Raw genomic sequence first — 56,005 nt, 5'->3', positions numbered from 1 at the left:
CCCCCCGGTTGAGCACGGTCTGGCGCACTTCCAGCCCCGGAGTAGCCTGCAGCATGCGCACCAGTTGGCGCGACAGCGCAGAGCTGTCTTCGCTCCAGACGGCAATGGGCAGGCGATACGGCTGGCCCGCCGAAAAAATCCAGCACATCAGCGCAAGCACCAGCAAGGGCACCCAGCTGACCATGGCCCAGTCCCAGGGGCTTGCCCGCAGCCGGCCCCATTCACGGCGCAAGCTGGCGGTCAACACACTCATGCACCCGCTCCGGCAGCCCCTTCGACGATCACGCTCATGCCTGGGCGTGCCCCATCGATCACCTGCACGGGCTTGGCTCTCACCTCAAAGGTGCGCGCATCAAAACCCTGGCTACCCCGCGTGGTGCGCCAGGTGGCGAAGTCCGGCAGCACGCCGAGAAAGCTCACTTCGAACTCGACCTGCCGGTTTCCCAGCGCCGGCAGTCGACCGGTAAAACGGCTTTTCATGGCAAAGCGCTGCAGTTGATCCTCTCGCACATGGAGCACCAGCCACTGATCGCACAGGTCCACCACCGTCACCACCGCAACGCCCTGGGGCGAAAGCTCGCCCTGCTTGGCCAGCACATTCGCCACCTCTCCGCCCACCGGGCTGTGCAACTGGGTTTCCGCTTCTGCGGCCTTGGCTTCCGCGATGACGCCATCCACCTGGCGCACCTGCGCGGCCGCTGCGCTTTTGTCTTCCGCGCGCGCGCCGCTGGCCGCCATGTCGTATTGGGCCTTGGCGGCGCGTGCCTGCGCATCCGACGCACGCCAGTTGGTCAGCGCTTCATCACGCTTCTGGGCAGACACCAGGCCTTGGTTGAACAGGCTCTGCACCCGGTCGTACGAAGTCTTGGCCAGACCCGCCGCCGCCTGGGCACGCTGCCAGCCCAGGCGCGCCATCTGCACTTCCTCTGGTCGCGCACCGTTGCTGGCCTTGGTGGCCACGGCCTGGGCCGCATCGCGCGCGGCCTGGGCCTGTGCCAGCTTGGCCTGCACTTCGGGGCTGTCCATTTCCACCAGCAAATCGCCAGGCTGGATACGCTGCCCCTCGGTCACATGCACCTTGGAGATACGCGCCGTGACTTTGGCCGCAATATCGGATTCACGTGCCTCCATCTGCCCCTGGAAAAATGGAGCCGCAGGCTGGGCAGACCGCCAGAACCCCCAGACGATGAAGACCAGCACCGCAGCCACGGCGAGCAGCGCCACGGCAGGCGGCCGCTTGGGCTTTGTGACCACGGGGCCAGGGCTTGCGGCAGAGGAGGCAGGTTCAGGTGTGTTCATGGTGTGTCTGCGGTGATCTGGATGTCGGCACGGGCCATGTAGCGGCTGAATTCATCGCTCTGCCCCGTGCTCTCAAGCAGGGCGGCCAGAGCCTGCACATACTGGTTGGCAACCAAGGCGCGTTCCGTCTGCACCTTGGCCAGATTGAGCTGCGCATCAATCAGGTCGAGTGTGGTGCTGGTGCCCTCTTTCAGACCCGCCTGGCGCAGGCGAAGCAGTTCACGGGCCAGATTTTCCTGGGCCTGTCCAGCCAGGTACTGGGTGCGCGACTGTTCCACGGCAAGCCAGTTCTTCTCGACCAGCAATCCGATGTCGGAGCGCACCTGGGCATCCATCAACTCGGCCTGCTCCACCTTGCGCAAGCCTGCCGCCGAGAGCTTGTCGCGGTCAATGCTGTCCCACAGCGTCCAGCGCACCGCCACACCGGCAACCCAGCTGGGCTTGCCCGTGGTATTGACCTCGCGCAGGCCAAAGGCCAGAACCTGCGGCTTGCGCAGCGCCTCGGACGCATCGTGCAGCGAAGCGGCCTGACGCTGCTTGGCCGCAACCTGGCTGAGCCCGGGGTGATGGCTCAGTGCGGAGTCCAGAAACTGCAGCAGCGGCGGCAAGGCTTCGCTGCTGACAAACAAAGGGGAGCTGGGGCGCACGGCAGCGCCGGCATGCACCGTACGCGCCAGCGCACTGTGTGCCAGCCGAGCATCGTCATCGGCCTTGCGCGACTGCTGCTGGGCATCGGCCAGGGCGGCACTGGCTTGCAGGCGTTCGACCTGGGAAATAACGCCGGCTTTGAGCATGCGCTGGGCCGCGTCATCATGCGCCCGAACGCCTTCCAGGGCGCGACGGCGCAGAGACGCATTCCGATCGGCCAGTTGCGCCGTGAAGTAACGCTGCACCAGCAGGGTCTGAAGCTGCGCACGACTGCTGGCCGCATCGGCAACCGCTTCGTCGGTCATGGCATCCATTTCGCCGCGTACGGCGTCGCCCAGTCCCCCTATATAGACAGGCCAGACGGCGGCCAGACTGGCCGAGCCGACATTGTTCTTGCGCTGCAGATCGTAGTTGCTCGGCAGGCTGGGCAATTGCGCGACCGCACCGCCCAGTTGGGGCGGCAAAAGCGAGATACCGTTACCGAGCGCACGCCGTGCAGGATCCAGATCCACGTCGACATTGGCCGAATAGCGGTACGCCATGCCGGTGATGGAGACCGAAGGTCCGCCAAGCCCCTCTATGCCTTCCCGGCGCAAACGGGCACTGTCCACCGACTTGGCCGATGCAGCCAATTGCTCCGACCGTTCCAGAAACGCCGCCCTGGCCTGCTCAAAGCTCATCGCGTTGTGAACCGTCTGCGCCCGGGCTGGCGACGCCGCCGTCATCAGCAGGAACAAGGCCAGGGGAAAGCAGCTGAATTTCATGGATGGCTAGATGATCTCTTGCATACAGGGAAGAAACAACAAGCTGTCCGGGTCCATACCGCTGAAAAGGCCTCTGCACCGGGGGTCTTCTCCAGGCTGCCCGCGCTATCCAACCCGCTCTAGGCAAGCACCCATTATCCATGGGCAACTGGAAGCACGGGCGGTGCAGATGGCCATCAGGGAATGCCCCAAGACACCCCTGCCTCAGGCCTATGGCAGGCAGGGTTGCAGGCTATGGAGCCACTCCACTCAGCGACAGATTGCGAACATCTGCCAGCGCTGTACCAAGCCTGCAGAGTGCCAGCTATCGCCGTCCCGATCACGCTCTGTATTGGCGGCTCGACACGCTGATGGAGTTGCCGTCCGGGTCTTTGGTATTGGCAAATGCGTAGCCGTTTGCACGATGGACTGCACCAAACTTGATGCCGGCAGCAGCCGCTGTTGCGACGAATTCGTCGACATCTGGCACGCTGAAAGACAGCTTCACAACCGCCGAGCCGAACTTGAGACTCTTCGCCGCCTGGTGAATCAGAATCTCTGCACCACCATCACCATTCTTCAGCTCCATCAGGCCATCCACCACCTCATAGGTAGTGTCAAAGCCAAAGTGTTCCGCGTAGAAACGCGCCGTACGCTGCATGTCCTTTGCATAGATCAGTAGCGTGCTGAGGGTGATGTTCATAGTGCAAGTATCGCTGCATACACAGACGGTCTGAATTGCCGCGCCCGACCGTGTTGGAAACCTCGTGGCCTGGGGTTCAGAATGTCTGACCACTCTGAAACCGGCCTGGCCTGCAGGTGCCACGAAGTGACTACCGATTCGCCCGGAATCTCCACCACTATTCTGGGATGAATGGTCACCAGAGACATGTCAGGCTGGCAGCTGGTTTGCACACACCGCGCCAGGCACCCACGCCGCACCAGGAAAGGGAACGCTTGCATGGGCAGCCACTGCGCCTGCGAACCATGCGATCCACGGCAATGCGCGCCCCTGGCCAAGGCACCGATACCACCGTGCAGGGATGCCTCAGGACGGCTGCTTGCCCACCGGATGGTCAAAGATCAGACAAGTCGTGGTCGCATGCGCGTACAGCTTGCCGTCGGGCCCCACGATGCGCCCTTCCGCGGTGGCAACCTGGCGGCCCACATGGATCACCGTGCCCTCTGCCCGCACCAGCGGCACGCCATCGGTCAGTGCGCGCACCATGTTTACCTTCAGCTCCAGGGTGGTAAAGGCCTTGCCTGCGGGCAGGCTCGCGTGGATGGCGCAGCCCACGGCAGAATCCAGCAAGGTGGCAAACCAGCCGCCATGCACGGTGCCCAGCGGGTTGTAATGCCTGCGCTTGGGGCTGCCCTGAAACACCGCCTCCCCCGGCGCCACATGGATGGGTACAAAATCCAGCGTCAGGCCAATGGGCGGCGGAGGCAGTTCTCCGGCAAAGATGGCGTCAAACACTTCAATACCTGAGCGCTGGGCCACCTCACTGGGGGCCGCCGTCCCGACCTCACCCAGACGCGCGCGCACCGCAGCTTCCTCCACCTGCCAGCGTTCGATCACCTGCTCCATTGTCATGACTGTCTCCTTGGTTGCTTAAATTTGCAATTACAACTGTTGTATCTACAATATATCAAATGAAGAACGCCATCAAGCCCCAAGGGTGCACCAACCTCAAGCTGCGCCAGCTCAGCCGCATCGTGACGCGCCACTACGATGGCTTTGTTGCCGATGTGGGCTTGAAGATCACGCAGTACTCACTGCTCTCCCATGTGGTCAAACTGGGGCCCATACGCCCCGGTGATCTGGCCCGGCGCATGCAGATGGACGCCTCTACGCTGACGCGCAACCTGCAGCCGCTGGCAGCGCTGGGCTTGCTGACAGTGGGGGCCGGCGCGGACGCACGCAGCCGCCTGGTCAGCGCCACAGAAGCCGGCATCGCCAAGCAGGTCCAGGCACAGCAGGCCTGGAAGGCCGCCCAGTTGGCGCTGAACGAGCAACTGGGCCGCGAACGCGTGGTGGCGCTGCACACGCTGCTGGACTCCTGCATCGAACTGCTGGGCGAGGATGAAACCTTGGACATCGCTGCCGCCGCCTGACTGCAGGCCCTGGCTGCAGTGGTCCCACCCAGCATGGGCTCAACCAGGCTCCGGGGCATGCCCTGCCGCCACAAACCTTGTCCTGGATGGCGGTTTGGGGGGTTTTGGAGATTGCGCAGCCAGCATCCGCAACATGCTGTCCCGGCACACCGACAGGATCTCGTCGGCCAAAGGAGAATCATCCGGGCAGGCCCGCGACAGGACCATGGCTCCGACCGCATGCGCCAGGGTGTCGATGGCATGGGCATGCGCCTCGCGCGCTGTGAGCACTGCTCCCGGCCCTGCCCGCTCCAGTACGGGAAGCTCTTTTTCCAGGGCCTGCAGCAGGCATTCAATGCCTTGCGCAAATGCGGCCCTGACTGCTTTTGGCTGGCGCGCAGCATCCGCGCCCAGAGCGGCCAGGGTGCAGCCCGCCGCACGCGTGTCGCGGTGCGCACGCGACAGGTAGCTGCGCACAAAAGCCGGCCGGTCTATGCCCGCCGCCAGCGCTACGGTCTGTGCCATGCCACCAGCCGCACACTCGGCCATCAGATCCGCCTTGGAGCGGAACTGCTTGTAGAAGCCGCCATGGGTAAAGCCTGCGGCCGCCATCAGCTCGGCCACGCTCACGCCGTCGTAGCCGCGTTCGCGAAACAACGCGGACGCTGTCTGCACGACATGCGCCCGGTTGTCATGTGCCTGTGCCTTGCTGGTTTTCATGGCTGTGCCTTGTGGTGTACACCTGCAGGAAATGCTTGGACTATACATAGATGATGACCATCATCAAAGTCTTGACAACTTAGATTATGCTCATCATCATTACAACTTCTTCACCCCTGGAGCAGATGCAACATGACTGAGAAATCGCTTTTCCAACCGTATGTTCTGGGCGATCTGGCGCTGGCCAACCGCATCGTGATGGCCCCGCTGACCCGCAACCGTGCAGGCGAAGGCCTGGTGCCCAGCCCGCTGGCGGCCACCTACTACGCGCAACGCGCCTCGGCCGGCCTGATCATTGCGGAAGCCACCCAGGTCTCGCCCCAGGCCCAGGGTTACCAGGACACCCCCGGCCTGTACACGCCCGCGCAGATTGCCGGCTGGCGTGCCGTGACCGATGCGGTGCATGCCCAGGGCGGCAAGATCTTTGTGCAGCTGTGGCACGTGGGTCGCGTGTCCCATGTCTCCGTGCAGCCAGCAGGTGCTGCACCCGTGGCACCCTCTGCCATCCGCGCCCAGACCAAGACCTTTGTGAACAATGGCTTCGTGGAAGTGTCCGAGCCCCGTGCACTGGCCCTGGATGAAATCCCCGGCATTGTGGATAGCTTCCGCCAGGCCGCCGCCAACGCCATGGCTGCAGGCTTTGATGGTGTGGAAGTGCACGGTGCCAACGGCTACCTGCTGGAGCAGTTCATCAAGGACGGCGCCAACCACCGCACCGACGCCTATGGAGGCACTGTGGAAAACCGCGCCCGCCTGCTGCTGGAAGTGACCGCTGCCGTTGCCAAGGAAATCGGCCCCCAGCGCACCGGCGTGCGCATCTCGCCGGTCTCGCCGGCCAATGGCATCTCCATCAGCGCCCCGCAACCCCAGTACAACTACATCGTGGAACAGCTCGACGCACTGGGCATCGTCTACCTGCACGTGATCGAAGGCGCCACCGGCGGCCCCCGCGATGTTGCCCCGTTCGATTACGACGCACTGCGCACACGCTTCAAGCACACCTACATCGCCAACAACGGCTATACCCGCGATCTGGCCGAAGCCCGGCTACAGCAAGGCAAGCTGGATCTGGTTGCCTTCGGCCATGACTACATTGCCAACCCGGATCTGGTGGAACGCCTGCAGTCCGGCGCGCCGCTGGCCCAGATGCACATGGCCACGCTCTACGGCGGCGGCGCGGCCGGCTACACCGACTACCCCGCACACACAGCCGAGGCCACGGCCTGAACCCAGGCCCAGGTAGTACGACGCTGCACACGGCAGGAATCAGCCCCTGGTTCCTGCCCGCTACGCCCCTTCCCCCACCACAGCAAAGCTCAAAGGAGCCCCCCCCTCCCCTACAGCGCCCGCCGCTGTGGCGCGGAAGGGTGTTGCCTGCACCACCGCACTTCTTTACCGCCAGCAGACCGACTGATCGCCCAACCACCTGATTGACGGTCTGCTTTTTGTCCTTCCCAACCCACTTTGGTATCCCACCATGACCTCCCTGCCTACCGTCCTGATCACCGGCGCATCCTCCGGCATCGGCGCCACCTACGCTGAACGCTTTGCCCGCCGCGGCCACCCCCTTGTGCTGGTGGCCCGCGACCAGGCCCGCATGGACCTGCTGGCCGCCCGCCTGCGTGATGAAACCCATGTCGCTGTCGATGTACTGCCCGCCGACCTCACCCAGCAGGCCGACTTGGCCAGAGTGGAAACGCGCCTGCGCGAAGATGCTTCCATCGGCATCCTGGTCAACAACGCCGGCATGGGCCAGTCCGGCTCCTTTGTCCAGCAGAACGCCGACAGCATCGACCGCCTGGTGATGCTCAACACCACAGTGCCAACCCGGCTGGCCGCCGCCGTCGCCCCCCGTTTTGCACAAACGGGCCAAGGTGCCATCGTCAACATCGGATCGGTCGTGGGCTTGGCGCCGGAGCTGGGCATGACCATCTACGGCGCCACCAAAGCCTTTGTGCTGTTCCTGTCCCAGGGGCTGCATGTGGAACTGGGTGCCAAGGGCGTGTACGTGCAGGCCGTGCTGCCAGCCGCCACCCGCACGGAAATCTGGAGCCGCTCCGGCATCGACATCAACTCGTTGCCGGAGGTGATGGAAGTGGGCGAACTGGTGGACGCCGCGCTCGTGGGCTTTGACCGCAAGGAACTGGTGACGATTCCGCCACTGCATGTTGCCCAGCGCTGGGATGGACTGAACCAGGCGCGCCAGGGCCTGATGTCCGATATCCGCCAGGCCCATGCCGCTGAGCGTTACCAGCCACAGGCCTGACCCTGCCCTCCACCGCCCACACAGCAACAAGCTTGCGATGCCGAAGGCGCGTGGGCGGCCATCCGTGCCATGGGCGCGCGCAGCGCTTTGTGTGCGTGATGCGGCCCACGCACTGACCAAGGGGCACACCGTACAAACTGGCCAAACGCCAGCCCAACGCCAGCGACGGCTTTATCCCGATACAGACCACCAAACGGCCTTCCTCTACCACGAGGACTTCGCCCTGAAAGTGCTCGCCCTCGTCGTTCGGTGACAACAGCCGAATGACCCAAAACCAGGACACCTGGGCACCGAAAACTGACCCGAGTAGGAGGCCGCATAGGCGCCTCCCCATCTGCAGCCTCTGCAACCCACCTGCTGGAGCACCATGAAAGCCCTCACCTTCCAACGCTATGGCAAGTCGCCAGAGATCGGCATCACCGAGCTGCCCCGCCCCACACTCAAGCCCGACGAGATGCTGGTCGAAGTACACGCAGCAGGGCTGAACCCCATCGACAACATGATTACGACCGGCATCTTCAAAGCCGTACTCCCGTTCCAGCTGCCCGCCACCATAGGCAGCGATCTGGCTGGCGTGGTGGTGGAAGTGGGCCACAACGTCACGCGCTTCAAGCCCGGCGATGAAGTCTTTGCCAGCATCTTCGACCAGGGAACCGGATCGCTCGCCGAATTTGCGGTGGTCCCCCAACACCTGGCCGCACCCAAACCTGCCAATCTCGATTTCGTGCAGGCCGCATCGGTTCCGATGGTGGGGCTGACCTCCTGGCAAGCGCTGAAAGAGCGCGCCCAGCTGAAGCAAGGTCAGAAGGTGTTTATTCCTGCCGGTTCCGGCGGCATTGGCACGTTTGCGATCCAGCTGGCCAAGCACCTGGGCGCCCACGTGGGCACCACCACCAGCACCGGGAACATCCCCCTGGTCAAGCGCCTGGGCGCGGACGAAGTGATCGACTACAAAAAGCAGGCGTTCGAGCAGGTACTGCGCGGATATCACGTGGTACTTGGGACAATCCGCGGGGATGCGCTGGAAAAATCGGTCAGCATCCTAAAGCCGGGCGGCCAGATCATCTCGCTCATCGGGCCGCTGGACATGCCATTTGCGCACACCCGCAAGCTGAACTTCATGCTCCGCCTGATCTTTGGCCTGATGAGCCGAAAGATCATCCGCAAGGCATCTGCGCATGGCGCAGGCTACTCCTTCCTTTTCGTGCGGCCGGACGGTGAGCAGTTGGACAGGATTGGGGAACTGCTCAGCGCCGGGCATGTCAGCCCGGTCATCGATAAGGTGTTTCCGTGGGAACAGGCCACGCAGGCCTTGGCATATCTTGCGCAAGGCCATGCCAAGGGAAAAGTCGTAGTGCAGATCAAGTAAGGCCACACCATCCCCTCCCTGGTCGCGGCTCTCCCGTTCAGCGGGCCACGCCAGGCCGCAGCCTACCGAGAAGCCATGGCTCACAACCACCCAGAGCAGGCCTCTATTGCGGCATCTCTTGGCCGCTCACAGCGGCTCTCATGTGCCATGCCTGCGAGCGCAGCAATCGCTACGAGGGGGCACGAAGAGGGCATGCAGTTGGCAAAAGTGGTGGCCTCAGCCCAGGGCCAATTGGGCCAGACGCGCAACAGCCAACTGCTTTTCAGCCTTGGTGCACTGTCCGTCCTCCATGAACCAGGCCGCCGACAGTGCGGCCTGGGCCATCACCCATCTGAGCAAGCGCTGGCGTTCCAAGCCCGCGGCATCGATGACGATTTCCAGCTGCCGCGCAAAACGCACCGGGTCGGTACAAGTCTTGAGATCCGGGTTGCACAGCACATTGGCGTAGTCGTAGTACCGCTCCCCAATGACGCACTTGGGGTCTATCGCCAGCCATCCACGCCCGCCAAAATCGAGGATGTTGCTGTGGTGCGCATCACCGTGCAGTATGACTTGTTCCCGTGGTGCACTCAGCAGCGCATCGGCCACCATGGCGCATTCGGCCATCAGGCCACCTTTCTGCTGCGCCATCGGTGCCAGCGACCTGAAAAAATGCGCAAGCGGCAGCAGCTTTTCCAGGGGTGCAGAGGATCTTCTGGCATGCAACTGGCCGATGGTGTGGCAGATGCTGCGCGTCGCAGCATCGTCCTCGTCTTCCACCGCCATGCGCAGCAAATGCCTGGGGCCGATGGCGCGCTCCATCAGCAGCGCTCCCGTGTCTTCGTCGCAGGCGTAGACCAATGCCGCGCCACCACCGGCCCACCATTGCAGCACCTGGCCGCCAATCCGCTCGTCAGGGTCGTGCGTGATTTTGATCATCGCAGGCAGACCTTCTTGCCCCCCTGTGAGACGCACCGGCAGCAGGTCACTGGTATGGGTGGTGAAGGGATCGCCAGCGACCTTTACGTTCCAGCGTTGGAGGTAGGGTGCGAAGAGATGGACGTTGGACATTCGGCTGATTTTGGCGGCACCTACGGCGCTCAAAAGACTTGGTGACGAAAATCCAGCGCCACTTCTGGGCACTTGTGGCCTTCAGTGGCCGATGTGCGATGGCCGCAGACTGCACCGAAACCGCACCCCCACACACACGTAGCTGCAATCCGTGCCATCAACAACTGGATCACATAGCGTGCTTCATGCATATAATTAGCCACCTTATTATTTACAGGCTAACCATGCAGCTGGAGCAGAAGTACCTGGCACTCATCGACGAAGCGCAAAGCCGCAAGCTGCCGGATGTGGATGGCATCCAGCTGTGCTTCCAGGTGCTGTCGCTGTCGGCACATATCGACCGAGACTGTGCAACCCTGCTCGCCCCCCATGGCCTGTCCGAGGGGCGGTTTGTGCTGCTGTTCCTGCTGGATGCGGCACCTGACGGGCTCGCACCCAACGTGCTGGCCGAACGCGCCGGGGTCACCCGTGCCACCGTGACCGGTCTGCTCGACGGGCTGGAGCGCGAGCAACTGGTTGCACGCCACGCCAATGCCAGGGACCGCCGCGCACTGTGCATTCGGCTGACGCCCAAAGGCAAGCAGCTGGCCAGCACCGTCATTGCCCAGCATGGCCAATGGATCGCCAGCCTGTTCGGCCACCTGTCCACCACCGAACGCCAGCAGCTGACCAGCTTGCTGGGCAAGGTGGCGGGCCGTCTGGCGAGTACCGCACCATGAGCCAGACCATCCGAACCGGCGCAACGCGCGCGGCCGACATTCCCCGGGATATGCTGCATGCGCTCTCGCACGGGGAATTGGAAAGCGCCACCTTGGCGGAATGCCTAGCCATCGATCAGGCCGTGCTGGCACGGGTCGTCTTTCCAGGCCTGGAGCCTTCTGCGCTGCACGCCATTGATGCCGCCTGCCAGCTGGGCGTGCTCAAACGCATGGCCCGCATCGGTGCAATCCTGCTGGAGGCGCTGGGCACAGAGGGTCTCACCCAGTGCCAGGCACACGGCGCGGACATGGTGCGCGGCTGGGCGTGCTTCATGATCGGCGCTCAGCCTGGACTGGATGTGAAAGCTCGGCTGGCCGCCATCCGCCCGCTGGCAGATGACGCGCATTTTGGGGTGCGCGAATGGGCCTGGATGGCCGTGCGGCCGTACCTGGTGGCAGAGTTACCTACAGCCCTGGCCCATCTGATGCCATGGACGCAGGCCCCGTCGGAGCGCATCCGGCGTTTCGCGTGCGAGGTGCTGCGCCCCCGCGGCGTGTGGAGCACCCACATCGACGCGCTCAAAAAGATGCCCGGCCAAGCGCTGCCGTTGCTGTCAGCGCTGCGTGCCGACCCCTCGGCCTATGTGCAGGACTCGGTCGCCAACTGGCTCAATGACGCAGCCAAGGACCAGCCCGACTGGGTGCGCGCCATTTGCGCCCAATGGCTGGAACACGCCCCCACCGACGCCACACGCCGCATCTGCCAGCGCGCCCTGCGCAATCTCCGTTGAACAAGACCGATAGCAAGGAAACACCATGTCCCATTACCTCGTGGAACTCTACACCCCCAACGCCGCCTGGCACGCACTGCCCGTCGCACAGCGCCAGCAGTTTCTGGGCCACATCGGCAGTGCCCTGGCCCAGCTGTCCCACCTGGGGGTCGAAGTCCTCTCGCTGGCGGAAACCGCCCCCGGCATCGACCAGGGCAGCGCACACCGTTTTCTCGGCATCTGGCGCTTCCCCACCGAGGTCGCGCGGGACGCCTTGCTGGACGGCATCCAGGCCAGCGGCTGGTACGGCTACTTCGACCATGTGAATGCAGCCAGCAGCACAGGCAGTGCGGACAGCCACCTGGCCGCTTTGGCGGCAGCGTGATACGGCGGTGACGATGGCACAGCGCTGCGGCTACCTGCCAAGTCCGCATGGCACCGTCGGCAACACACAGCGAGTGACCTGCTATCGCGGCTGAGGCGGGACGTCACCCGCCGATCATCTTTTTTACGCCTTGGTAAAGGCCTCCGATCCAATTATTGGCTTCCGAGGTTGCCTTGGCAGAATATGTTTTTTGAAACGATGAATCGACAAACTCGGACAAATATTTTGATACCAGATTCACATCAATGCTTTTCAAAAATTCGTCATTAGACAATGTGTCTTTCTTCGGATTCTTGAAGTATGGCCCACCATTGATACTGATCAGGTCAGGCTCCTCCGGGATAAATCTTTCATCCACCTCATCGGAAATATGCGTCACCCACGAGCTAGGCTTGTTGTCATACGTGGCGAATTTTTCAGCAGAATTATTGGGCACCCCATCAGCTGAAAAAACAGAAACCAGATGCTCTAAAAATTCAAAATCCACCGCATGGACTGGTCTACTGCTATCCAAAATTCTATTGAGAAAGGCCTTATCAATCTTGGTAGATGAAAATTCTTTGGAATCTTTTATTCTATTGGCCACCTCTTTGTCTGCCGAATTAAAGTCGGCAGTGATTTTTCTTCCATCCAATGTATAGAGATCTCCAGCAGGCACCCAGCCCGATTGCCGAAAACCAGCCAATTCATCAGCAAAAATATCTACATGCCTGAGATCAATATTGTTGTCAGATGCATAATCATAAATAGATGCTAAAAGCTCCCTGTCATCTCTCGATAAATAATTATACCTACTGGTAGTCAGGCTTTTGGTAGTTCCCACTTCCGTCTCAATATGAAGCTCTTTCGACAGGTCTGTCGTCCTGAAGATACGAGAGTACAGCAAAGCCTTGCCACTGATATTCACAGAAACTGCAGCAGTTGATGTTCCAGCCTCAGCCTCTGAGACCTTCGCCGAAGACTTGGCGCCTCTATCTTCTACACGATAGCCAATAGATGAATGAGATGAAACACCAAAAATATTCATGTAACCACCAAGAATCAGTTATTCAATAACAATCGCACATGCAAAAACGTGTATAGGCATGGCTAAAATTTTCGTGATTCTATATTTTTACAGTTGGCGTTGTCACCTCCTGCGGGCCACTCCATTTTTGTTGCACAAATAACACTCAGCCATCGCGCGGCGTCGATTGGTTATTCCACCCCACACCTATCGCCTCATGGCAGCACGGAAAAAAGGAACCAGTACCACACTGCGCTCTCGTCACAGAATGCCTGTGCAGCCATCCTGCTCAGCCCGATGTACGCATTTGATGCGCAAGATCAAGACAAGCACAGCAGAAATCACTCCATTCATTGATGCCGCTATCAATTGCGTATTTGACATATCGCTGCTCCTGGCAAGGAATTTGTGCCCACCTTCCCCGAGAACCATGGCATGGCATTGATTGATAAGGTCCACACGGGAACCACAGACAGGCCAATGCTCGTCAACAAACTCCAATTGCTCCGGAATCGACGGGCAGCGGAGAGCCCAAGCAATAGGTATCAAGGGGCCCTGATCTCACGCGGCATAAACACCAAGCTGCCACTCCGTGCCCCACCGCTTGGAGAAAACGCCGGCATGCCGCGCCCTGGGTCCTGAACCGCTACACCACTGCTACCCTGAACGGTTCAGGTCGCCGCGCAAGCAGATGGGACAGGCGTTGCAGACCCGCCTTCAGACGTGCACGGTCCTTGATGCTGCCCAAAGAGATCCGGATGGCATTCACGGATTCGCTGCCGGTGGAAAATGCCTCCGCCGGGGTGACGGCGATGCCCTCGCTGTCGGCTGCACGCGCAAGCTGGGAGGAGCTCCAATACCCCGGCAACTCCAGCCAGACATGCAGGCCGTCTCCAGCACCGCCGTAACGTCCGGCCAGAATATCCCTGGCCATCCGGTGGCGCAGACGCGCCTCCTTGCGCACGCCTTCCATCAGTCCGTCAGCCGATCCGTCCAGAATCCACTGCGTGGCCAGTGCGGCCGTCAGCGGTGCAACCATCAGCGCAAAGGAGCGCAGCGCCACCAGAAAACGCTCCCGTTCGTGCGGGTCACGGATGAGCACAAAGGCCACGCGCAGGCCGGGTGTCAGGCACTTCGACAGGGTGGAGATGTAGTACACCTGCTCCGGGGCCCAGGTCGCAATCGGCGGCGGCGGGGCATCGGCCAGCAGCCAGTAGGGATCGTCCTCGACGAGGCGTACACGGCAGCGCCTGGCGATGCTGGCGATCTCCTGGCGTCGGCGTTCGCCCATGGTGATGGCGGTCGGGTTCTGCAAGGTCGGGTTGAGGTAGACCAGCCCGGGCTGGTGCTGACGGCACGCCTGCTCCAGCTTCTCGGGCACCATCCCGTACTGGTCCGCTTCCACCGCAATGATGCGCCGGCCAAACTGGGTGGCTGCGGCACGCAGGCCGGGATAGCTGACGGGCTCGGCCAGGATCACGTCGCCTGGTTCCGTCAGCGCAAGCATCAAGGCGGCGATCGCCGCCTGTGCCCCCGGGCAGACCACCACCTCCCCGGCATCCAGCGCCCCGAACATCGGTGCCAGCCAGTGGGCTCCGGCCTTGCGGTCGGAGTCGCTGCCCCCGCCCAGGTGGTAGGTCATGAGCAATTCCGCATCGGACCGCATCAATACCTGCGACAGGCCTTGTTTCAGCAAGTCGTCAAAATCCACCCCCTCCGGCGGTGGCGGGGTATTCATGCTCAAATCCAGGACCGAGGTCAATTCGACCTTCGGCGCTGCGACATAAGTACCCCGTGCGCCGCGTCCCTCCAGCAGGTGCCGGCGCCGGGCTTCATCGTAGGCGCGCGTGACCGTCGTCAGGTCGACGTCCAACTGGGCCGCCAAGTGGCGCTGCGGAGGCAGTCGGTCGCCAGGCTTCAGCGATCCGCCTGCCACCGCCGCCTGCAAGGCATCGGCAATCTGCAAGAAGCGTGGCCCGCCCTGCCTGACTAGTCGCGGCAACCAGATGGGCGGATGGTCATCTTGCATGGTTTTCAACGGCGACGTCTGCGCCCAATGTATGGAAATTGCTTTTAAGTAGTATGCATCTGAACGTGCAGCAGCCCCATTCTTGTATGGATACTGCTGGCGTTTTTGCCTCTCTCTCCTTAGGGGCAATGTCAAGTTACAGGCTGGAAATTCTCAAATGACCGATTGGACCCCCATAGTCTTCGTCACGTTCAAGGTGCTCATCTTCGGCACCTGCATGTTTTTCGCCATCAAGTGGCACTACGACCAGGGCAAGAAAGGGGCAAACAAGATGGACAAGCGCACGCTGCTGCGCACGTGCGGCAAATTGGCGGCCCTCTTCATCCTGGCGGTACTGGTTGTGTTGTTCCTCACCTTCACCCTGGCCAGCAAGCTCGGTATGGATTTGAATCTTCCCTGAAGACACATCGCGATGCTTCCAGGGCCAAGGCCCTGGTTGCCTATCGCAACTGGGAGATGTAGCGGGCCGGCGACTGGCCCAGCGCTTTCTTGAACATGGTGATGAACGCTGTAACGGAGTCGTAGCCCAGCGTGCTCGCCACGTCCTGGACCGCCAATCCTGAGGAAAGGCTGCGCACCGCCACGATGAGATGCAACTGCTGACGCCAGCGGCCAAAGGTCAGCCCCGTCTCCCGCACCACCAGCCGGGCGAGCGACCGTTCGCTCATGGCCAAGCGCGCTGCCCATTGCGGCAGTGTGGTGCGATCGGCTGGGTCCACGGAAAGTGCATCGGCGATGTGCCGCAGCTTGGGGTGCCCGGAAATCGGCAAATGCAGCTGCTCGACCGGGGACAGTGCGACCTGCTCCAGCAGTACCGAGACCAGGCGGCCTGTCGCGTCGTGCGGCTCGTATGCATTCCCTTGCGCTGCAAGCAGCCGGATCATCTCGCGCACGACAGGACTTACGGCCAGCGTGCAGCATTCCGACGGCATGGCGACTGCGCCGGGCTCGATAAACAGGAAGTAGATCTGGGCGTTCTCTGTGGCGCGGTTGCTGTGCGGCATGCCGCCAGGTATCCAGACTGCATGCTGCGGCGGGACCATCCACAGGGCCTTGGGCACCTCGCAGGTTACCCCTCCCCGTGCAGCCAGCACCAGTTGCCCCTTTCGATGGAAATGCACCGGCTGCTCGGCATCGTGGTCTTCCACTTCCAGCAGCAGGGCGTTCGCCGGGCGCGCGTCAGTGTCCGGATCGAATCCGCACAGGGCCTGGGTGAGCTTGGATGAATTTGGCATGATTTAGAGATTGATTGTCACTACTTCCATATCAAGTCAGCCGCAAGCTTTCTAGAGTCGAGGTCATTCCCAAGGACATTGCATGACCTCACTGACTCACCAACGCGCAGGAACCCGCGCGGCGCTGCTTATCGGCATTCTTCTCATCGCGGCCAACCTCCGCGCACCAGTCACCGGCCTGCCCCCGGTTCTCGGCCTGGTCCGCGACAGCTTTGCGCTCAGCACCACGGCTGCTGGCGCCCTGACGACACTGCCTTTGCTGGCTTTTGCACTGCTGTCTCCCGTCAGCGCGCACTTCGCCAGGGCGTACGGAATTGAGCGGACCCTGTTTGCTGCGTTGCTCGCCATCGCCGCCGGGATTGCACTGCGCTCCACCAGCGCTGTGTGGACGCTGTACGTGGGAACGGCCGTCATCGGCATGGGCATTGCGGTCAGCAACGTCCTGTTGCCCAGCCTGGTGAAACGGGATTTTTCAAGCAGCATTGCCAGCGTCACTGGCGCCTTTGCGCTGGCCATGGGCGTGGTGGCCGCGCTGGCCTCCATCGCGGTGGTGCCATTGGCGACCGCGTGGGGCTGGCAAGCGGCGCTGCTTGCCTTTCTGGCGCTGCCACTTGCGGCGCTGGCGATATGGCTGCCCCAACTGCGTTCCGGTAAGCAAGCGGCTGCCCACACAGCCACCCCACCGCATGGCGGAACCATGTGGCGCTCTGCGCTCGCCTGGCAGGTGACGCTGTATCTGGGCCTGAACTCGACCATCTACTACATCGTCATCGGCTGGTTGCCCTTGATCCTGACCGATGCCGGCATGTCCGCAGGGCAGGCTGGTTCGCTGCACGGGATGATGCAACTGGCAACGGCCGTCCCGGGCCTGCTGCTCGGCCCCATTCTGCGACGGCTCCAGGACCAGCGCTGGGCGGCGGCCAGCGTCGCCGCACTGTCTGGCGTGGCGCTGGTGGGATTTCAGCTTGCACCGCAGTTCGCCTTCGCATGGGCCACCTTGTTTGGGCTGGGCGCAGGGGCACACTTCATCCTCGGCCTGGCCTTTATCGGCATGCGCACGCAAAACGCCCACCAGGCGGCGTCACTGTCAGGCATGGCGCAATGTGTGGGCTATCTGCTGGCCGCAGTTGGGCCCATGGCGGCGGGTTGGCTCCACGACCTGCTTGGCGGCTGGCAGATCCCCTTGCTCGGGTGTGCCGCTCTGGCATTCACCGCCGCCGTGGTGGGTATCTTTGCGGGACGCAACGTACACACCGACGCGTGACGCACGCTCCCGCCATGTGTTGCATGCACATGCGCGTGCATCACATGGCGGCGGCGGGCCAAGGACAGCCCCCGCGAAAGGCCGTCCACGGCCTATTTCCCTCTGCCCCCTTCCCATGGCGGAAGCTCGGGCCTGCATGGCGGCGGCCTGCTCTGTAGCGAAAGCGGTCTTTCTGCTGCCAACTTCAGCCGCGAACGCCCGCAACGAGCGACGAACGGCGAGCTGGTGACAGGTGCGTTTTTTGCTGCATGAATCCGCAGCCGTGCCGGCGAGCTCACGTAGCAAAGGCCACGGCAGCGGCAGGTCAACAAGGACCGTCTGCAGATCGCCGCCGGAGCGGCGCCGGGCATCTTTTCCCCATGCCCGGCTCAATCCCTTACTTTCTCCCGGCAGACCGCCCCACACGACATGCCTGAGCACCCACATCCTGCGACAATCCGCCTCGCGCGAAGCCCGCCCGCGCTGGCACCTCCATCTCGTCCATGGCTCTCGACCCCTTCACCCTGCTCGTCCTCACTTCAGCCATGGCAGCCGCCTCGGCGATGTACCTGGCCGCGGAATGGAGCAGCGTGCGCGAACGCTCGCTGCTGCTCTGGAGCGGGGGGTTTGCCATCATCTCCGTGGGCTGCGTGCTGGCACTGCTGCGCTCCCGTGGCTATGTGCTGTTCGGCATCTGGTTTCCCAATGGCCTGCTGATCTCCGCCCACTGGCTGTTCCTGGCCGGTGTTGCCAGCTGCACACGCACCCGGCTGTCGCGCGCCTGGTGGCTGCTGGTCGTCGTCTGGCTGGCCATGCTGTTTCTGCCCGACCGGCCCTGGTGGTCCAAGGCAATGATGGGGACCCAGTCGCTGCTCATCGCCGTCATCAGCTTGCGCGCAGGCCTGCTGCTGCGCCCGCAGGGCGGCACGCTGAGCGTGGGCGCCGCGCAGCTGCGCTTCGTCCTGCTGGTGCATGGCCTGTTCTATCTCGCCAAGGCCGGGTCGGTCGTGGCGCCGGACGCCTTCATCAACCTGAACAATTTCCGGGGCGAGGTGATTGTGGTCTCGCTGGTGGAAGGCGTGATGGCCATCATGCTGCTTGCGATGTCCATGACCGGCACCGAGCGCCATCGCCGCGAGGAGCGTATCGCGGAAATCGCCGCCCGCGACCCGTTGACCGCTCTGGACAACCGCCGCGCACTCTATCTGCGTGCACCGGAGCTGTTGGCGAAAGCTTCACCGGCCAGCCCCGGCGCGCTGCTGTTGATCGACATTGACCACTTCAAGCAAGTCAACGACCTGCACGGTCACGATGCTGGCGACCGCCTGCTGATGACCCTGAGCGACCTCATCCGCAGCGTGCTGCCCCCCGGTGCACTGGCCGCACGGCTGGGCGGGGACGAGTTCGTGATTCTGCTGCGCAGCGTCTCCGGCCCAGCCGCACAGGCGCTGGGCCAGGGCCTGCGCGAATCGTTCGCGCAACAAGCGCGCACGCTGTTTGAGACACCGGAGCCCGTGTCCCTGAGCATCGGTGCCACCTTGTTCGACCAGCCAGGCAAGGAACTGTCGCACTGGCTCAAGCGGGCCGACGAAGCCCTTTACGCATCAAAGCGCAAGGGGCGGGACCGGATGGAGCTCGTCCGAGCAGTCCCAGTCATGACCCCCTAGCGCTCGACGGGCGCCAGCGCCGTGGCCCAGCGGTCCTTGCCTTCAGCGACGCCTTCTGGCCCATGGCCTTCGCCCAGGCGTGCCCGCAACCAACTCCCCTGCGCGCCTTGGATATGTCGGCTTAAGCCCGAAAGGGTCATTGGTGAGCGCCGGACTTCGCTTTCACCAAAAGCGGAAGCGGGGCACCCTTGATCTCATTGCGCGGCAGGTGACAGGGCGCGCATGACATCCGCAGCCAACTTTTCAGCACTCTCTGTGCCATCGATATGCAGGACCGGCGTGGATTGTTGGGATAGCCAGGCCTCATGCCATGCCCGGTTGCGTCCGGAAAAGTTGGGATCATCATACTGCGCAGCCCACTCCCGGAAGGCCACATGTATCTCATGCATGTCACCACCCGGCGCGATCCGATCACCAAAGCGCTCTTTCTCACGCGCCGCCAGTCGCTCCAGACGAATCGGCGTCGGTGTTACGACAAACACAATGAGATCGGCATGGGCGATCAACGCATCGCCCCAATTCATGCAAGAGCCAGTCAGTACCCAATGGCTGTTGCCGAGTTGTTGCTGGATCAATGGAACGCGCTCGTTGACGGCGCGCTTGGTCGTGAAAGGTGGATCCGTGGGCATCCAGAAAAAATCGTCCACATCGGCGTGCCGTACGCCGAGCTTCGTGGAGAGGTTGCGCCCCAACGTCGTCACGCCCGCACATGAAGCGCCTGTGATGTAAATCTGCACATCTTCCTCCTGCATACCAAGTCGATAGGGGGCAGGAAGGTACCGCATTACCGTGGGCGTTTTTCCTCTGGACGTCGGTTTTCGAACCCGCAGACCGCAGCGGGCAGCAGGCTCGGCTCCATATGGCACTGCGCAGCCACCGGACTGCTGCAGATAAGGTGTTGACCTGAGCGCATGCGGCTGCCCGTCCCCGGTCTACGGGGCATCCCTGATGCCTGCCTGCTGGTGGCCGCACTGCGACAGCGGCAGCCGCAGCCAGGCCTGCAGCAGACTTCAGCGCTTGCCCTCCGGCTGCAGTACCGGAAGGCTGCTGCTGCCTGGCCCCGCAAGCTGCCGCTGACAGACCACCGCCACGCCCAACAGCACCAGCAGCACCGGCACAAAGGCCCCTGCACCCCAGCCCACGATCAGCAGTCCGCCCACCAGGCCGCCACCGGCGATGGCGGTGTTCCAGGTCGTCACCAGCAGGGACTGGGCCATGTCGACCTGCTCCCCCGCTACCTGCGCCAGCGCTGTCTGGAACAAGGTGGCAGAGCCGCCGAAGGCAAATCCCCAGACGGCCAATGCCGCCAGGGCCAGGGGTGCTCCACCCCAGCGCGCGCCCAACAACAGCACGGCACCGCAGAACAGCAAGATGCTTGCCATCGACATGCGGTACAGGTGCCGGTCCACATACAGCCCCGTCAGCCAGATGCCCGGCAGTGCCGCAACACCGAAGACCAGCAAGGCCAGGTCAATGCGGAGATGCACCCCATTGGCCGCCAGAAAAGGCGCGATATAGGTATACAGGATGTTGTGGGCCAGCACATAGCACAGCACCACCATCAGCACCGCCGCCACACCGGGCGTGCGCAGCACCGCGGACATGGGCATGCGCTGGCGCTGGGCCTGCCCCGGAAAATCCGGCAGGCGCAGCCCCATCCAGACCCACAGCAACAACGCCAGCACGCTGGCCAGGCCAAAGCACCAGCGCCAGCCCAGAGCCAGACCCAGCCAGCCCCCGGCGGGAACGCCCAGGGACAATGCCAGCGGCGTGCCGACCATGGCCACGGCGATGGCACGTCCACGGAACTGCGGCGCCACCAGGCGGGTGGCGTAGCCCGCCAGCAGCGCCCACAACAGCCCGGCGGCCATGCCTGCCACCACGCGTGCCACCATGGTCAGGGTGAAGCTGCCTGACAACGCCGTCACGCTGTTGGCCAGCGCAAACCCCAGCACCGCTGCCATTAACAGCGGGCGCCGGCGCATGCTGCGCGTTGCCGTCACCAGCGGGATGGCCGCCACCAGCGAGCCCGCGGCATAGGAGGTCACGGTCTGGCCGATCCAGGCTTGCGACACCCCCAGATCCCCCGCCATCTGCGGCAGCAGCGCGGCAGGCAAGGCTTCGGTCAGGATGGTGATGAATGCAGCCATGCTCAAGGCCAGCAGGCTGGCCCAGGGCAGACGATTTTCCATAGCTGAAGATGTCATGCTTGCAGGCCCTGGTAGACCGCGTCCCGCAGGTCGGTGACAAAGCGCCCCGACATGCCCTCGTACAAGGTGTTGGTCATGGCCACCACCGTCAGGCCCCGGGGCCGGTCCACCCACCAGGCATGGCCATAGGCGCCACCCCAGCGCCAGGTCCCCGGGGATTCGGGTGACTGGGCCAGCGCCGGATCACGCAACACGGAAAAGCCCAGGCCAAACCCCAGGCCGGGGCCGGCCGCCAGCTCCTGCCCCAGGGTATGGTCCCGCCCCATCTCGGCAATCAGGTGCTCGGGCATCCAGCCGCCCTGGCCGGTGCGCAAGGCCTCCAGCAGGTGCAGCAAATCATCCGCCGTGCCCACCATGCCGGCGCCGCCGGAAGGAAACGCGCTGGCATCCAAGGCACGCGCCGGGCTGTAGGGAATGCCCACGGTCCCCTCGAACGGCGCCACCACCTCACCCTCCTGCAAGCGGTGGGGTGCTGGACTGCCGTTGACATAGGCCGTCGCCAGGCGCGCCGCATCCCGGCAGACAAAGCCGGCATCGGCCATGCCCAGAGGACGCGTCACCAGTGCTTCCACGGCCTGTGGCAAGGCCATACCGCACACCGCCTCCACCACACCACCCAGCACATCCACCGCCAGGGAATAGCCCCAAGCCGTGCCCGGCGCATACAGCAGCGGCACGCTGGCAATGCGGCGCAGGTTCTCTCCCAGGTCGATCCCGCTGGCATCCATGCCATCGGACACCCCGGCTTGGGCGTACGCGCCCTGCCCGTCGGGTTCCAGAAAACGGTAGCCCAGGCCCGCAGTGTGGCTCAGCAACTGGCGCACCGTGATGCGCGCTTCGCGGCCATCCGGCAAGCGCGGGCGAAAGTCCGGCAGCCAGGCCGTGATGGGGTCGTCCAGGGCCACCCGCCCCTGGGCCACCAGCCGCAGCACGGCGGCGCTGACCACCGGCTTGCTGGCCGAAGCCCAGCGGAACACCGCGTCCTGCGCCATCACAAGCTGGGCCTCTCGGTCGGCCCAGCCTGCGGCCATGCGGCACAGCGCCTGACCGTGCTGGTAGACCAGTACCACCGCGCCCACCAGGCGTTGCGCTGCCAGGGCGCTGTGCACGGCATGTGCCACCTGCGCCTCCAGCCCGGAAATGGAATGCCGCACGCCAGTGGCGGGCGGGCAAGAAAGTGAAAAAGTCATCGGATCGCTGCTCTCTTTGCTCAGACACCGTGACCTTAGGGGGGCGTCCATCCCAGAAAAAGTAGGATAGAGTTCCGCACATCTAGGACATATATGTCCGTAATCCAGCAATGCACGCAGCGGCACTCGCAGCAACGCATCGATAGATGCATCCAGAGACACAGGCCAGGACACATGGACAGCCTCAACGCATTTGTGGTGTTTGTGCAGGTCGCCGAAACGCGCAGCTTCGTCGCGGCCGGCCGACTGCTGGGGGTCTCCGCTTCGGCCGTGGGCAAGAGCGTGGCGCGCCTGGAAGAGAAGCTGGGCGTGCGCCTGTTTCATCGCAGCACCCGCAGCATCACCCCCACGGCCGAAGGCCTGCTGCTACTGGAGCGCAGCCGGCGCATCCTGGCAGAGATCGAAGCAGCCCAGACGGAACTGTCCCAGGCCTCGTCGGCCCCACGCGGGCGCTTGCGGGTCAGCCTGCCGCTGGTCAGCACCCTGGTTCTGCCGGTGCTGGCCGATTTCATGCGGGAATATCCGGAAATCCAGCTGGACCTGGATTTTTCAGACCGTCTGGTCGACGTTATCGATGAAGGTTTCGATGCCGTGGTCCGCACCGGAGAGCCTGCCGATTCCCGGCTGACGGCACGCAAAATCGGCCATTTCCAAATGGTACTGGTCGCGTCGCCGGAGTATCTGGCCGCACACGGCACACCGCGCAATGTGCAGGATCTGCAGTCCCACCGCTGCCTGCATTTCCGCTGGCCCCACAGCGGCAAGCTGGAGGCATGGCCACTTCCGCCGGGTGCGAACGGCGAGCCCCCCACGGTCCCGGTCTCCATGGTCTGCAACAACATCGAGACGCGTGCCTGCTTCGCCCTGCAGGGGCGCGGCATTGCCTGCCTGCCGGACTTCGCCATCCGTGAGCCGCTGGCCGACGGACGACTGGTGCGCGTCATGCCCGGACAGGCACAACGCGAAGGGGTCTTCCACATCCTGTGGCCTGCGGGCCGGCATGTGGCCCCCAAGGTCCGGGCCCTGGTGGATTACCTGTGCGCCCGGGTGTTTGCGTTCAGCTGATCCCACCCAGCCTTGCTGAACGGCGGGATTGGAGAACCGCTCCCCCTTCAGGGTGCAAAAGCAAACTCCACCACCCTGCGGGCGCCGTGCATCAGCATGTCGAAATGGTCGTGGTCGCGTGCCACCACGGTGGTCACACTGGCATCCGGGTTGGCGGCAGCCAGTGCAGCCCCTGCCTTGCGCACATGGTCGACGATGGCGCGCTGGTTCAAATGTTCCTGGCGAGCGGTGGGCACCGGTGACACAGGGTATTGCTCGTCCTCCCCGACCGTCAGCACCACCTTGGTCCCAGCCCCTGCGTTGATCTGCGCACTACCAGCCAGCCTGCGCGCCAGCAGCGCTTCGCTGAACCAGAGCGACGGGCTGGCCGCCCAGTAGCGCTGGAAATGCCGGGGGTCGGCCAGCAAGGTATCGACCGTGAAGAGTCCGCCGTAGGAAAAACCGAACAGTGTGTGGCCCAGGGGATTCAGCGGGAACTGTTGGGCAATCCGGGGGCGCAACTCTTCCACCAGAAACCTGCGGAACGCAGCCGCACCGCCAAAGCTGGGCGACAGCCTATCGCCCGTGGTCGCATCGGGCACCGGCGTGTAGTCGCGGGCACGGCCGTCGACATCAAAAGGGCTGTCGTTTGCGGAAGCAATGGCCACAATCACACCGGCCGGACGGGATGTGCGCTGCGCTTCGCGGCGGCTTCCCTGGCGGGTGTCATCCGCATGGGGCCGGACAAAGCTGGTCAGCGGGTAGCTGGCGTTGCCGTCCAGCATCCACAGCACCGGGTAGCCGGCAGCAGGCGGCGGTGCATGCGGCAGGCCCACCCGAATCACATAGCGTGCGCCGGTGTGGCGCGAAGTCATCTCGAATTGCAGGGTACCGCGCAAAGTGGCGGTGCGCCAATCGGCCGGAGACCCCTCGGCGCGCGCGCCCCAGGGCAGCATCATGGTGGAGCAGAACAAGGCTGTGGCCAGCCGCAGCAGTCGTGACATCAGGCATATCCATCGCCAAAACAGCTGGCGGCAGGCCGATGATAAATAGATGGCGCCCATAGCCTCCCTGCGACCTCTGTGCGAGCTGGACTGCGATCACGGCGCCGATGCAGATGCACGCAACCGGCAGTGCTCATGCCGCCGCTGCCGCCCTGCTATCGCTGGGCCGCATCGCCAGCACAGGCCCCGTGGATGGCAGGTCGCGAGTCAGCCGTACGGCACAAACCCGCTTTCATGCTCGTTCACACGCAGCGGCTTGCCTACAAACGGGAACGCCCGCTGCGGACAGGCATCGCGTTCACAGACCTTGCAGCCCATGCCGATGGGGGTCGCCGCTTCCAGGTGGCGCAGATCCAGTCCTTTGGAATACACCAGCCGCGCCGCATGCTGCAGGTCGCAACCCATGCCGATGGAAAAGGTCTTTCCCGGTGCACCCCAGCCCTGGCCAGCCCGGCTGATGGTGCGGGCAATCCAGAGGTAGACCCGCCCGTCGGGCATGCTGGCCAACTGGGGCACGATGCGGCCCGGCTGGGTGAAGGCCTCGTAGACCACCCACAACGGGCAGGTGCCCCCGGTCTTGGAGAAATGGAAATGCGTGGCGGATTGGCGCTTGCTGATATTGCCGGCCCGGTCCACCCGGATGAAGAAGAAGGGCACACCCGGCGCCTCCGCCCGCTGCAAGGTGGAAAGCCGGTGGCACACCGTCTCGAACCCCACACCAAAGCGGCGGGCCAGCAGGTCCACGTCGTACTGCAGGCTTTCTGCGGCCTGCAGAAACTCCCCATACGGCAGCACAAAGGCTCCGGCCACATAGTTGGCAAGGCCCATGCGGGCCAGGCGCCGCGTGGCATCGTCCTGCCAGTGGGTGGACTTCAGCGCGTCCTCGATCAGCGCATCGAACTCGAGCAGCGCCAGCTGTGTGGCCAGCTGAAAGGCCTGCTGGGCCGGGCGCAGCTGCGGCGCCACATACAGGGTGCGCGTGGCGGTATCAAAGCGGCGGTGGCTGTGCGCACCACCCTGGCTGCCACGCAGCACCAGCACCTGGTGCCGTGCCTGCAGCCGGAACTGCAGCCATTCCTGCAGACTGCTCCCCTGCGCGCCGGTCTGCTCCCGGGCCTGGGTGGCCAGGGTTTCGGCCGCACGGTCCAGCGCATCAAAGTGATTGCGGTGGGCAAAGAAGAAATCGCGCACCGCTTCAAACGGCATCTGGCGTGGCGGCTCGGCCAGCAGCGCACTGGCCCCTCCGCCACCTTCCGCCAGCTCCGACCGGCCATCGCCCAGGCGGGCCGTCAGCGCTTCCAGCCGCTCCACATCGGCCACATGGCGCTGGTGCATGGCCAGCAGGGCCTGGGCCAGCTGTGGCAGCCGGGAGGCGACCTCGCGCAGCTCGGGCAGGGGCACGGCCGCCTCGGGCTGGGGCATGGCGGCCAGCGCATCGCGCAGCTGGGCCAGCAAGCGGGCTTCCTCGTCTTCCGAGAACTTCTGGATGTCCACCCCCAGCACCTTGTGGATCTTCAGCAGCACGGCCACCGTCAGCGGCCGCTGGTCCTGCTCGATCTGGTTCAGATAGCTCGGCGACAGCCCCAGCGCCTGGGCCAGCGCCGCCTGCGTCATGCCGCGCTCGGCGCGCAGGCTGCGCAGGCGCACGCCCATGAAGGTCTTTGCCATGGTGGTTCTGGTCTCCTTGTGCTGGTGCCGGTCTGAAGTCGAGGTGCGCGCATGCCGCCAGATCTGCGCCGCCCGGGAAATTCGCAAACTTCGCAAAACCTCTGCTTTTGCTTCGCAATGATTCGCCCATTCAGGCCTACCGGGTTGCCAAGCAAATGCGTAGATTGCGAAGTATGGCAGATCACAGACGGTCCCACCGCCGGATCTGCCTGCCCCATATTTCAGGAGACCAGCATGAGCACCGTGGCCCCATCCACCACCCCACCCGCCGCCCCTGCCGCCGCAGCCACGTTCAAACCCAAGAAGTCCGTGGCCCTGTCCGGGGTCACTGCCGGCAACACGGCACTGTGCACGGTGGGCAAGACCGGCAACGATCTGCACTACCGCGGCTACGACATTCTGGACATTGCCGAAGTCTGCGAGTTCGAGGAAATCGCCCACCTGCTGGTGCACGGCAAGCTGCCCACACGCGCCGAACTCAAGGCCTACAAGACCCGGCTCAAGGCACTGCGGGGCCTGCCCACCAGTGTGAAGCTGGCACTGGAACAATTGCCTGCCGCCAGCCACCCCATGGATGTGATGCGCACCGGGGTCTCGGCGCTGGGCTGCGCCCTGCCCGAAAAGGATGACCACAACCTGCCCGGCGCCCGCGACATTGCCGACCGCCTGATGGCCTCCCTGGGCAGCATGCTGCTGTACTGGTACCACTTCAGCAACTCGGGCCGCCGCATCGAGGTGGAAACCGACGACGACTCCATTGGCGGTCACTTCCTGCACCTGCTGCACGGCGCCCGACCTTCCGAGGGCTGGGTGCGCGCCATGCACACCTCGCTCAACCTGTATGCCGAGCATGAATTCAACGCCTCCACCTTCACCGCCCGCGTGGTGGCAGGCACGGGCAGCGATATGTATTCGGCCATCACCGGCGCCATCGGTGCATTGCGCGGCCCCAAGCATGGCGGTGCGAACGAAGTCGCCTTTGAAATCCAGAAACGCTACGACAACGCCGACGAGGCCGAAGCCGACATCCGCCGCCGCGTGGACGCCAAGGAAGTGGTCATCGGCTTCGGCCACCCCGTCTACACCGTGAGCGACCCGCGCAACGTGGTCATCAAGGGCGTGGCCCACAGGCTCTCCGAGGAAGCGGGCAGCACCAAGATGTACGACATCGCCGCGCGCCTGGAATCGGTGATGTGGGAGGTGAAGAACATGTTCCCCAACCTCGACTGGTTCAGCGCCGTCAGCTACCACATGATGGGTGTGCCCACCGCCATGTTCACCCCGCTGTTCGTGATCGCACGCACCAGCGGCTGGGCGGCGCACATCATCGAGCAGCGCCAGGACAACAAGATCATCCGTCCCAGCGCCCACTACACCGGCCCGGACGATCTGCAGTTCGTCCCCATCGACGAACGCCGATAAGCCCGGCATCCGCCCCGCACACCATGAGTTCCCAGACCATCCAGCCCCATTCGCTGAGCACTGCCATTGCCAGCAAGTTGCGCGAGCGCATCCTGAGCCACCGGATCCTGCCCGGCAGCGATATCAACGACGGCGCGCTGGCCCGGGAATTTGGTGTGAGCCGCACCCCCGTGCGGGAAGCCATGAAGCTGCTGTGCCAGGAAGGCCTGCTGACCGCCCTGCCCCGGCGGGGCATGCACGTGACCCAGCTCACGCCCGCCCAGGTACTGGAAGCCCGGCAGCTGTGCAGCCTGCTGGCCGCGCACCTGGCCCAGCTGGAACGCCTGCCCCATGCCGCCAGCACGGCGCTGACCCGCCAGTTGCACGCCGTGGCGCAAGCCCGGCTGCAGCTGGCACAAGGCCAGGCATGTGGTGAGCCATGGGGCCAGGTGTTGGGCCGTTCACCCGGCGCTGCCCTGCTGCCTGCTTCGGTCTTTCCGCACATCAACGCCCCACAGCTGCCGCCACAGCCACCCACGCAGCAACAACCAGAACCGCAGCCGCTCCCCAGTACCGCGCTGTGAAAGCCGCCACCAGATCCACAAAAAATGAGCACGCCCCAAAGCCCCAACCCCTACCGCCAACCGCTGCCCGGCACCGCACTGCATTACTTTGACGCGCAGGCCGCCGTGGAAGCCATCAGCCCCGGCGCCTGGGCCACCCTGCCCTACACCAGCCGCGTGCATGCCGAAAATCTGGTGCGCCGCTGCGACCCAGCCATCCTGACCGAATGCCTGGGCCAGATCGTCCACCGCCAGCGCCAGCGGGACTTCCCCTGGTTCCCCGCGCGCGTGGTCTGCCACGACATCCTGGGCCAGACCGCGCTGGTGGACCTGGCCGGTCTGCGCGACGCGATTGCCGCGCAAGGGGGCGACCCGGCAGCCGTGAATCCGGTGGTGCCCGTGCAGCTCATCGTGGACCACTCGCTGGCCGTGGAATGCGGCGGCAACGACCCGCAGGCCTTTGCCAGGAACCGTGCCATCGAAGACCGCCGCAACGAGGACCGCTTTCACTTCATCGACTGGTGCAAGCGCGCATTCAAGAACGTGGAAGTGATCCCCCCGGGCAACGGCATCATGCACCAGATCAATCTGGAGCGGATGAGCCCTGTGGTCCATGCCGTCCATGGCGAAGCCTACCCCGACACCCTGGTGGGCACCGACAGCCACACCCCCCACGTGGATGCCCTGGGCGTGATCGCCGTGGGCGTGGGCGGGCTGGAGGCAGAGAACGTGATGCTGGGCCGCGCCTCCTGGATGCGCCTGCCCAAAATCGTTGGCGTGCAGCTCACCGGCCAGCGCCCCGATGGCATCACCGCCACCGACGTGGTGCTGGCCCTGACCCAGTTCCTGCGCCAGCAGAAGGTGGTGGGCGCCTACCTGGAATTCTTTGGCACCGGCGCACGCAGTCTGACCATTGGCGACCGCGCCACCATCTCCAACATGGCACCCGAATACGGCGCCACCGCCGCCATGTTTGCCATCGACGAACAGACCATCGACTACCTGCGCCTGACCGGCCGCGAGCCGGCCCAGGTGCAGCTGGTGGAAACCTATGCCCGGCAGGCCGGCCTCTGGGCCGACACGCTGGCGCACGCCGAATACGAACGCACCCTGCAGTTCGACCTGTCCAGCGTGGTGCGCAACATCGCCGGCCCGTCCAACCCGCATGCGCGCCTGGCCACCACCGACCTGGCTGCCCAAGGCATTGCCGGGCCCTGGGCACAGGCCGAAGGCCAGATGCCCGATGGCGCCGTCATCATTGCCGCCATCACCAGTTGCACCAACACCAGCAACCCGCGCAATGTGATTGCCGCCGGCCTGCTGGCGCGCAACGCACGCAACCTGGGACTGGCGCGCAAGCCCTGGGTCAAAACCTCGCTGGCCCCCGGCTCCAAGACCGTGCCGCTGTACCTGCAGCAGGCCGGCCTGTTGCATGACCTGGAAGCGCTGGGCTTTGGCGTGGTGGCATTTGCCTGCACCACCTGCAACGGCATGAGCGGTGCGCTGGACCCCGCCATCCAGCAGGAGATCACGGAGCGTGACCTCTACACCACCGCCGTGCTCTCAGGCAACCGCAACTTCGATGGTCGCATCCACCCTTATGCCCGGCAGGCGTTTCTGGCATCGCCCCCGCTGGTGGTGGCCTATGCCATTGCGGGCACCATCCGCTTCGATATCGAAAACGATGTGCTCGGCGTGTTCCAGGGCCGCGAAATCCGCCTCAAGGACATCTGGCCCAGCGATGCCGAAATCGACGCCGTGGCCAAGGCCGCCGTCCGGCCCGAGCAGTTCCGCGCGGTGTACAAACCCATGTTCGCCCTCCAGGCCGACCACGGCGCCAGCGCCGAAGCGCTGTACGACTGGCGCCCCCAATCCACCTACATCCGCCGACCACCGTACTGGGAAGGTGCGCTGGCCGGTGCGCGCACGCTGCGCGGCATGCGGCCGCTGGCCATCCTGCCGGACAACATCACCACCGACCACCTCTCGCCCTCCAACGCCATCCTGCTGGATTCGGCAGCCGGGGAATATCTGCACGCCATGGGCCTGCCCGAGGAAGACTTCAACTCCTATGCCACCCACCGTGGCGACCACCTGACGGCCCAGCGCGCCACGTTCGCCAACCCCAAGCTGTTCAATGAAATGGTGGTGGACGCGGCAGGCAAGGTCCGCCAGGGGTCGCTCGCGCGGGTGGAGCCCGAAGGCCGGACCATGCGCATGTGGGAGGCGATCGAAACCTATATGCAGCGCCGGCAGCCGCTGCTCATCATTGCGGGCGCCGACTACGGTCAGGGCTCCAGCCGCGACTGGGCCGCCAAGGGCGTGCGCCTGGCCGGGGTGGAGGCCATCGTGGCCGAAGGCTTCGAGCGCATCCATCGCACCAACCTGATTGGCATGGGCGTGCTGCCGCTGGAATTCCTGCCCGGCACCACCCGCCACACCCTGGCGCTGGACGGAACGGAAACCTTTGATGTGGTGGGCCAACGCCAGCCGCGTGCGCTGCTGACACTGCACATCCACCGCAGCAACGGCACGCACACCGAGGCGCCGGTGACCTGCCGCCTGGACACGGCGGAGGAAGTCAGCATCTACGAAGCCGGCGGGGTGCTGCAGCGCTTTGCCCAGGACTTTCTGGCCGCCAACACCCGCCACCAGGAAGCTGCCGCCGCCGTATAAGCACAGCACGACCAAAACATCGCGACAGAGACACCATGAATCACAGCATGCACGACAGCACCAGCGGCACCACGCCTGACAGCCTCTACGCCCCGCAGCGGTTCGCCCCGCAGCTCCGGATTCCCGCCACCTACCTGCGCGGCGGCACCAGCAAGGGCGTGTTCTTCCGGCTGCAGGACCTGCCCGAAGCGGCCCAGCAACCCGGCCCTGTGCGCGATGCCATCCTGCTGCGCACGCTGGGCAGCCCCGATCCCTATGGCAAGCAGATCGACGGCATGGGCAACGCCTCATCCTCCACCAGCAAGGCCGTGATCCTCAGCCCCAGCAGCCGCCCGGACCACGATGTGGACTATCTGTTCGGCCAGGTGTCCATCGACCAGGCCTTGGTGGACTGGAGCGGCAACTGCGGCAACCTGAGCGCCGCCGTCGGCCCCTGCGCCATCCACATGGACCTGATCGACCCGGCCCGGATTCCGCACCAGGGCATGGCCAGCATCCGCATCTGGCAGGCGAACATCGGCAAGACGATCGTGGCCCATGTGCCCATCGCAGATGGGCAGGTACAGGAAACCGGCGACTTTGCGCTGGACGGGGTGACCTTCCCCGCCGCCGAAGTAGCGCTGGAATTCCTGGACCCGGCGGACGAGGGCGAAAGCGAAGACGGCGGTGGCGCCATGTTCCCTACCGGCCATCTGGTCGACATCCTGGACGTCCCCGGTGTGGGCCGCCTGGCCGCCACCCTGATCAACGCCGGCATCCCCACCATCTTTCTCAACGCCGCCGACCTGGGCTACACCGGCTGCGAGCTGCAGGACGCCATCAACAACGATGCCGCAGCACTCGCTCGGTTTGAGGCCATCCGCGCCCACGGCGCCCTGCGCATGGGCCTGATCCAGCGCCTGGAAGACGCCGCCACGCGCCAGCACACCCCCAAGATTGCGCTGGTGGCCCCTGCGCAAAGCTACACGGCATCCAGCGGCAAAGCCATTGCCGCCGGCGACATCGACCTGGTCGTACGCGCCTTGTCCATGGGCAAGCTGCACCACGCCATGATGGGCACGGCAGCCGTTGCCATTGCCACGGCCGCCGCCGTGCCCGGCACCCTGGTCAACCAGGCGGCAGGCGGCGGCGCACGCAACGCCGTGCGCTTTGGCCACCCCAGCGGCACGCTGCGCGTGGGCGCCGAAGCGCAGCACACCAACGGCAGCTGGCAGGTCACCAAGGCCTTGATGAGCCGCAGCGCCCGCATCCTGATGGAAGGCTGGGTGCGCATGCCGGGTGACGTACTGAACGCCCGCTGAAGCCGCGCTGCACAACCGATCCCCCACGCCGCGGGCCCGGCTGCCGAACGCCCGGCTCGGCCCGGCACGCCTCGCCATACCCCGTCAACGCAGAAACAACCGCAACAACCGGCGCCAAAGCAGGCACCGAAGCGACCATCGGAACCTACACATGAATCCCAAGCAACAACTCGCAGCCCTGGCCCAGGCCCGCCGCGGCGTCCTGGTGCCCGGCGCCTTCAACGCCCTGTCGGCGCGGCTCATTGCCGACCTGGGCTTTGAAGCCATTTACGTCACGGGCGCCGGTGTCACCAATATGTGGTTCGGCATGCCCGACCAGGGCTTCATGGGCCTGAGCGACATTGCCGACCACACTGCCCGCATCCGCGACGCGGTGGAAGTGCCGCTGCTGGTGGACGCCGACACCGGCTTTGGCAATGCCGTCAACACCTACCACGCCGTGCGCACCTTGGAGCGCGCCGGTGCCGACTGCATCCAGCTGGAAGACCAGGTCTCGCCCAAGCGCTGCGGCCACTTCAACGGCAAGCAGGTGATTGAGACCAGCGAAATGCTGGGGAAGATCAAGGCCGCCGTCGATGCCCGCCGCGACAGCGGCACCCTCATCATGGCCCGCACCGACGCCGCAGCCGTGCACGGCTTTGAAGCCGCCATCGAACGTGCCCAGGCATTCGAGGAAGCCGGTGCCGACATCCTGTTTGTCGAAGCCGTCACCCGTGCCGAAGAGGTGCGTGCCCTGCCCCAGCGCCTGCACGCCCCGCAGTTGATGAACATGGTCATCGGCGGCAAGACCCCGCTGTTCAATGCCGATGCGCTGGGACAGCTGGGCTTTGGCTTTGTGCTCTACGCCAACGCCGCACTGCAAGGGGCGGTGGCCGGCATGCAGAAATGCCTGACTGTGCTGCGCGATGCGCACCAGGTGGATGAAGACCCCGCCATCGTGGCCCCCTTCCTGGAACGCCAGCGCCTGGTGAACAAGGATTTCTGGGACGGACTGGAGCAGAAGTACCGGTAAATCTCGGCACAGGCGGCAACACCCGACAAAACCGGCAGCGACCGGTGGCAACCGCTACAGCGCTGCCGGGCTCAGTCCGCATTGAAGGGTTCGCGCGCCAGCGCAATAAAGGCCTGCAGGTAGTCGATGTCCATGTCCGCCTCGCGCGCGCCCAGGTGGATCTGCTTGGCAACGCCTTTCTTGCCCAGGCGCACGGGTACCACCGGCATCTTGGAGGCCTACTCCAGCGCCAGCCAGCGCGGCAGCGCCGCCACGCCCCGGCCGCTGGCCACCATCTGCAGCATGATGTCGGTGGTCTCAATGGTCTTGTGCCGGCGCGGCGCAATGCCTGCGGGCGGCAGAAACTGGTTGTAGATGTCCAGCCGGTCGGTGGCCACCGGGTAGGTGATCAGCACTTCGCTGCCCAGCTGCCGGGGCAGCACATAGTCCGCATGCGCCAGCGGGTGCTGGCTGGAGACCACCAGCACCTGCTCGTAATCGCACACCGGTACACACTCCAGGCCCGGCTTGTACAGCGGGTCCGGCGTGAGCAGCAGGTCGATCTCGTAGCCGAACAGCGCGCCAATGCCGCCAACTGGAACTTCTGCTCCACGTCCACTTCCACACCGGGCCAGACCGCCAGACAGAGCGAGGCGATCTTCAGCAGCCACTGGTAGCAGGGATGGCATCCATGCCGATGCGCAGCGCCCCCCGCTCTCCCTGGGCAAACTGCTTGAGCCGGGCTTCAGCCAGATCCAGCTGCGGCAGCACGCGATTGGCCACGGCCAGCAGGTACTGCCCGGCCTGCGTCAGCCGCAGACTGCGGCCTTCGCGCAGCCAGATATCAGTGCCCAGCTGGCCTTCTAGCTTTTTCATGCTGTGGCTCAGCGCCGACTGCATGACGCACAGTACATCGGCCGCTGCGGTCAAAGAGCCTTGTTTTTCAACCTCTTGGAGGATGGCGAGATGGATGCGCTCCAGCATGAATGAACTAAATTCATGAATATGTGAGATTTAACCATTTTACTTCATGAATATCGCTCTCTAGCATTCGCCCCCATTGCTAACCGCATAGACGCTTGAACGCTTGACGACAGGAGAAGACTTCCATGACCACCATCCACAATCTCGGCTTTCCGCGCATCGGCGCCCAACGCGAACTCAAGTTCGCGCTGGAGTCCTACTGGAAAGGCGAATCCTCCCGCGATGCACTGCAACAGCTGGGCGCGGAACTGCGCGCACGCCACTGGGCCAGCCAGCAAGGCCTGGACCTGGTCCCCGTGGGCGACTTCGCCTTCTACGACCAGGTGCTGGACATGAGCTTCACCCTGGGCAACCTGCCCGAGCGGGTGCAGGACTTCCATGGTGACCCGCTGGACAACTACTTCCGCGTGGCCCGGGGCCGTTCCGCCCAGGGTGTGGAAGCCCATGCCCTGTGCTGCGGCGGTGTGGCCGCCGGCGAGATGACCAAATGGTTCGACACCAACTACCACTACATCGTGCCGGAGTTCACGGCCGCCACCACCTTCCAGCTGGACGCATCGCGCCTGGTGGACCAACTGGCCGAAGCCCGCGCACAGAACGTGAACGCCAAACCCGTCATCATCGGCCCCGTCACCTACCTGGCCATCGGCAAAGCCAAGGACAACAGCAACAAACTGGACCTGCTGCAGCGCCTGCTGCCCGTCTATGCCGAGCTGCTGGACACGCTGGCCGCACAGGGCGTGCAATGGGTGCAGATCGACGAACCCATTCTGGTGACCGAACTGGATGCCGACTGGCAGCATGCTTTCAACCTGGCCTACCACCACCTCAAGGCCAGCCGCCTCAAGATCATGCTGGCCACCTACTTCGGTGGGCTGGCCGACAACAAATACCTGGCCGCCAACCTGCCCGTGGCCGGTCTGCACATCGACGCCACCACCGGCCGCGACGATGTGCAGCAGCTGCTGGGCCTGCTGCCCCCGCACAAGGTGCTGTCGCTGGGCGTGATCAACGGCCGCAACATCTGGAAGACGGATCTGGCGTTGGTGCTGGACTGGCTGGAGCCGCTGACCGAACGCCTGGGCGAGCGCCTGTGGATCGCGCCCAGCTGTTCCCTGCTGCATGTGCCCGTGGACCTGAACAGCGAACACCAGCTGGATGCCGACGTCAAATCCTGGCTGGCCTACGCGCTGCAAAAGCTGGATGAGTTGCGCGTGCTGGGCCAGGCGCTGACGCATGGCCGCGCCGCCGTCAGCGCCGAACTGGCCGACAACGCCGCTGCGCTGGCTGCCCGCCGCGCCTCACCGCGCGTGCACAACCCGGCCGTGCGTGCCGCCGTGGCCGGCATCAGCGCCCAACTGGGCCAGCGCCACAGCGCCTACAGTGTGCGTGCCGCCAAGCAGGCCGCGCTGCTGCAGTTGCCGCCCTTCCCCACCACCACCATCGGCTCCTTCCCGCAGACGGCCGAGATCCGCCAGGCCCGCAGCGCCTTCAAGGCCGGGCGGCTGGACAGCGCCAGCTACCAGGCAGCCATGCGCGCCGAGATCGAACGCAGCGTGCGCGAACAGGAAGCCCTGGGCCTGGACGTGCTGGTGCACGGCGAAGCCGAGCGCAACGACATGGTCGAATACTTCGGCGAGCAGCTCGACGGCTATGCCTTCAGCCAGTTCGGCTGGGTGCAGTCCTATGGTTCGCGCTGCGTCAAGCCACCCATTCTGTTCGGCGACATCAGCCGCCCCCGCGCCATGACCGTGGAATGGATCCGCTACGCCCAGTCGCTGACCGCGCGCCCGATGAAAGGCATGCTGACCGGCCCGGTCACCATCCTGAACTGGTCCTTTGTACGGGACGACCAGCCTCGCGCGGATTCGTGCCTGCAACTGGCTCTGGCCATCCGCGAGGAAGTGCTGGATCTGGAGCAATCCGGTGTGCGGATCATCCAGATCGACGAAGCCGCACTGCGCGAAGGCCTGCCGCTGCGCAAATCCCAGTGGCAGCACTACCTGCACTGGGCGGTGGAGTCTTTCCGCATCACGGCCAATGGCGTGGCCGATGAAACCCAGATCCACACCCACATGTGCTATTCGGAGTTCAACGACATCATGGCCTCCATCGCCGACATGGATGCGGACGTGATCACCATCGAGACCTCGCGCTCGGACATGGAGCTGCTGGATGCCTTCGAACACTTCCAGTACCCCAACGAAATCGGCCCCGGCGTGTATGACATCCACTCGCCCAACATCCCCACCCAGCAGCACATCGTCAGCCTGATGCACAAGGCGGCGGAACGGATTCCGGCCGGGCGCCTGTGGGTCAACCCCGACTGCGGACTGAAAACACGCCAATGGTCCGAAGTGATACCGGCGCTGCAGCACATGGTGGCCGCCGCCCGCACCCTGCGCGCCGATCCCCGGCTGACCGCTCAGGCGGCGTAAGCAGCGGGACTGCGATGGCAGTGGCTGGCATACCGTGAGAGCTGGGGCCACGCAAGGGCAGCGTGGCCCCAGCTCTCACCGGCTCGCCCATCCGCCGCGTATTGGCATCCATTGCGCCCCAAAACTCCATGGCCATACCGCCAAGCATGTGCATGTGAATCCCATGCCTGAGGGCGGCCTGCATAACTGCTTTTTTGGGGTAGGGAGGCATCTGACGCAGTGGTATCAGTCACTCTCAGTGCGGCCCACACGGCCCAGTCCACCGCAGGTGGACGGGCGTGGCAAGGCGTGAAACCACGGGCAGTCGCAGCGAACAGCGCCGTGCCTTCACGGCGTATTGCGGGATTACCCTTACAAAACAGTGGCCAACATTTTCTTATTTCCGAACGCTATATCAACACCGATTGAATGACGCCTTAAACCGTGTCCTCGCGCGCCACACAGCCCCCCATGGCGGCCGCGCAGGCAACGAAAAAACAAGGAATAACAGTCATGTCGAAATGGTCCGTTGGTATAGACATCGGAGGCACGTTCACCGATCTGGTGGCCTTGCAACACGCCACGGGAACACAGCGCAGTCTCAAGGTGCTCACAACACATGGCGACCCCTCCACGGGCGTCACCGAGGGCATACAACAGCTGATGCGCAATCATGGCATCCGTGCTGACAGCATCGAACTGGTGGTCCATGCCACCACCCTCTTCACGAACGCACTCATTGAGCGCCGGGGTGCGTGCACCGGCTTGCTGACCACCCAAGGGTTTGCCGACATTGCCGAGATGGGCAACGAACGCAAATACGACCTGTACGACCTGCAGATTGAGCGCGCGCAGCCTTTGGCGCCACGCCACCTGCGGGCCGAAGTGGCAGGCCGGCTCAACGCTCAGGGACAGGAAATCGAGCCACTGGACATCCCGCAGGCCTTGGCTGGGGTGGACGCCCTGGTTCACGCCGGAGTCGAGTCGCTGGCCATTTGCCTGCTGCACGCCTATGCCTCGGCACAGCATGAGCTGGCATTGCAGGCCGCCATTCAGGGCCGCCACCCCCAGCTGACGCTCACGCTCTCCAGCCAGACGGCACCCGTGATTCGCGAGTACGAGCGCACCACCACCACCCTGGCCAATGCCTACATCAAGCCCATGGCGCGCGCCTACCTGGACAAGCTGGCCGACCAACTGGGCGCCATCGGTCTGCCGCGCGGCGTGCTGATGATGCTATCCAACGGAGGCCTGGCACGCATTGACGATGCCCGTGAGTTGCCAATTGCCCTGCTGGAATCCGGCCCGGCGGCGGGCGCCGTCTCTGCCGTCCACCACAGCTTGCTGGAAAGCCACCGGGATCTGCTGGCCTTCGACATGGGGGGCACGACCGCCAAGCTGTGCCTGGTCACCCAGGGCCAGCCTTCCATCAGTTTTGGCTTCGAGGCGGCCCGCCGCCAACGGTTTGCGGAAGGCAGTGGCCTGCCCATCCACATCACCACGGTCGACCTGATCGAGATTGGCGCTGGCGGCGGCAGCATTGCGCACCAGGATGCCCTGGGTCTGCTCAAGGTGGGCCCACGCAGCGCGGGGTCCGAACCCGGCCCCATGTGCTATGGCCTGGGCGGCGATGCCCCCACGGTCACCGACGCCAACTTGCTGCTGGGCTACCTCAACCCCGATTTCTTCGCCGGTGGCACATTGGCGATTGACCGCCAGCAGTCTGAAGCCGGGTTTGCGGCACTGGGCCAGCAACTGAACCACAGCGCCGTCGCCACCGCCTGGGGTGTGCACGACATCGTGGCCGAAAACATGGCCGCCGCGGCCCGGGTGCATGTGTCCGAGCGTGGACAGGATCCCCGCAAGTTCGTCCTGGTCGCCACGGGCGGTGGTGGCCCGCTGCATGCCTACTACGTGGCACGCAAGATTGGCATCTCCACCATCATTGCGCCGCCCGAAGCAGGCGTGGCGTCGGCCTTTGGCCTGCTGGTCGCCACGGCACGGTCCGACCGCTCGCGCACCATCAGCTTCAAGCCAGCCACCGACGATCTGCGTGACCTGGAAACCCAGTTCACGGCGCTGGAAACCGAGGCCCTGCCCCCTCTGCACGCGCTGGAGCAGGGCTTTGGCCCTATCCACCTGCAGCGCCGGGCCGATGGCCGCTTTGTCGGCCAGGGCTTCAACCTCACGGTCGACCTGCCCAGCGGGCCCTACCACTTCGCAGACAGCGCCGGAGAAGCCGCATGGCGCACCCAGCTGGACCAGGCATTCCGTAGCGAATACCAGCGCAAATTCGGCCGCGTTCCACCCGATGTTCCGGTGGAGCTGGTCAATCTGCGCATCACCGGGGAAGCACCACCGGTGGAGCCCTTCCACGCCGCGCCACTGTCCGCAAACGACAGCACGCCCGAGCCGGTGGCCTATCGGAATGTGTATTTCCACGAAGTGCGCGATTACGTGTCCACACCCATCTTCCGGCGTGCACAACTGCGCCCAGGCTTTGCCATGGCGGGCCCCTTGCTGGTGGAAGAGCCCAGCACCACCGTCGTCGTCGGCCCGCTGGGCCGCATCGCCATGACGGCCCACGCCAATCTGGTCATCACTGTGGAGACCGCGCAATGAGCACCACCCGCCCCACCCACGACAACACCGCCGACAACGCCATCTTTCTGGAGGTGTTCTGGACCCGCGTACGCTCCGCCGTGAACGAAGCCGCCAAGCTGATTGTGCGCACATCGTTCTCCACCCTGTCGTCCGAGGCCAATGACTTTGCCGTCGTCATGACCGACTCGCAAGGCCAGACCATTGCCGAAAACGCCGGCGCCATTCCCTCGTTCATCGGCACGCTGGGCAACACCGTGCGCGCCATCATCGGCGCCATCGGCACGCAGGCCATGCGCGACGGTGATATCTACATCACCAACAACCCCTGGATCGGCACCGGCCACCTGAATGACGTGTGCCTGGTCAAGCCCATCTTCCATGCATCGCATCTGGTCGGTTTCGCCGCCACCGCCGGACATGTGCCCGACATCGGCGGCAAGATCCGGTCGGTCGATGCCCGCGAATTGTTCGAAGAAGGCTTCCACATTCCGCCCATGCACTTCCTGCGGGAAGGCCAGGCCGACGCCACCTTGCTGAGCTTGCTGCGCACCAATGTGCGCACGCCTGAGCAAACCGTGGGCGACATCTGGTGCCACGCCAGCGCCACCGAACTGATCGCCCGCCGTGTCAGTGACCTGCTGCACGAGTACCGGCTGACCGGTGTCGACGACCTGGCCGTGGCCTTGTTCAGCCGCAGCGAACAGGCCATGCGCGCCGCCATTCGCGCCCTGCCGGATGGGGAATACCGCTACGGCATGGACACCGACGGCTTTGACGAGCGCTTCCGCTTCGAAGTCACGGTGCGCATTGCCGATGGTGCGCTCACCTGTGACTTCACCGGCAGCTCCCCCCAGCAACCCCGCGCCGTCAACTGCGTGCTGGCCTATACACATGCCATGACGGCCTATGCCATCAAGAGCCTGCTGCTGCCCGAGCTGGCCAACAACCAGGGCTTGTTCCGGCCGATCCAGACCGTCGCCCCGGAAGGCTCCCTGCTCAACCCGCTCTCGCCCGCCCCGGTCGGTGGCCGCTCCTGCACCGGGCACTACGTGCCCACCACCATCTTCGGGGCGCTGTATCCGCTGCTGCCCGAACGCGTCATGGCCGGTGTCGGATCGCCGGTGTGGATCACCAACCTGACGGGCCGCCGTGCCAACGGCAAATCCTTTGCCAATGTCCTGTTCTACAACGGCGGCATGGGTGCCACGCACGGCAAGGACGGGGCCTCCGTCATGTCCTGGCCCAGCAACATCTCGCCCACCCCGATCGAGGTGGCCGAGCGCGATGCCCCCCTGCGCTTCCTGCGCAAGGCCTTGCTCCCCGACTCGGGCGGCACCGGCCAATGGCGCGGTGGACTGGGCGAAGAAATCCAGTTCGTCAACCAGCACGAAGGCCCGTTGAACGTGGTGTTCCTGACCGAACGCCTCAAGGTGGCGGCACCCGGACTGGGTGGTGGCGACGACGGCGCCCCCGGCGCAGTCTGGATCAATGGCCAGCCCATCAACTCCCGCACCCCGCAGGTGCTGCAACCCGGTGACGTGGTCACGCTGCGCACCCCCGGTGGTGGTGGCTACGGCCCTGCCGCGGCCCGCAGCGCCGATGCCACCGCCCGCGACCGCCTGCTGGGCTATGTCAGCGCCACCGACCTTCCCTCCACCGCGGCGTCTGCGCACTGATGGCGCATCCCGGCTCCCCCCCTCATTCCTTGAAAGTCGTTCCATGATTTCCCTGACCAAACGCTCGCTGGCTCGTTGGAGCCTGGCCTCACTGGCACTGCTGGCCACGGCGCACCCGGCCCTGGCCGCCACCTACCCCCAAAAACCCATCACGCTGGTGGTGGGCTTCTCTGCCGGCAGCAGCATTGACATGGTGGCCCGCGCCGTCGGCAACAAGCTGTCGGACAAGCTGGGCCAGCCGGTGCTGATCGACAACAAGCCCGGCGCGGGCGGCAACGTTGCCGCCGGCCTGGTGGCGCGCGCGACACCGGATGGCTACACCATGCTGATCGTGGCCAACAGCATTGCCATAGCCCCCGCGGTCTACCCCAACCTGAAATTCGACGTGCAAAAGGACCTGCGTGCCGTGGCCTACGTCGGCGTCGGCCCGGTGATTCTGAAAGTCAGCACCCAGCGCGGCTTTCAAACACTGAACGACGTGGTGAGCTACGCCAAGGCCCACCCCGGCGCATTGAATTTCGGCTCCTCCGGCATCGGCGGCACCCCCCACATGGCCACCGAACTGTTCAACCAGTTCGCCGGCATCAAAATGACGCACATCCCCTACAAGGGTGGCTCCGATGCACTGGCTGCGCTGATCGGTGGCCAGATCGACGTGCTGGTCAACCCCTTGCTGGGTGATGTGGCCTCGGACAAAGTGCGCTCCCTGGCCATCAGCGGCACCCAGCGCTCCCACCTGGCCCCCGGCGTGCCCACCTTTGCCGAAGCCGGTTACCCCGCTTACGACCTGGGCGTGTACTACGGCGTGGTAGCCCCCAGCCACACGCCCGCCGACGTGGTGCAGAAAGTCAATGCCGCCGTCAACGAAGTGCTGAAAGACGCCAGCGTAGTGGAGGCCCTGACCACCCGCAGCGGCATCACACTGGCCCCCGGCACGCCGGCGGCCTTCCAGAAATTCATTGACCAGGACATTGCACGCTGGAAGAGCGTGGTCGAAAAGAACCCCGGCATCGTGCAGCCCTGACGCTGCCAGCCTCGCCCCCAAAAAGCCGTGGCACCTTGTGCGTCACGGCTTTTTTTGATGGCTGGCGTCCTCATGCAGACTGCATGTGGCCTACACCAGCGAAGCAGATCTACTCATCTGTTGGTGGTTGTGTGATGCGAAGCGAGGCAGCTTGAAGATGCGAATCGCCGTCGGGATTCAGGTGCGACTGCATGGTCACATCAAGTTGCCAATCGGTGGCGGTCTTCATGCCCACACCCACACCAGCCGCAACAGGCTGCCCTGCAGACCGTTGCGGCCCTGCGCGGCGGGCCTGCGAAAACCGTCTTGCAACATGGGCAGAATAGGACCCCCAAATAAGCCCTAAAAGTAGGCCCCGTTCAGCAGCAAGACAAAACGATGACGCACCACTACCAATCGCACATTGTGTGGACTGGCAACCGCGGGGAAGGCACCGTCGGCTACCGCTCCTATGACCGCACCTGGGACATCGCGGTCGAAGGCAAGCCCGTCATCCATTGCTCGAACGACCCCTTGCTGGGCGGTGATCCCGCCAAGATGAACCCCGAAGATCTGCTGCTGTCTGCTCTGGCCGCCTGCCACATGCTGTGGTACCTGCACTATGCCGCCGTGGACGGGGTGGTGGTGCTGGACTACCAGGACACGCCATTGGGGATTGCAGAGCTGGGCCCAGGCAGTGCCGGCAGGTTTGCCAGTGCCACGCTGCACCCCAAGATCACGCTGCAAACCGGCAGCAATGTGGAAGTGGCCCACGCCATCCATGGTCGCATTCACGAAGTCTGCTTCATCGCCCGCTCGGTGAACTTCCCCATCACCCACGAACCGGTGTTTGTCTTTGCCGACAAGTAACGCAGCGCGCCTCTCGGGAGCCAGACCCGGCTGACCGGCGCAGCGGTTGGTGTACCAGGGCTGCCTGCAACGTGGAAAGCCGGTAAACAGCGGACAGTCCATTTCGAGCCTCCCGGTCAATGCACGCTCTCGGCGCTGCTGAATGCAGAGTCCGTTGGTGAGATAAAAGGGCAGGTGCAGCAGATGGGCGCTGTGCCCTGCCCGCCCCCTGGTGCACCTTACCGCCCTTCGGCCCCTGACGTAGCGTGCTTCAGATGGACCAGCGGGTAAGGACGCCCTTGCCCATCCAGCGCAGAACGACCCGTGCGCTGGAAATCCATGCTTTCGTAAAAGCCCACCGCCTGGGCGTTCTGTTCATTGACATCGGTGGTCATGCCTGCATGCAGCGCCAGCCCGTGGCGCACCAGCGCCGCGCCAATGCCTTGGCCTCTGACAGCGGGGTCCACAAACAGCGCTTCCATGCGCCCGTTGTCGATCAGCATGAACGCCAACGGCCTATCACGCCCGTCCACCGCCAGCCACAGCGGGGCGTTGGGCAGAAAACCGCAGACCATGGCATCCAGCGCCACCCTGTCTTCGCGGGTCAAAAAGTCATGGGTCGCATCCACGGCATCACGCCAAATCTCAACCGCGCGCGCACCGTCATCGGGCCGGGACATTCGTATTGCAGTCATGCCTTGATTATGTGTGTGAGCGGGCATGCATCAGCGGATAGCAGTTGCCTGCCTACAGCCGTCTAAAGGCATCCGCGTTAACGGTGGGTTTCGGGGGAGAGCTGACATAGGGGCTTCAACACCGAATGTTGGCGGCGATCAACAGCTGATCAAGGATGTCCGCAGCCCTTGTCGGAGACCACCCCACCCCGGCCCCTTGACGACGATTCACCGCGCCTTCAGGCAAAATCCAGATGATCAGGGCAAGCTTGGCGTCAGGTCTGCCGGGAAGCCCACCTTGAAGAATGGAACAGCATCAATGGCACTGACGAAGAAGGGCGAGTTCTGGTACGGGACGACGTCCGGCGACACCCAAGCCGAGCTGCGCAGCTACAGCGTTGCGAATGGCTATGAGGCCGTCCGGTTTGCATCGTCCAAATGCAATTGCGGGAGCCGGACTTTTGCGCTGCAGACGGATGAGGAAGCCGGCGTGGCAATCCGCACCTGCACCGACTGCGGGCAGGAACACCTGATGGGCGACAGCGCGGACCATGTTGAAGAGGCCGCCCCCGAAGTGCACGAGTGCGTGTGTGAGAACGAGGTGTTCGAGCTAATGTCCGGCGTCTCCGTGTACGAGGGCACCCATGACGTGCGCTGGTACTACATCGCATGCCACTGCGTGGAATGCAATCTGGTTGGGGTCTTCGCAGACTGGAAGTGTGAAGCGGGTGATGCGTCGGCCTTCCTCGCCAAAGTATGAGCGCGCGCGCCCCACAGAGATCATGCTCGTAGGCTCGAGCGGCCGAGGAGTGTCATGAGGTCGTTGGTGGACTTGGCGGTATCAATGACGACAACCGCCGCTTTGCAGCCATCACCCCACCCCATCAATGCTCGTTTTGAGGCAGCCGGATTCAAAGCTTTCAGGCGTTCGCCTCTGTCATCTGAACCTGTGGCCGATGAGATGTGAGAATGGCTGCCGATTACCACCAGCAGCCAAGGATGCGCCTTGATTTCCGTTCGCCCCATCAGCCCGCACGAATGGCAGAAGTACCGCGACATCCGCCTGCAAGCGCTGCAGGACGCCCCCGATGCCTTTGGCAGCACGTGGGCGGCGGAAGCGGCGCAGGCAGATGATCACTGGTCCGCACGCATTGCAGCAGCAGCAGCGAGCGGCACAGACCGGGCACTTTTTGCCGTCAACGGCGAAGCGGTGTGTGGCCTGGTCTGGTGCAAGCTGTCTGTCATGGAGCCCGGCGTGGCCGATATCTACCAGATGTGGGTGGCGCCCACGGCCCGTGGCCTGGGGGCCGGCCGGGTCTTGCTGGACCAGGCGCTGGCCTGGGCAAAAAGCTGTGGGACACAGCGTGTCCGGTTGGGGGTGACGGTCGCAGACTCCCCGGCCATGCGCCTGTACCAATCACACGGTTTTGCCCCGGTGGGACAGCCGGAGCCGCTGCGCGCAGGCTCTGCCCTGATGGCGCAGGCGATGGAGCTGAACTGGGGCAACTCCCCTGCGGGCTGAACCCCAGCCAACCACCTCCCGGGTGAGTGCACCGTGCGTGCACCCACCCCACTCTCTGACAGACTGAAAGCTAGCCCTCGGAAGGGAACAACTTCTGCACCAGCGGGTGCAGCAGCTTGCGGCTGGCGCCGATGGCAAAGAACTGCTCCTCCACTCCCGCACAGTCGCCCAGGCGCTTCACGCCGTAGCGGGTGGTCAGCTCGTCGTGCACCAGGCTGGCCATGGGAAACACGCCCATGCCTGCTGCGCCGAAGGTCTTGAGCAAGGCGCTGTCCTCGAACTCTCCGGTCACATGGGGTTGGATGGCTTCACGCTCAAACCACTGATCCAGCCTTGCGCGCACGGCGGCATGGGTGGTGGGCAGCAGCACCGGCACGGTCGCCAGCGACTGCGGAAAGCCCCGCCGGGCTGCCGCGTAGAGCGAAGCGGGCGCATACCAGGTGATGGGGGACGCACCCAGCAGGTGGCTGTAGACCTTCAGATTGGGGTTGGACGGGGCAGCCCGGTCTGCCAGCACAACATCCAGCCGGTGCAGCGCCAGGTCCCCCAGCAGATCCGCAAATTCGTCCACCAGGCACAGCAGCCGCAAATTCGGTTCCTGCATCACAGGCTGCATCAGGCTGCGCACCGCCAGCTTGGGCAGTTCGTCGGCAATGCCCACCACCAACCGCACCACCGGCGTGCCCACGGCATCACGCACCACTGCTGGCAACTGCTCACCCAACTGAAAAATCTGCTCGGCCTGCCGCATGGCGGCCAGCCCTGCATCCGTCAGCACCAGTCCCCGCCCTGCGGGCTTGAGCAGGGCATAGCCCAGGGACCGTTCCAGCTCGCGCACCTGGGTGCTGACGGTCTGCACCGCCATGCCCAGCCGTTCCGCAGCACGGGCCATGCCGCCTTCCTTGGCGACAACCCAGAAGTAGTAGAGGTGCCGGTAACTGAAGCCTGGACCCATGGTTCGGTTTTTCAGAGCTGTGGCTTCCTGATTATCTGCTTCTACAAACCGGCTGCGTCGCTATCGTTGGGGCCATTGCATGCAGGGAAACACCAAGGGAAAGCTCGAGTGACAACGGGCAGAACGACTTGGGCAGCGGCCTGCCCCATCCGCTTCAGGCCAGGGGCCAATATGCAGCCATGCGGCCATGCCCCGCCATCCGCTGGAGCACCACACCGTGCAACCGAAGGAGAAAAACCATGCTGAAAGTTCTTGTCCCGTCCGATGGCTCGGCCAATGCGCACTATGCCGTGCGCCATGTGATCCGGCAGTACCAGACGCAACCCAGCCTGGTCATCCACCTGCTGAACGTACAGCCGCCCTTTCCGCAGCTGTTCAACGATTACGCCAGCAAGGGCGACCTGATGGAGTTCCACCAGGAACAGGCTGCCTCCGCGCTGGCCGGCACCCGGCAGCTGCTGGATGCGGCCGCCATCCCCTACACGGTGCACACGGAGGTCGGCAACACAGTGGACTGCATTGTCGACACCGCGCGCCAGCTGGGTTGCGACGGCATTGTGATGAGCACGGCACGCAAAAGCGCGCTGGTGCGCCTGGTCGAGAACTCGGTGACCAACCAGGTGCTGGCACGCACCAGCGTGCCCGTGGAGGTGATTGCGGGGGAAGCCGCCACCAAGCTGGAACGCTTTGGCATTCCCGCAGGGGTGGGCGCCGGTGCGGGCCTGGTCGCATTGTGGATGGCCTCCAACTGATTCGGCAGTCCGCCTGCGCCCGGGACGAGCCCGCCATGTGCCCACCAGGGCAGTCAGGCGGCGGCCCCCCTCCCCGAAAGACCTACACCGCATAAACGGCACAAACTGCCTGGAACCTTGGCATGCACACCATCGACACCCTGGCCACCGGCCCGATGTGGATCGGCTTCATCGCCTTTGTGTGCGCCATGCTCGCCCTGGACCTGTTCGTGCTGGGCGGCAACAAGGCGCACAAGGTGTCGGTGCGTGAGGCCGCGGGCTGGACCCTCACCTGGATGACGCTGGCCACCAGCTTCGGCGTTCTGCTGTGGTGGTATCTGGATGCCACGGCCGGCCGCGACATTGCCAACCGCAAGGCACTGGAGTTCTTTACCGGCTACCTGATCGAACAGGCGCTGTCGGTTGACAACATGTTTGTGTTCGTGATGATCTTCACCTACTTCGCCGTCCCGGCGGAGCTGCAGCGCCGGGTGCTGCTGTACGGCGTGGTGGGCGCCATCGCCATGCGCGCCATCATGATCCTGGGGGGGATCTGGCTGGTGTCCGAGTTTGCCTGGGTGCTCTATGTATTCGGGCTGCTGTTGGTCGTCACAGGGTTCAGGATGCTGTACATGCCAGACCACCAGCCCGACCTGGAAAAAAACCCCCTGCTGCGCTGGCTGCGCGGCCACATGCGGGTGGCGCCGGGCTTTCACGGCCAGGCTTTCTTCGTGCGCATCGGCGGTGTGCGCCATGCCACGCCCATGTTCCTGGTGCTGCTGATGATCGAGGCCAGCGATCTGGTCTTTGCGGTGGACAGCATCCCGGCCATCTTTGCAGTGACCACCGACCCCTTCATTGTCTTTACCTCCAACATCTTCGCGATACTGGGGTTGAGGGCGTTGTACTTTCTGCTGGCAGACATGGCCGAACGCTTCTATCTGCTGAAGTACGGTCTGGCCCTGGTGCTGATCTACATCGGGGGCAAGATGCTGGCCATGCCGTGGTTCCATATGCCCGCCCACTGGTCGCTGGCCATTGTGGGATCGATCGTCATGGTCTCCGTGTGGCTCAGCGTGAAGCTCTCCGCCCGCAAACCGTCCAAGGGGGTTGTATGAGCGATGCAGCCACACCGGCCACCATCTCTGCCTCTATCCCGTCCTGTATGCCGGCACCGGATCAGGAGCGGCGCGACAACCTCGGCAGGCTGACATCCCTGGCCTGGTTCGGCGGCCAGACCCGCGCCGCCACCACCAGCACGCGCTGGCTGGTGGCCGTGGACGGTTCCGCGTGCTCTTTGCGCGCCGTGGCCGCCAGCGCGCACCTGGTGGCGATGGGACAGGGGAATGTGCTGGATCTGGTGAACGTCCAGCCCTGGCTGAGCAAGGAAGCCGCAGAGTCCGAACTGGCACGGCGCGGCTGGGCCGCCACCGCCCCGGCGCGCCAGTTGCTGCAAGCATCCGCCACGCCCTGGCAGCTGCATGTGCTGATGGGAGAGGATGCCGCCGCCATCGTGGAACTGGCCGAATCACTGGACAGCCTGGGCATCTGCATCGGCTCCCACGGGTGGACGGCCGCCGAAGCCGTGTTGCTGGGCTCCGTGGCCTGCAAGGTCCTGCGCCTGGCCAGGATGCCGGTCCTGATCGTGCGGTGAACCCCATCCCACAGCTGCACCCACCGGCCTTGCGCCCCTTTGGCGTCGGGGCCGTAAAAGAAGTTCGCGGTCGCGCCGCCGTCCTTCAGGAAGTCGCTGTCGGTGAGCACGACGCTACATGACGGCGTACCAACAGTGATGAAGGGAGGCCTTCAGACCGAAAGCGGCCTCTTGCGAGGGCACTGCGCCAGCCACTGGCCGCCAGGCACAATCGTGCCCTGCCCGTCCGTGGGCATGCCCCTGCGCTGTGTTCGTGGATTTACGCTTCTGTCGTTGACGCCTGCGATCACCTCAATTAATATACGACCAGTCGGAAATAAATTTTACTGCCATGGGACGTTCACGGGTCATCGACCAAGATCAACTGCTGGATGCCGCTGAAGCGGTCATTGCGCGCGAAGGAGCGGCCAAGCTGACGCTGGAGGCCGTGGCTGTGCAAGCCAGTGTCAGCAAAGCCAGCGTGACCTACGACCACAAGACCAAACAAGGCCTGATCGAGGCGCTGGTGCGCCGGGCGCTCGCGCGTGACAACGCGTTCAACCAGGCCGAAGCGCAGCGGCTGGGCGACGCCAACGCACGGACGGTCCGTGGGCGCATCGCTGCTGCTGCGAACCCGCTGCCATCACAGCAGCGTGCCGTGGCCTTGAACCTGTGCGCGGCACTGGCCCAGGATGGTGACCTTCGACATCTGATGCAGGCCAACCAGGCCGCTGTCATCGCAGCCATTCAGGCCGATGCAGCCCAACCGCGCGGCGCCCTGATTGCGTACCTGGCATTGGAAGGCTTGAAGCTGCTGGAAAGCCTGGACTTCCACTCCTTTGCGCAGCCCGACCGCGATCGGCTTTTGGCAGACATCGAGGCACTGGTGGACCACCCTCCTGCCGTTGCGGCAGTGCCCGCCCAGCCGCCCAGCCAACAGCCTTCGCGCCGCCGGTAGCACCGGCCCCCCTTTTTTTGCACTCCTCGCAGGCCGCACGGGCGGCCTGCTGCCTCGCTTCGCCCACTTTCTGCCTCTGCGACCCATGACCCCTTCTGCCCCCCGTCCACAACCCCCCCACACCCTGCCCGAACCACGCTTGCGGCGGCTCTTTTTGACCGGCGGCAGCGGCTATGTGGGCCGCAATCTGGTGCGGCATTTTGTGGCGCAGGGGGTGGAAGTCCACGCCCTGGCGCGCAGCGCCAGCGCATGCACCCTGCTGCGTTCGCTGGGTGCACAGCCCATTGAAGGTGACCTGTTCTCGCCACAGTTGCACAACGCCATGCAAGGCTGCTGCGCACTGGTCCATGCGGCGGCCGACACCCAGCATGGCCTGGCCAGCAAGGCCCAACAGCTGACGAATGTGGAAGGAACCCGGCGGGTGTTTGCCGCGGCAGCCCAGGCACAGGTGGCACGCGCGGTACACCTGAGTACAGAGTCAGTGCTGCTCGACGGGCGCCCGCTGGTCAACGCCGACGAAAACCATCCCTACCCGGAGCACCCCGTCGGCGGCTACGGCGCCACCAAAGCCCAAGCGGAGCAGATTGCCCTGGCCGCAGTCCAAACGGGCATGCAGGTGTCCGTGGTGCGTCCGCGGTTCGTCTGGGGGCGCGATGACACAACCGCATTGCCCCAGTTGCTGCAAGCCGTCGATGCAGGCAAGTTCGCGTGGATTGACGGCGGCCGCTACCGCACCTCCACCACCCACATTGGCAACCTGGTGCACGGCATTGAACGCGCCTTGCTGGCAGGCCAGTCTGGGCAGTGCTACTTCATCACCGACGCTGATGCAGTCGAGTTCCGCACCTTCCTCACCGACCTGCTGGCCACCCAGGGGCGCAGCGTGAGCGACAAATCGGTCCCCAGGTGGTTGGTCCATGCCGTGGCCACAGTCTCCGAGCGCATCGCACGCTTGTCTGGCGGGCGCTGGCATCCCCCTGTGACACGGCAGGCACTGGCGACCTCAGCCGTGGAGGTGACGCTGTACATCGGCAAGGCCCGCCAGGACCTGGGATATGCACCTATCGTCAGCCATGCCCAGGGACTGGCAGAAATGGCAGAACTGCACCGTGCCAGAAGCGGGACAGCAGGTTGACGCATCGGGTCAGCCCTTCACCCGGGACCCTCCGGTCTGCCGCCACCCATGGCATCCGCCGCCCTGCGACCCAGTGCCTTTTTCAGCACGGCAGCTCGCTGTAATGCAGCTGCACCACCTGCCATTGCCCACCTGTGCGCCGCCACAGCTCGGTGAATTGGACCAGGGAGCCTTGTTCCCGCGGTGTCGCTATCCGGCCCGTGCCAAACGCCGTGACCACATCCGGGGCGACGGCCTGCCACGACAGGCGTTCATCCTGGGCCCTGCTTCCCTGCGGAAACCAGCGGCCCGCCTCCACCGCGTTGGCAATCCCGTGGAGCCGATGGGCTCGCTCTTCCATGCCATGTGGGCCCATGGCGATAAAGTCCGGGCTCTCCAGAGCTTCCAGCCGCAGCACATCGCCAGCCACGTAGGCCTCATACCAACTGGAACGGACTTCCAACAATCCCGCGTGCATGCCAACCCTTCCCATGTTTTTGCCTGGCAGAGAGTCTATGGCCCTCGCATCTGGCACACAGCCCCCTGGGCCAGACACTCGGATTTGCGTCAAAGTCCCCCCTGTACCCCAAAGCACTGCCACGCGCAACCTGGTGAACAGGAAATTGTTCCAAGCGGCTAACAGGACCCAGCGAATCTCAGCTTTCAGTGGAGACGAGGCATGATGCCACTGGCAGTACATCTCTGATAAGACAAGACTGAAAACAACGCACAGAGGGTGGTGCTGACGGCTCCAAAGTGACCCCGATTGGAAACAGTTCGCGCCCTTTATCGCGAGTAAACTCCAAGTCCCTTACTGCTTTGCAGCTCGCAATAAGACCAACAGCTTCTGAAAACTGGATGAAAAAATTTCTCTTGCCGGCCTTGATTGTCATGGGCTGCATGAGCCCTGCCTGGGCCGATGCCGAAAAGGACATCGTGCAAGTCCTGGCCTCTTGCCTGGTGGAAAATGCACCAGACAATTGGGAAGAGCTTTCTGTTCATTACTCCCGCAATGGAAAGGATGACAAAGGCCTCAACCAGGTGGCGGTGACGCACCGTGTAAGTGCCGGTGGTGTGACTGACCGATTGGAGCCATGCAGGCCATTGATTCCCGCAATGCTGGTCGAAAAACTCAGCGCCACCCTTCCTGAAAATTTACGGCAATGGAAGGCGGTCCACATCCAGATATTCAAAACAGGGCAGTTTCGTGTCAACTGGGTACAGCCCGAAGGCTAATCTTGTTCAGCTTCAATCTGGCAGATAGGAAACAGCCCCCTGTGTGCGTGCATTAAGCGGGATCGTTCCATGGCGCAATATGGGATGCCGCTGTGATGGGGACGTGCGCTGACTGCCAGCAAACGCCACACACCCATGGGCTCAGCCACAGGTCTGCCAGATGCTGGTGCATGGCAGGTTACGGAGAGGGTCAGGTTATCTCGAAGATGTCCGCATCCGACATCACCGCCTGCTCATGGTAGATGTCGTAGAGGTACTGGGGCAGCTCGGCATGGCTGACCTCCGGCGGAATGGCCAGATCCACCGGACCACGCTTTCCGTCATACCCTATGGCAAAGCAGCGCCAGACCGGGCCATGGCGCTCTACGGCCAGGATGTCACCAAACACATTGAACCGGTATTTTTCCATGCTTGCTCCACTGTGGGAAGCTGCATCCTAGCGCCCTATTGCCGCTTCTACACACCGGACAGGAATAGCACACAGCCGCCATAAGGCACTGCCCTCAAGATGGGTGTCAGACACCCGCGCCCAAAACGGACAGCCTTGTACGCCATATGGCGTCACCCATATAGAAATAATTGCAATAGGGCTTGATTTACATTCCAGAAATCAAAGAAGTCTCCTTACCATTGATAATCAATCAGCGGATATGAACTCTCCGGTATTGCCATCCGGGAAAAGCCTTCGCGCATGCCATGCGCGCAGTGCGTGTATGGCCACGGCAAAATCACCATTGAAGGGATCTTCACCATGAGCACTTACCAAAGTCTGCTTCAACAGAAATCCGAACTGGACGCGCTGATCGCAGAAGCCCAGCAACGCGAAAAGTCCCAGGCCGTGGCGCAGGCGCGCGCGCTGATCGACCAATATGGGTTGAATGTGGACGACGTGTTTGGAAAGAAGAGCACACCGGGCAGCCGCACCGCGGGTGCGCGTTCCGCAGTGGCGCCCAAGTACCGGGATCCTGCCACAGGTGCCACCTGGACTGGCCGCGGCCGGGAACCGGTCTGGATCAAGGGCAAAGACCGTGCCGCATATGCCATTTGAATGCGCATCTACCCCGCCGAGCCCGCTGCATACGGGCTTTTTTTACGCACGAGCTGCGGAAATTACCCGAGGCAACATGGCAGGGGAAATTCAGAAAGAGCACCACCTGCTGGCAGGCACGTGCGCACTTCTGGCGCATGACAAGTCGGGTTATGCAGAAAGCCCGGCAACCTGATTGATGAAATGGCTGGTATTTATCCAGCAATCCATGGCTGCCTCTGCTCCCACCCGCATTGCGTTGTCTGTGCAAAGAGTATGCGCCTTTTGTCCAGCGTGCACGCCATTCATCCGGGCGCATGGCACATGAGCAGACAGCCGCTCCCATAATGAGAGCATCAAATCTCCCTCCTCTCACACGTGAATGAGAGGACTTCCCCCGGCTTTGCTGGGGATTTTTTTGTGCCGCACGGGCGCGGAATATCCCTATGCCCCATGCCTGCAGGGGCAGAAAACCGCTCCGGTGCATCGCCAGAACATTCGGCCCGGATGGCCTGCACTGGCATTTGGCCCGGTGATCCACGTCAAAAAGCGACTTTAAAAGCGCTGTATCGCTGAAGTAGGATGCCTGTTTTGGCTGAGATACAAGCGATGCGATTTTGTTTTTCGACGGCGGTGCGTTCTGTGGTGGTGATGGCAGCGGGCGCGGCCATGGTGGCAGGCGCCGCACAGCGCCAGCAACGGCAGCCCGATCCGCAGAAAGTGGATGTGACCACCATGCTGGCCTGTGGGTATGACGTGCCCACCTACAACGACTACGCCTTGGCCCTGGGTGCCGCTGGCGAAGGGGCGGCCGCGCTGGGCCTGACACGCATTCCGGATGAATCCAACCCCTTCATGCACGAGTACGACCTGGCCGCACCAGTGGACGTGCTGGGCTACCGCACGCAGCGCGTGGCCCTGGCCTCCGGCGCGCTGATGGCGGTGCTGGACAACGTGAAGCCGCAGGAAGTGGCCCAAAAGCTCGGCATCGAGGAAGCCCTGCGGGATGACAGCTTCAAGTACATGGCCATGCGCGTGGCACACCATACCCAGGAAAAGGTGGGCAGCGGCACCATCAACACGGTCATCAGCCATGAGGTATCCACCGTGGTCACCCATCCCGGCAAGGTGCTGGTGGGCTGCAGCTACCGCGTGAACACATTCTGAGCGGTTGCGCGCCGCTGGGCCTTGCATCGGCGAACCGCCCCGATGCAATGCGGTTCGTGGCGTGCGACTGGCTCCCTGGGCATGCCCGGCGCAACCACGGTATGGAAAGCGGTGTCAGCAGTGCCGCTGGAACACGACGCAGGCTTATCGCACCAGCGGCCAGGTGCGTCCAACGCCTCCTCCCGCCCAGAAGGCTCCAGGCCACGGAAGCTACTTGGCGTCCAGCGGACTGGGGGCCAGACTGGGGGCGCTGTGCATGGCCACGATGCGGTTTTTCCCGCTCTTCTTGGCGGCATACAGCTGCTTGTCCACCTCGTCCAGAAACGCCGAAGGTTCGGCACCTGCATCCGGCGTGATGGTGCCCGCACCAATGCTGACGGTGACATGGTCCCGGATGGGGGACTGCGCGTGCGGAATCGACCGCTTCTGGATCAGCCGCTGGCACCGGTTGGCCACTTTCAGCGCCGTCGCGACATCCGTATGCGGTAGCAGGATGACGAACTCCTCCCCGCCATAGCGGGCCACCAGATCATGGGGCCCATCCACCGCCAGACTCAGGGTGCTGGCGATGTCCACCAGGCATTTGTCCCCCTGGATATGCCCATACTCATCGTTGTACTGCTTGAAGCAGTCAATGTCGAACAGAAGCACGGACAGCGGTGCACCGTCGCTGAGTGCACGGTCCCATTCCATGGCGAAGCACGCATCAAACCGACGCCGGTTGGCAATGCCGGTCAGCCCATCCTTGAACGAAAGGGCTTCCAGCTCGCGCTGCAGGACCAGGAGCTTTTCCTCGGTTTTCTTGCGTTCGGTGATGTCGAACATGAACCCGACCAGGGCTTCGGGACTGCCATCGGGATGGCGCATCACATGCACCACATCCCGGATCCAGACATAGCCGTTTTCGGCCGTCAGTGCCCGGTAATCCGCCTCATGGTCAATACCAGCCTGGGATTGCGAAACGCAGAAATTCACCACGTAGTCACGGTCATCCGGGTGCATGCGCATGACCCAGTCTTCTACCGTCAGCCAACTGTCCTGTGACCAGCCCAGCAAGGGCTCTATCTGGGGGCCGATATAGGCAAATTTCTTGGTCGCCCAGTCAATCTTCCACGGAATGGCCTTGGTGGATTCCAACAGCGTTTTGTATACAGCATCACTCTGACCCCATGCGGAAACATCATTCATGCAGCACCTCCGGCCACCGATTTGCCACCCGGGCGCAAACCAGCCTGGCTGAACGCGCTACCCCGGGCAAGATCTGGGCGATTTTCACTGAGCGAGAAATGATCCGCTGCAGTAGCGTCAAAGAGTGTAATTGACACTACGATAAATTTTTATTGACAATTTGATTCCAATTGTTTGGAACTATTGAACAAAAAAATAACACCCAGCCCGCTGCACCAGCCCATTCAGACCCGCGTTCAGGAGCCCTGGCTTTTGGGCGTGTGGCGGCGGTCCTGTCGTCCATCCGCATCCCAGTACAGCGGCGCTATACCCAGGGAGGTGCGCTGGCCATCCTGGTCCACCACATGGCAATCGGCGCCTTCCACCACCCACACGGGAATACCGTGGAAAACCACTTCCCAACCCGGTGGAGGACAGTAGCTTCCAACGGACATCACCGCCTTGCGGGCATCCGTCAACGCATTGAACGCTTTCTGTGTCAGTTCGAACCGTCGCGGCGATGCTCCTGCATGGGCATCCCAGTGCTCGCGCAGCGCGGCGACCATTGCATCGTAGATGTTGGCCATGACGTGAGTCTAAGGGAGCTGCCGGGTGCTGATTTATTTCTCTGAACGCCGATGCATGCGTATTCCAAGGCTCATAATTCACACTGACAAGAAAACGGAGACATATGGATTTCCTTGGAAACCAGCCCACGGAGCTGAGAAAAATGAAGAGCCAGCTCCTGGCGCAGGAAGCGCTTCTGTTCTCCGTCATCGAAACGCTGGAGCCTGTGCAACGCAGTGGCTTGCTGGCGCGGTTCGAGCACCACGCCGAAGAAGCCAGAACAGAGCTGCTGAACTCCATGGCAACCGACGAGCTGTACGAACGCCTGCTGGAACACCTCGACAGGTATTCCAAAAGCATCCAGCACATTCCCAAATAAACGCAGCCCCCAGACCTGTCTCCAGCCCGCCCGGCCCATGCCACGCGGGCTTTGTTTTTGTGGCGTGTGGCG

At 63.9% G+C, this 56,005-nt stretch carries 53 protein-coding genes and 1 pseudogene (1 of these 54 cut by a window edge); 31 read left to right on the top strand and 23 right to left on the bottom strand.

The window, feature by feature from the left end; genetic code table 11:
- From B3349_RS19675 to B3349_RS19655, 5 genes are all read right to left on the bottom strand, one after another.
- Positions 1 to 253: the 5' end (the start) of an ABC transporter permease gene (locus tag B3349_RS19675; protein ID WP_291591319.1), read on the bottom strand. 932 nt of this gene lie to the left of the window's left edge; the window shows 253 of its 1,185 coding nt (coding positions 1-253); the start codon lies at positions 251 to 253; the stop codon falls past the left edge of the window.
- Positions 250 to 1,299 (bottom strand): HlyD family secretion protein, encoded by a 1,050-nt coding sequence (locus B3349_RS19670; protein WP_291591317.1) that lies wholly within the window; start codon positions 1,297 to 1,299, stop codon positions 250 to 252. The genes B3349_RS19675 and B3349_RS19670 overlap by 4 nt, the downstream gene beginning before the upstream one ends.
- Entirely contained in the window at positions 1,296 to 2,711 is a 1,416-nt protein-coding gene (locus tag B3349_RS19665; protein ID WP_291591315.1) for a TolC family protein, read from the bottom strand. Before B3349_RS19665 ends, B3349_RS19670 begins: the two co-directional genes overlap by 4 nt.
- A 319-nt stretch (positions 2,712 to 3,030) precedes the next feature.
- Positions 3,031 to 3,393: a VOC family protein gene (locus tag B3349_RS19660; protein ID WP_291591314.1), complete on the bottom strand. Its 363-nt coding sequence runs from the start codon at positions 3,391 to 3,393 to the stop codon at positions 3,031 to 3,033.
- Between the two features lie 345 nt (positions 3,394 to 3,738).
- Complete coding sequence (locus B3349_RS19655; RefSeq protein ID WP_291591313.1) at positions 3,739 to 4,284, bottom strand: PaaI family thioesterase; 546 nt, start codon at positions 4,282 to 4,284, stop codon at positions 3,739 to 3,741.
- 59 nt (positions 4,285 to 4,343) lie between these two features.
- Between B3349_RS19655 and B3349_RS19650 the strand changes: the two genes are divergently transcribed.
- Positions 4,344 to 4,805, top strand: a complete 462-nt coding sequence (locus B3349_RS19650; RefSeq protein WP_291591312.1) for a MarR family winged helix-turn-helix transcriptional regulator — start codon at positions 4,344 to 4,346, stop codon at positions 4,803 to 4,805.
- Between the two features lie 39 nt (positions 4,806 to 4,844).
- Here the strand turns inward: B3349_RS19650 and B3349_RS19645 are convergent, their stop codons facing one another.
- A complete protein-coding gene (locus B3349_RS19645) occupies positions 4,845 to 5,504 on the bottom strand; it encodes a TetR/AcrR family transcriptional regulator (RefSeq protein WP_291591311.1) in 660 nt (219 codons plus the stop codon).
- A 132-nt stretch (positions 5,505 to 5,636) separates the two neighbouring features.
- On the opposite strand from B3349_RS19645, the gene B3349_RS19640 reads away from it, so the two are divergent.
- From B3349_RS19640 to B3349_RS19630, 3 genes are all read left to right on the top strand, one after another.
- On the top strand, positions 5,637 to 6,731 hold the full coding sequence (locus tag B3349_RS19640) for an alkene reductase (RefSeq protein ID WP_291591309.1): 1,095 nt from the start codon (positions 5,637 to 5,639) through the stop codon (positions 6,729 to 6,731).
- A 250-nt stretch (positions 6,732 to 6,981) separates the two neighbouring features.
- Positions 6,982 to 7,770 (top strand): SDR family NAD(P)-dependent oxidoreductase, encoded by a 789-nt coding sequence (locus B3349_RS19635; protein ID WP_291591308.1) that lies wholly within the window; start codon positions 6,982 to 6,984, stop codon positions 7,768 to 7,770.
- A 367-nt stretch (positions 7,771 to 8,137) separates the two neighbouring features.
- A complete protein-coding gene (locus B3349_RS19630) occupies positions 8,138 to 9,139 on the top strand; it encodes an NADP-dependent oxidoreductase (protein WP_291591307.1) in 1,002 nt (333 codons plus the stop codon).
- 216 nt (positions 9,140 to 9,355) lie between these two features.
- Here B3349_RS19630 and B3349_RS19625 read toward each other — a convergent pair whose 3' ends face one another.
- Positions 9,356 to 10,189, bottom strand: coding sequence for an aminoglycoside phosphotransferase family protein (locus tag B3349_RS19625; protein ID WP_291591304.1), 834 nt, complete (start codon positions 10,187 to 10,189; stop codon positions 9,356 to 9,358).
- 224 nt (positions 10,190 to 10,413) lie between these two features.
- Here B3349_RS19625 and B3349_RS19620 point away from each other — a divergent pair, with 224 nt between their 5' ends.
- The 3 genes from B3349_RS19620 to B3349_RS19610 are packed head-to-tail and all read left to right on the top strand — an operon-like array spanning position 10,414 to position 12,042.
- Positions 10,414 to 10,908 (top strand): MarR family winged helix-turn-helix transcriptional regulator, encoded by a 495-nt coding sequence (locus B3349_RS19620; RefSeq protein ID WP_291591302.1) that lies wholly within the window; start codon positions 10,414 to 10,416, stop codon positions 10,906 to 10,908.
- On the top strand, positions 10,905 to 11,678 hold the full coding sequence (locus tag B3349_RS19615) for a DNA alkylation repair protein (RefSeq protein WP_291591301.1): 774 nt from the start codon (positions 10,905 to 10,907) through the stop codon (positions 11,676 to 11,678). Before B3349_RS19620 ends, B3349_RS19615 begins: the two co-directional genes overlap by 4 nt.
- A gap of 25 nt (positions 11,679 to 11,703) precedes the next feature.
- Positions 11,704 to 12,042 carry a DUF6616 family protein gene (locus B3349_RS19610; RefSeq protein WP_291591298.1) on the top strand — a complete coding sequence of 113 codons (339 nt, stop codon included), beginning with the start codon at positions 11,704 to 11,706 and terminating at the stop codon, positions 12,040 to 12,042.
- 103 nt (positions 12,043 to 12,145) lie between these two features.
- On the opposite strand, the gene B3349_RS19605 is transcribed toward B3349_RS19610, so the two are convergent.
- Together B3349_RS19605 and B3349_RS19600 are read right to left on the bottom strand one after the other, a co-directional pair.
- On the bottom strand, positions 12,146 to 13,069 hold the full coding sequence (locus B3349_RS19605; RefSeq protein WP_291591296.1) for a hypothetical protein: 924 nt from the start codon (positions 13,067 to 13,069) through the stop codon (positions 12,146 to 12,148).
- 625 nt (positions 13,070 to 13,694) lie between these two features.
- Positions 13,695 to 15,077 carry an aminotransferase-like domain-containing protein gene (locus B3349_RS19600; RefSeq protein WP_291591294.1) on the bottom strand — a complete coding sequence of 461 codons (1,383 nt, stop codon included), beginning with the start codon at positions 15,075 to 15,077 and terminating at the stop codon, positions 13,695 to 13,697.
- A gap of 157 nt (positions 15,078 to 15,234) precedes the next feature.
- Between B3349_RS19600 and B3349_RS19595 the strand changes: the two genes are divergently transcribed.
- Positions 15,235 to 15,477 carry a hypothetical protein gene (locus B3349_RS19595; RefSeq protein ID WP_291591293.1) on the top strand — a complete coding sequence of 81 codons (243 nt, stop codon included), beginning with the start codon at positions 15,235 to 15,237 and terminating at the stop codon, positions 15,475 to 15,477.
- A 40-nt stretch (positions 15,478 to 15,517) separates the two neighbouring features.
- Here the strand turns inward: B3349_RS19595 and B3349_RS19590 are convergent, their stop codons facing one another.
- A complete protein-coding gene (locus B3349_RS19590) occupies positions 15,518 to 16,225 on the bottom strand; it encodes an AraC family transcriptional regulator (RefSeq protein ID WP_349682200.1) in 708 nt (235 codons plus the stop codon).
- Positions 16,226 to 16,394: 169 nt separating this feature from the next.
- On the opposite strand from B3349_RS19590, the gene B3349_RS19585 reads away from it, so the two are divergent.
- The gene (locus B3349_RS19585; protein ID WP_291591288.1) at positions 16,395 to 17,576 is read left to right on the top strand and encodes an MFS transporter; all 1,182 of its coding nucleotides are present in this window, start codon (positions 16,395 to 16,397) and stop codon (positions 17,574 to 17,576) included.
- A 482-nt stretch (positions 17,577 to 18,058) separates the two neighbouring features.
- On the top strand, positions 18,059 to 19,222 hold the full coding sequence (locus B3349_RS19580; protein WP_291591287.1) for a GGDEF domain-containing protein: 1,164 nt from the start codon (positions 18,059 to 18,061) through the stop codon (positions 19,220 to 19,222).
- A gap of 194 nt (positions 19,223 to 19,416) precedes the next feature.
- Here the strand turns inward: B3349_RS19580 and B3349_RS19575 are convergent, their stop codons facing one another.
- From B3349_RS19575 to B3349_RS19565, 3 genes are all read right to left on the bottom strand, one after another.
- Positions 19,417 to 19,959, bottom strand: a complete 543-nt coding sequence (locus B3349_RS19575) for an ATP-binding protein (RefSeq protein WP_291591285.1) — start codon at positions 19,957 to 19,959, stop codon at positions 19,417 to 19,419.
- Positions 19,960 to 20,232: 273 nt separating this feature from the next.
- Positions 20,233 to 21,414: an MFS transporter gene (locus tag B3349_RS19570; protein WP_414646945.1), complete on the bottom strand. Its 1,182-nt coding sequence runs from the start codon at positions 21,412 to 21,414 to the stop codon at positions 20,233 to 20,235.
- Between the two features lie 11 nt (positions 21,415 to 21,425).
- A complete protein-coding gene (locus B3349_RS19565) occupies positions 21,426 to 22,622 on the bottom strand; it encodes a serine hydrolase domain-containing protein (RefSeq protein WP_291591280.1) in 1,197 nt (398 codons plus the stop codon).
- 174 nt (positions 22,623 to 22,796) lie between these two features.
- Here B3349_RS19565 and B3349_RS19560 point away from each other — a divergent pair, with 174 nt between their 5' ends.
- The gene (locus B3349_RS19560) at positions 22,797 to 23,687 is read left to right on the top strand and encodes a LysR family transcriptional regulator (protein WP_291591279.1); all 891 of its coding nucleotides are present in this window, start codon (positions 22,797 to 22,799) and stop codon (positions 23,685 to 23,687) included.
- A 47-nt stretch (positions 23,688 to 23,734) separates the two neighbouring features.
- On the opposite strand, the gene B3349_RS19555 is transcribed toward B3349_RS19560, so the two are convergent.
- The gene (locus B3349_RS19555) at positions 23,735 to 24,670 is read right to left on the bottom strand and encodes an alpha/beta hydrolase (protein WP_291591277.1); all 936 of its coding nucleotides are present in this window, start codon (positions 24,668 to 24,670) and stop codon (positions 23,735 to 23,737) included.
- Positions 24,671 to 24,877: 207 nt separating this feature from the next.
- A complete protein-coding gene (locus B3349_RS19550; RefSeq protein WP_291591275.1) occupies positions 24,878 to 26,338 on the bottom strand; it encodes a short-chain fatty acyl-CoA regulator family protein in 1,461 nt (486 codons plus the stop codon).
- A 234-nt stretch (positions 26,339 to 26,572) separates the two neighbouring features.
- Here B3349_RS19550 and prpC point away from each other — a divergent pair, with 234 nt between their 5' ends.
- The 5 genes from prpC (at position 26,573) to B3349_RS19525 (ending at position 33,291) form a co-directional block, all read left to right on the top strand.
- Positions 26,573 to 27,760: a bifunctional 2-methylcitrate synthase/citrate synthase gene (gene prpC / locus B3349_RS19545; protein ID WP_291591274.1), complete on the top strand. Its 1,188-nt coding sequence runs from the start codon at positions 26,573 to 26,575 to the stop codon at positions 27,758 to 27,760.
- A 23-nt stretch (positions 27,761 to 27,783) separates the two neighbouring features.
- Positions 27,784 to 28,323, top strand: a complete 540-nt coding sequence (locus tag B3349_RS19540) for a GntR family transcriptional regulator (protein ID WP_291591273.1) — start codon at positions 27,784 to 27,786, stop codon at positions 28,321 to 28,323.
- Positions 28,324 to 28,347: 24 nt separating this feature from the next.
- Positions 28,348 to 30,978 carry a Fe/S-dependent 2-methylisocitrate dehydratase AcnD gene (gene acnD, locus B3349_RS19535; protein WP_291591272.1) on the top strand — a complete coding sequence of 877 codons (2,631 nt, stop codon included), beginning with the start codon at positions 28,348 to 28,350 and terminating at the stop codon, positions 30,976 to 30,978.
- A gap of 47 nt (positions 30,979 to 31,025) precedes the next feature.
- Positions 31,026 to 32,279, top strand: a complete 1,254-nt coding sequence (gene prpF / locus B3349_RS19530; RefSeq protein ID WP_291591518.1) for a 2-methylaconitate cis-trans isomerase PrpF — start codon at positions 31,026 to 31,028, stop codon at positions 32,277 to 32,279.
- 151 nt (positions 32,280 to 32,430) lie between these two features.
- Positions 32,431 to 33,291 carry an isocitrate lyase/PEP mutase family protein gene (locus tag B3349_RS19525; RefSeq protein ID WP_291591270.1) on the top strand — a complete coding sequence of 287 codons (861 nt, stop codon included), beginning with the start codon at positions 32,431 to 32,433 and terminating at the stop codon, positions 33,289 to 33,291.
- Between the two features lie 71 nt (positions 33,292 to 33,362).
- On the opposite strand, the pseudogene B3349_RS19520 reads toward B3349_RS19525, so the two are convergent.
- Positions 33,363 to 34,254 (bottom strand): annotated as a pseudogene (locus B3349_RS19520) (LysR substrate-binding domain-containing protein).
- A 125-nt stretch (positions 34,255 to 34,379) separates the two neighbouring features.
- Here B3349_RS19520 and metE point away from each other — a divergent pair.
- From metE to B3349_RS19495, 5 genes are all read left to right on the top strand, one after another.
- Positions 34,380 to 36,692, top strand: coding sequence for a 5-methyltetrahydropteroyltriglutamate--homocysteine S-methyltransferase (gene metE / locus B3349_RS19515; protein ID WP_291591268.1), 2,313 nt, complete (start codon positions 34,380 to 34,382; stop codon positions 36,690 to 36,692).
- 492 nt (positions 36,693 to 37,184) lie between these two features.
- A complete protein-coding gene (locus tag B3349_RS19510) occupies positions 37,185 to 39,293 on the top strand; it encodes a hydantoinase/oxoprolinase family protein (protein WP_291591266.1) in 2,109 nt (702 codons plus the stop codon).
- A complete protein-coding gene (locus B3349_RS19505) occupies positions 39,290 to 40,951 on the top strand; it encodes a hydantoinase B/oxoprolinase family protein (protein WP_291591265.1) in 1,662 nt (553 codons plus the stop codon). The genes B3349_RS19510 and B3349_RS19505 overlap by 4 nt, the downstream gene beginning before the upstream one ends.
- Before the next feature lie 43 nt (positions 40,952 to 40,994).
- Positions 40,995 to 41,975, top strand: coding sequence for a tripartite tricarboxylate transporter substrate binding protein (locus B3349_RS19500; RefSeq protein ID WP_291591263.1), 981 nt, complete (start codon positions 40,995 to 40,997; stop codon positions 41,973 to 41,975).
- Between the two features lie 378 nt (positions 41,976 to 42,353).
- Positions 42,354 to 42,824, top strand: a complete 471-nt coding sequence (locus B3349_RS19495) for an OsmC family protein (RefSeq protein ID WP_291591261.1) — start codon at positions 42,354 to 42,356, stop codon at positions 42,822 to 42,824.
- Positions 42,825 to 43,042: 218 nt separating this feature from the next.
- Here the strand turns inward: B3349_RS19495 and B3349_RS19490 are convergent, their stop codons facing one another.
- Positions 43,043 to 43,498 carry an acetyltransferase gene (locus B3349_RS19490; RefSeq protein ID WP_291591260.1) on the bottom strand — a complete coding sequence of 152 codons (456 nt, stop codon included), beginning with the start codon at positions 43,496 to 43,498 and terminating at the stop codon, positions 43,043 to 43,045.
- 298 nt (positions 43,499 to 43,796) lie between these two features.
- Here B3349_RS19490 and B3349_RS19485 point away from each other — a divergent pair, with 298 nt between their 5' ends.
- Both B3349_RS19485 and B3349_RS19480 read left to right on the top strand, forming a co-directional pair.
- A complete protein-coding gene (locus B3349_RS19485; protein WP_291591259.1) occupies positions 43,797 to 44,237 on the top strand; it encodes a hypothetical protein in 441 nt (146 codons plus the stop codon).
- Positions 44,238 to 44,483: 246 nt separating this feature from the next.
- Positions 44,484 to 44,999: a GNAT family N-acetyltransferase gene (locus B3349_RS19480; protein WP_291591258.1), complete on the top strand. Its 516-nt coding sequence runs from the start codon at positions 44,484 to 44,486 to the stop codon at positions 44,997 to 44,999.
- Positions 45,000 to 45,069: 70 nt separating this feature from the next.
- Here the strand turns inward: B3349_RS19480 and B3349_RS19475 are convergent, their stop codons facing one another.
- A complete protein-coding gene (locus B3349_RS19475; protein ID WP_291591257.1) occupies positions 45,070 to 45,954 on the bottom strand; it encodes a LysR family transcriptional regulator in 885 nt (294 codons plus the stop codon).
- 239 nt (positions 45,955 to 46,193) lie between these two features.
- Between B3349_RS19475 and B3349_RS19470 the strand changes: the two genes are divergently transcribed.
- The 5 genes from B3349_RS19470 to B3349_RS19450 all read left to right on the top strand — a co-directional run bounded on the left by B3349_RS19470 (position 46,194) and on the right by B3349_RS19450 (position 50,411).
- Positions 46,194 to 46,706, top strand: coding sequence for a universal stress protein (locus B3349_RS19470; protein WP_291591255.1), 513 nt, complete (start codon positions 46,194 to 46,196; stop codon positions 46,704 to 46,706).
- 122 nt (positions 46,707 to 46,828) lie between these two features.
- Positions 46,829 to 47,803: a TerC family protein gene (locus B3349_RS19465; protein ID WP_291591254.1), complete on the top strand. Its 975-nt coding sequence runs from the start codon at positions 46,829 to 46,831 to the stop codon at positions 47,801 to 47,803.
- Positions 47,800 to 48,339, top strand: a complete 540-nt coding sequence (locus B3349_RS19460; protein ID WP_291591252.1) for a universal stress protein — start codon at positions 47,800 to 47,802, stop codon at positions 48,337 to 48,339. The genes B3349_RS19465 and B3349_RS19460 overlap by 4 nt, the downstream gene beginning before the upstream one ends.
- A 331-nt stretch (positions 48,340 to 48,670) precedes the next feature.
- Positions 48,671 to 49,276, top strand: a complete 606-nt coding sequence (locus B3349_RS19455) for a TetR/AcrR family transcriptional regulator (protein ID WP_291591251.1) — start codon at positions 48,671 to 48,673, stop codon at positions 49,274 to 49,276.
- A gap of 85 nt (positions 49,277 to 49,361) precedes the next feature.
- Entirely contained in the window at positions 49,362 to 50,411 is a 1,050-nt protein-coding gene (locus tag B3349_RS19450) for an NAD-dependent epimerase/dehydratase family protein (RefSeq protein ID WP_291591250.1), read from the top strand.
- Positions 50,412 to 50,493: 82 nt separating this feature from the next.
- On the opposite strand, the gene B3349_RS19445 is transcribed toward B3349_RS19450, so the two are convergent.
- Positions 50,494 to 50,868 (bottom strand): nuclear transport factor 2 family protein, encoded by a 375-nt coding sequence (locus tag B3349_RS19445; protein ID WP_291591249.1) that lies wholly within the window; start codon positions 50,866 to 50,868, stop codon positions 50,494 to 50,496.
- A gap of 380 nt (positions 50,869 to 51,248) precedes the next feature.
- Between B3349_RS19445 and B3349_RS19440 the strand changes: the two genes are divergently transcribed.
- Positions 51,249 to 51,626 (top strand): hypothetical protein, encoded by a 378-nt coding sequence (locus B3349_RS19440; protein WP_291591248.1) that lies wholly within the window; start codon positions 51,249 to 51,251, stop codon positions 51,624 to 51,626.
- 190 nt (positions 51,627 to 51,816) lie between these two features.
- Here B3349_RS19440 and B3349_RS19435 read toward each other — a convergent pair whose 3' ends face one another.
- Positions 51,817 to 52,035, bottom strand: a complete 219-nt coding sequence (locus B3349_RS19435; RefSeq protein ID WP_291591246.1) for a DUF7661 family protein — start codon at positions 52,033 to 52,035, stop codon at positions 51,817 to 51,819.
- Positions 52,036 to 52,377: 342 nt separating this feature from the next.
- Here B3349_RS19435 and B3349_RS19430 point away from each other — a divergent pair, with 342 nt between their 5' ends.
- Both B3349_RS19430 and B3349_RS19425 read left to right on the top strand, forming a co-directional pair.
- Positions 52,378 to 52,674 carry an H-NS histone family protein gene (locus B3349_RS19430; RefSeq protein ID WP_291591245.1) on the top strand — a complete coding sequence of 99 codons (297 nt, stop codon included), beginning with the start codon at positions 52,378 to 52,380 and terminating at the stop codon, positions 52,672 to 52,674.
- 588 nt (positions 52,675 to 53,262) lie between these two features.
- Positions 53,263 to 53,820 carry a hypothetical protein gene (locus tag B3349_RS19425; RefSeq protein ID WP_291591243.1) on the top strand — a complete coding sequence of 186 codons (558 nt, stop codon included), beginning with the start codon at positions 53,263 to 53,265 and terminating at the stop codon, positions 53,818 to 53,820.
- Positions 53,821 to 54,030: 210 nt separating this feature from the next.
- Here B3349_RS19425 and B3349_RS19420 read toward each other — a convergent pair whose 3' ends face one another.
- From B3349_RS19420 to B3349_RS19410, 3 genes are all read right to left on the bottom strand, one after another.
- Positions 54,031 to 55,008, bottom strand: a complete 978-nt coding sequence (locus B3349_RS19420; protein WP_291591241.1) for a GGDEF domain-containing protein — start codon at positions 55,006 to 55,008, stop codon at positions 54,031 to 54,033.
- A 236-nt stretch (positions 55,009 to 55,244) separates the two neighbouring features.
- A complete protein-coding gene (locus tag B3349_RS19415; RefSeq protein ID WP_291591239.1) occupies positions 55,245 to 55,574 on the bottom strand; it encodes a hypothetical protein in 330 nt (109 codons plus the stop codon).
- A 71-nt stretch (positions 55,575 to 55,645) separates the two neighbouring features.
- The coding region (locus tag B3349_RS19410) for a hypothetical protein (protein WP_291591237.1) at positions 55,646 to 56,005 on the bottom strand (360 nt) is incomplete at its 5' end.

The organism is Comamonas sp. UBA7528 (assembly GCF_002479375.1).
Classification (GTDB): Bacteria; Pseudomonadota; Gammaproteobacteria; order Burkholderiales; family Burkholderiaceae_C; genus Comamonas.
This window is presented reverse-complemented; position numbering and strand designations above follow the sequence as displayed.

What these genes read in the sequence shown, in the direction of transcription:
- B3349_RS19580 (WP_291591287.1), top strand. Translation starts at nt 18,059, where the DNA reads ATGGCTCTCGACCCCTTCACCCTGCTCGTCCTCACTTCAGCCATGGCA.
- B3349_RS19630 (WP_291591307.1), top strand. Translation starts at nt 8,138, where the DNA reads ATGAAAGCCCTCACCTTCCAACGCTATGGCAAGTCGCCAGAGATCGGC.
- B3349_RS19550 (WP_291591275.1), bottom strand. Translation starts at nt 26,338, where the DNA reads ATGGCAAAGACCTTCATGGGCGTGCGCCTGCGCAGCCTGCGCGCCGAG.
- B3349_RS19645 (WP_291591311.1), bottom strand. Translation starts at nt 5,504, where the DNA reads ATGAAAACCAGCAAGGCACAGGCACATGACAACCGGGCGCATGTCGTG.
- B3349_RS19655 (WP_291591313.1), bottom strand. Translation starts at nt 4,284, where the DNA reads ATGACAATGGAGCAGGTGATCGAACGCTGGCAGGTGGAGGAAGCTGCG.
- B3349_RS19605 (WP_291591296.1), bottom strand. Translation starts at nt 13,069, where the DNA reads ATGAATATTTTTGGTGTTTCATCTCATTCATCTATTGGCTATCGTGTA.
- B3349_RS19555 (WP_291591277.1), bottom strand. Translation starts at nt 24,670, where the DNA reads ATGTCACGACTGCTGCGGCTGGCCACAGCCTTGTTCTGCTCCACCATG.
- B3349_RS19495 (WP_291591261.1), top strand. Translation starts at nt 42,354, where the DNA reads ATGACGCACCACTACCAATCGCACATTGTGTGGACTGGCAACCGCGGG.
- B3349_RS19435 (WP_291591246.1), bottom strand. Translation starts at nt 52,035, where the DNA reads ATGGAAAAATACCGGTTCAATGTGTTTGGTGACATCCTGGCCGTAGAG.
- B3349_RS19615 (WP_291591301.1), top strand. Translation starts at nt 10,905, where the DNA reads ATGAGCCAGACCATCCGAACCGGCGCAACGCGCGCGGCCGACATTCCC.
- B3349_RS19670 (WP_291591317.1), bottom strand. Translation starts at nt 1,299, where the DNA reads ATGAACACACCTGAACCTGCCTCCTCTGCCGCAAGCCCTGGCCCCGTG.
- metE (WP_291591268.1), top strand. Translation starts at nt 34,380, where the DNA reads ATGACCACCATCCACAATCTCGGCTTTCCGCGCATCGGCGCCCAACGC.
- B3349_RS19525 (WP_291591270.1), top strand. Translation starts at nt 32,431, where the DNA reads ATGAATCCCAAGCAACAACTCGCAGCCCTGGCCCAGGCCCGCCGCGGC.
- acnD (WP_291591272.1), top strand. Translation starts at nt 28,348, where the DNA reads ATGAGCACGCCCCAAAGCCCCAACCCCTACCGCCAACCGCTGCCCGGC.
- B3349_RS19465 (WP_291591254.1), top strand. Translation starts at nt 46,829, where the DNA reads ATGCACACCATCGACACCCTGGCCACCGGCCCGATGTGGATCGGCTTC.
- B3349_RS19460 (WP_291591252.1), top strand. Translation starts at nt 47,800, where the DNA reads ATGAGCGATGCAGCCACACCGGCCACCATCTCTGCCTCTATCCCGTCC.
- B3349_RS19510 (WP_291591266.1), top strand. Translation starts at nt 37,185, where the DNA reads ATGTCGAAATGGTCCGTTGGTATAGACATCGGAGGCACGTTCACCGAT.
- B3349_RS19445 (WP_291591249.1), bottom strand. Translation starts at nt 50,868, where the DNA reads ATGCACGCGGGATTGTTGGAAGTCCGTTCCAGTTGGTATGAGGCCTAC.
- B3349_RS19610 (WP_291591298.1), top strand. Translation starts at nt 11,704, where the DNA reads ATGTCCCATTACCTCGTGGAACTCTACACCCCCAACGCCGCCTGGCAC.
- B3349_RS19660 (WP_291591314.1), bottom strand. Translation starts at nt 3,393, where the DNA reads ATGAACATCACCCTCAGCACGCTACTGATCTATGCAAAGGACATGCAG.
- B3349_RS19420 (WP_291591241.1), bottom strand. Translation starts at nt 55,008, where the DNA reads ATGAATGATGTTTCCGCATGGGGTCAGAGTGATGCTGTATACAAAACG.
- B3349_RS19455 (WP_291591251.1), top strand. Translation starts at nt 48,671, where the DNA reads ATGGGACGTTCACGGGTCATCGACCAAGATCAACTGCTGGATGCCGCT.
- B3349_RS19470 (WP_291591255.1), top strand. Translation starts at nt 46,194, where the DNA reads ATGCTGAAAGTTCTTGTCCCGTCCGATGGCTCGGCCAATGCGCACTAT.
- prpC (WP_291591274.1), top strand. Translation starts at nt 26,573, where the DNA reads ATGAGCACCGTGGCCCCATCCACCACCCCACCCGCCGCCCCTGCCGCC.
- B3349_RS19415 (WP_291591239.1), bottom strand. Translation starts at nt 55,574, where the DNA reads ATGGCCAACATCTACGATGCAATGGTCGCCGCGCTGCGCGAGCACTGG.
- B3349_RS19505 (WP_291591265.1), top strand. Translation starts at nt 39,290, where the DNA reads ATGAGCACCACCCGCCCCACCCACGACAACACCGCCGACAACGCCATC.
- B3349_RS19490 (WP_291591260.1), bottom strand. Translation starts at nt 43,498, where the DNA reads ATGACTGCAATACGAATGTCCCGGCCCGATGACGGTGCGCGCGCGGTT.
- B3349_RS19430 (WP_291591245.1), top strand. Translation starts at nt 52,378, where the DNA reads ATGAGCACTTACCAAAGTCTGCTTCAACAGAAATCCGAACTGGACGCG.
- B3349_RS19595 (WP_291591293.1), top strand. Translation starts at nt 15,235, where the DNA reads ATGACCGATTGGACCCCCATAGTCTTCGTCACGTTCAAGGTGCTCATC.
- B3349_RS19440 (WP_291591248.1), top strand. Translation starts at nt 51,249, where the DNA reads ATGAAAAAATTTCTCTTGCCGGCCTTGATTGTCATGGGCTGCATGAGC.
- B3349_RS19475 (WP_291591257.1), bottom strand. Translation starts at nt 45,954, where the DNA reads ATGGGTCCAGGCTTCAGTTACCGGCACCTCTACTACTTCTGGGTTGTC.
- B3349_RS19620 (WP_291591302.1), top strand. Translation starts at nt 10,414, where the DNA reads ATGCAGCTGGAGCAGAAGTACCTGGCACTCATCGACGAAGCGCAAAGC.
- B3349_RS19425 (WP_291591243.1), top strand. Translation starts at nt 53,263, where the DNA reads ATGCGATTTTGTTTTTCGACGGCGGTGCGTTCTGTGGTGGTGATGGCA.
- prpF (WP_291591518.1), top strand. Translation starts at nt 31,026, where the DNA reads ATGCACGACAGCACCAGCGGCACCACGCCTGACAGCCTCTACGCCCCG.
- B3349_RS19665 (WP_291591315.1), bottom strand. Translation starts at nt 2,711, where the DNA reads ATGAAATTCAGCTGCTTTCCCCTGGCCTTGTTCCTGCTGATGACGGCG.
- B3349_RS19570 (WP_414646945.1), bottom strand. Translation starts at nt 21,414, where the DNA reads ATGGAAAATCGTCTGCCCTGGGCCAGCCTGCTGGCCTTGAGCATGGCT.
- B3349_RS19635 (WP_291591308.1), top strand. Translation starts at nt 6,982, where the DNA reads ATGACCTCCCTGCCTACCGTCCTGATCACCGGCGCATCCTCCGGCATC.
- B3349_RS19500 (WP_291591263.1), top strand. Translation starts at nt 40,995, where the DNA reads ATGATTTCCCTGACCAAACGCTCGCTGGCTCGTTGGAGCCTGGCCTCA.
- B3349_RS19625 (WP_291591304.1), bottom strand. Translation starts at nt 10,189, where the DNA reads ATGTCCAACGTCCATCTCTTCGCACCCTACCTCCAACGCTGGAACGTA.
- B3349_RS19650 (WP_291591312.1), top strand. Translation starts at nt 4,344, where the DNA reads ATGAAGAACGCCATCAAGCCCCAAGGGTGCACCAACCTCAAGCTGCGC.
- B3349_RS19485 (WP_291591259.1), top strand. Translation starts at nt 43,797, where the DNA reads ATGGCACTGACGAAGAAGGGCGAGTTCTGGTACGGGACGACGTCCGGC.
- B3349_RS19585 (WP_291591288.1), top strand. Translation starts at nt 16,395, where the DNA reads ATGACCTCACTGACTCACCAACGCGCAGGAACCCGCGCGGCGCTGCTT.
- B3349_RS19600 (WP_291591294.1), bottom strand. Translation starts at nt 15,077, where the DNA reads ATGCAAGATGACCATCCGCCCATCTGGTTGCCGCGACTAGTCAGGCAG.
- B3349_RS19450 (WP_291591250.1), top strand. Translation starts at nt 49,362, where the DNA reads ATGACCCCTTCTGCCCCCCGTCCACAACCCCCCCACACCCTGCCCGAA.
- B3349_RS19560 (WP_291591279.1), top strand. Translation starts at nt 22,797, where the DNA reads ATGGACAGCCTCAACGCATTTGTGGTGTTTGTGCAGGTCGCCGAAACG.
- B3349_RS19565 (WP_291591280.1), bottom strand. Translation starts at nt 22,622, where the DNA reads ATGACTTTTTCACTTTCTTGCCCGCCCGCCACTGGCGTGCGGCATTCC.
- B3349_RS19640 (WP_291591309.1), top strand. Translation starts at nt 5,637, where the DNA reads ATGACTGAGAAATCGCTTTTCCAACCGTATGTTCTGGGCGATCTGGCG.
- B3349_RS19540 (WP_291591273.1), top strand. Translation starts at nt 27,784, where the DNA reads ATGAGTTCCCAGACCATCCAGCCCCATTCGCTGAGCACTGCCATTGCC.